Raw genomic sequence first — 57,671 nt, forward strand, 5'->3', positions numbered from 1 at the left:
TAAGGATTCGAACTGCTTAGCTCAGGTGTTTACCAAATAGGCCCAAGGCTTCTTCAGCAGTAAAAGTATATTGGCTATTACAGAACTGACAGTCCATCTCGATCGGATTCTGGAATTCCAGCGTTTCACGGATCGACTCTATTCCGATTTGCTGTAAAGCGACTGCACAACGCTCTTTAGAGCAGGTACAACCAAACTTCAACACTTCCGTATCTGGCAGACGCACTTCTTCTTCGTTATATAAACGGTACAGAATATCAGTGGCTTGCAAACCGACTAACTCTTCAGTTTTTAGAGTCTCTGTGAGCATGGTCAGACGTGGCCATAGATCTTCATCTACCCGGCGTTGTTCTTCTTCACTATTACGTGGTAATAACTGAATCAGTAAACCACCTGCACGCTGATGGTCACTTGCCAGTACAATACGCGTCGGAATCTGTGCAGACAGGTCATAATACTGCATCAGACAGCCCGCCAGATTTTCTTTATCAAGGGGTACAATCCCCTGATAACGCTCACCAAATTCTGGTTCGATATTGATAAACAGCACTGGAGAAACCAGTGACTTTAAGATGGTGCTGCTATCTTCACCCACCAGAAAGTGCGGATCTTCTTCATAGTCCGCCAAAGCGCGAACTTCACCCAAGTGGTTGCATTCAGCCATTGCCCATTTAAATGTGCCTGATGCCTGAATTTGCAGGCTGATACGCCCTTTAATCTTCAAGGTGCTGGCAAGCAGTGCAGTCGCAGTGAGCATTTCACCCAACAGAATCTTGACCGCAGGTGCATAGTCACGTTGCGCTAAAATGGTTTGTAAAGCTTCTTCAAGATGCACCACTTCACCACGAACAGGGCTATCTTCAATAAAAAAGCGTTGGCGTAAATCAGACATAAAATTCTCCATAACCCTGCTTTAATGGTGTCATTATTGTAAAACACAAGTTATGACAGATCATCTCTTAACGCATCAATTCCTGCGCCGTTTGTATCCTGTTGCGGCTGTGTATCTGTTTTTTGAACTTTGTTGCGTTGATCCTGGGTAAACAGATGCTCCAGTTCAGCCAAACTGCTGCGCTGATTTTCATAATTTGGATGTTCATCCGGATCCAGATGATATTGACTATTGAGCAACTTTTCATCCTGTTCACGGAAGTTTTGAATCTGTTGCAGGCTTTCTTCCGGGTCAGGATTGAGCTGGGTTAATAAGGCTTGACTGAGTTCCAAGGCGGAAAGATAAGTTTCACGCCAGATATGTTTCACGCCCAAATCCTGCAATAAATGCACATGATGTCGATCACGGGCGCGGACCCATAAACAGGTTTCAGGATAATTCAGCCGCAGATGCCGCACGATCAGCATTGAGTCTTCAATATCGTCAATCGCCACAATCACCTGTTGTGCTGTGGCAATACCGGTCTGTATCAAGGCTTCGGGTTCTGTTGCATCCGCCTGATAGAAAGGGATATCGTACTGCGCCAGAAGTTCAGTGGCTGGCACATTGCTGTCCATGACACTAAAGGCATGTTGCTGCTGCAGTAAAATCCGGGCGATAATTTGCCCGAAGCGGCCAAAGCCAATCAGCAGAATCGGTGTACTGGTTTGAGGATTGAGATCAGTTTCGAAGGTCGCTGCCAGATGATTGTGACGATCCAGATGCGGTAGGATCTGACTGTGCAATAACCAATAAAATGCTGGCGTCAGCAGCAAGGAAAAACTCACCATCCACAGCAAGGGAGAGAGTAGATCGGCCGTAATAATCTGGTCGGATACCGCAATCACCAGTGCGAGTAAGGCAAATTCGCCACCTTGTGCCAGACTGGCTGCTAGCCAGGTACTATTGCGCCAGCTATTTTGATGATAACGCGCCAATGCTAGACTGATTGCAAACTTGACCAAGATTAAAGTGAGGGTGCCGCCGAGAATGATCCAGGGGAAATTGCGTAGATCAGGTAAGTGCAGTGACATGCCCAGACTGATGAATGCCAGGCCCATCAACAAGCCCTGAAAAGGCCGAATCGTGCTTTCTACTGCAGGCCGGAAATCTGAATCTGCCAGTAAAATTCCGGCAAATAAAGCACCGAGAAATAGATTCAGTCCGAGGGTGTTCATCAACACCAACAGTGCCAAGGTTACCGCAATCGCTACAATCGCATGCAGTTCGTGACTGCCACTTTGAGCAATCCAGCGATACAACGGTTGCATCAGGTAACGATTACACAGGAACAGACCGCTCAACGTTGCGATGAGGGCAGCAAAGTAGGCCACGCCATGTTCGGTCGAGCGAATTCCGGCAAATAATGGAATGGCTGCAATCACCAGAATGGCCAATAGGGCATGAATCAGCAGGATCGAATAGGTCTGCTGACCATAGCTGGTGGCGAACTGTTCCTGATGATTGAGATGTTGGACCACTAAAGTCATGGCGGACAAACTGCCGGCGAGTCCAATCACAATGCTGGCGAGTAGACTTTGCTGAAGGAAAACCCAGGCCATAAGCGTAAAAATCAGGGCGCTGATTAGTACCTGTAAAGCAGCCATCATCCAGAGGGATGGGCTGATCTGGAGGATACGTTGTGGTTTGAGTTGCAGGCCGATCCAGAACATGAGCGCCATCAGGCTGACTTGCATGAAGCTGTTTAAAACTTCGGGTGCCTGAATCAGATGCAAAAGGCTTGGACTTAAGATGATCCCTGTTAACAGATAGCCCAACACACTTGGCAACCTGAGCCTTTTACTCAGTGGCACCATCAACAGTGCAATGACCAGAACCAGTGTTATTTGTAACAGTATCGACATTTTCCTGCCCTAAATTTATTCTTGATCCAGACTGGGAGTCTTGTATTCCAGACCGATCCTCAGGCGCAATATCTTTTAGCTCAGTTCCTGAGGGTCGATGTCCAGCGTGAGCTTCATGCTGGAAGGTTTGTCCTGCAGCATATTTTGCCACCAGCTGCGCACATAGTAATGCAGACGTGGACGATCCGCTGACAATAGCACCATATGTGACTGATAGCGTCCCGCCTTACGTTCCATTGGCGCAGGAATCGGTCCCCAGATGTCTAGCGCCAGATCAGGATATTGCCTGAGGAGAGCTGCATGTTTCTGTAAGAATTCGGTATTTTGTGCTTGATCTTTGGATTCACAACGAATCAGGATGGCATAACGGTAGGGCGGCATTCTGGCTATCTGCCGTTCTTTTAAAGTCTGCTGGGCAAACACGCGATAATTTTCATTGACCAGGGTATTCAGCAGGGCATGATCAGGCCTGAGCGTTTGTAGATAGACATCACCCTTATGTTCACCGCGGCCTGCCCGGCCAGCCACCTGCACGATCAGTTGCGCAGTCCGCTCAGTAGCACGGAAATCCACACTGAGCAGACCGGAATCGATATCCAGAATCGCCACCAGAGTGACATAAGGAAAATGGTGTCCCTTGGCCAGCATCTGGGTGCCGAGCAAAATGGCAGGTTCGCTTTTCTGAATCTTGTCATAAATTTTTTGCCAGCTGCCGACCCGACTGGTGGAATCGCGATCGACCCGAATCACCTCAAAATCCGGAAAGAGTTCATTCAGATGTTCTTCGACTTTGCCGGTGCCCATACCCAGTGTAACCAGTTCCTGATGCTGACATTGCGGGCAGTGTTCCGGCATGCGGTGAATAGTACCGCAGTGATGGCAATGCAGATGCTGATAAGGCTGGCGGTGTACAGTGAAGTTGGCATCACAGTGCGGACATTGCGCCTGCCAGCCACAGCTGCCACAAAGCAAGACGGGGGCATAGCCACGGCGGTTTAAAAAAATCAGTACCTGTTCTTTTTTCTCCAGACGCTTTTTGATGTCCTGAATCAATTGCAGGCTAATTCCATGCTTTTTTTGCGCAACTTTTAAATCCAGAATATGGATTTTGGGCATCAAGGCCGTGCCGGCACGTTGATTCAGCTCCAGCACCTGCATCTTGCCATGTTCAACCAGTGCATAACTGTCAATGCTTGGCGTCGCTGACCCCAGCAGCACTGGACATTGCTGTAAATGGCCGCGGTACAGGGCGACATCACGGGCATGATAGCGGAAGCCTTCCTGCTGTTTAAAGGACAGGTCATGTTCTTCATCCAGAATGATCAGGCCCAGATTCGGCATTGGCGTATAAATGGCGGAACGTGTACCAAGCACAATTGAGGCTTTGCCAGTTTCTGCCGACTGCCAGGCCTGTAGCCGTTTGGAATCATTCAAACCGGAGTGCAGCAACGCAATATGGCAATGAAAACGGGACTGAAAACGGCTGATGGTTTGCGGCGTCAGGCCGATTTCCGGCACCAGCACCAGCACCTGTTTGCCCTGTTTTAGTACCTGTTCCATGATCTGCAAATACACTTCAGTTTTACCGCTACCGGTCAGACCATCCAGTAAAAAAGCTTGATATTGATTGCTATATTTTAATACCTGTTCGACTGCATGTTTTTGTTCAGGATTGGCGGTCAGCGGCATCTGTGCCAATTGCACTGGCTGTGGACTGAAATCTTGTGGCTCCAGTACACAGGCGCAAATCTCTTTTTTCTCCAGTGCTTTTAAGGTCGCGGTTTCAATCCCGGCCATATTCAGCACATTTTCAGTAGTCCCGACCGGATGCAGTTTTAAAATCCGGTAGGCTTCCTGCTGCTTGTCCGAACGGCGTACTTTGGCCTCGGCATCAGGGTCCAGTAATTTCCAGGTACGGGCCAGCAGGTTATAAGGCTTGCCCTGACGCAGCAGGGTCGGCAGGGCACTGTGGACGACTTCACCGATCGGGAACTGATAATACTGCGCTGACCATGTCAACAAACTTAAAACTTTGCTATCTATAATGGCACGTTCATCAAGTAGTTCGGTCACTGCCTTAAGTTTAAAGCGCGGATCGAGAGGAGTGTCTGCGGACAGTTTTTCGATAATCACCCCGACCAGATTCTGACGTCCAAATGACACCATTACACGTGCGCCAATCTGCGCCTGTTTAAATTGTTCTGCACTCATCGTGTAATCAAAACAATCAAATACATGCACAGGTACAGCAACGCGTACGCGATAAATTGGACTTAAATCGGTGTGGGAATTTTGCATATCTTGGGGTGGAGATCCTGAAGAAATTTCGTCGTGCTTAAAGTTCGATTATGTTAGAGTGAGTAGATAATTTATATCAAAGAATATGAATGATTTCGGTGGTCTGACGCAACAGCGTTGAGCAAAATTTTGGAAAATTAGAGCATTACAATGCCTGCATATCAGTTTATTGCGCTTGATGCTTCAGGAAAGCAGCAAAAAGGCGTGCTGGAGGGGGATTCTGCACGTCAGATCCGGCAACAATTACGGGATAAAGCACTTATTCCTGTCTCTGTTGATCCTGTTGAAAAAAAAGACCAACAGCATCGTCGAAAATGGTTTGAAAAAAGCATCACCGCCTACGATCTGGCTCTGATGACCCGGCAGTTATCCGTGCTGGTCGCTGCTGCAATTCCGCTAGAAGAAGCCATCCGCGCCGTCGGCAAGCAAAGTGAAAAAGTCCATGTACAAAACCTGCTGATGTCGGTGCGCTCCAAAGTGCTGGAAGGGCATAGTCTGGCGCAGGGCTTGCAACAATCCGGACGTTTTCCCGAGCTGTATATTGCCACAATTGCCGCCGGTGAACGTTCCGGGCATTTAGACTTGATTCTGGACCAACTGGCAGACTATACCGAAAACCGCTTTGCCATGCAGAAAAAAATCCAGGGTGCGATGGTCTATCCTATTATCCTGATGCTGATGTCCTTTGCGATCGTGATGGGGCTGATGACCTATGTGGTGCCAGATATCGTCAAGACCTTTGACCAGAGTAAAGATGCCTTGCCGTGGATTACCGTGGCCTTGATGAAAGCCAGTGATTTTATCCGCATTGCCTGGCCATTTATATTGATCGGTGGTGCTTTGGGGATTTTCCTGTTGGTCCGGTTTTTAAGAACCACCGCCGGACATTATGCCTTTGACCGTCTGACCTTAAAATTACCTTTATTCGGCAAATTGTCACGCGGGATTAATGCCGCACGTTTTGCTAGTACTTTATCCATTTTGACTCAGTCTGGCGTGCCGCTGGTCGATGCATTGCGGATTGGTGCCGCAGTCAGTAATAACTGGGTGATCCGTGATGCTGTCAATCTGGCAGCGGAAAAAGTCACTGAAGGTGGCAACCTGGCAACGCAACTGGAACGCAGTGGTTATTTTCCGCCGATGATGGTACAAATGATCAAAAGTGGTGAAGCATCCGGTGAACTGGACCGCATGCTGGAACGTGCTTCACAGATGCAGGATCGCGAAGTGACCACCCTCATTTCAACTTTACTGGCTTTGCTGGAACCTTTAATGCTGGTCCTGATGGCCAGTATTGTTCTGGTCATTGTGATAGCAGTGATGCTGCCAATTGTGAATATGAATAATATGATTTAAACAGTAACTAGTTAGAATTTTGCTGTGATCAAGATTCAAGTGGTCTGAATAATGCAAATAAGTGAGAGAGATTGAATGAAAAGGAATGAATTAAATAAACAGACAGGCTTTACGTTAATCGAAGTCATGGTGGTGATTGTTATTCTCGGTGTGCTTGCTGCGCTGATCGTTCCGAACGTGATGGGACGCGGTGAAAAGGCCAAAGTCGATACCACCGTGATCAAGTTGCAGAGTATTGCGGGTTCACTGGATCAATACAAGCTGGACAATGGCAAGTATCCAAGTATGCAGGAAGGTGGTCTGGATGCACTGGTGAACCAGCCAGCGACTGCAAAAAACTGGGTGCCGGGCGGTTATGTTAAAGGCGGTTTTCCAAAAGACAGCTGGGATAATGAACTGCAATATGTGATTCCGGGTACCGATGGTCGCAGCTTTGATCTGTATTCATTTGGTGCAGATGGTCAATCGGGTGGTGAAGGAACAGATGCCGATATTTATTATCAGCCTTAATTGAGAATCATTATAAATTCTCGATAGATGGTATATATCACTTCACTTAATAAGCTATTTCAATACGAAGTGAAGTGATAATAACTATTAATTATTAAATGTAATGTAAGTTAATGATATTTATAATAATGAATTAATAAAAACGATATGCGAGTTATAATAAGAATTATTCCCATATTTATCTATTACAATTCTCGTAAAATATGAATAAACATACACTTTCTATTTATTTAAAAAAGCTCATAATGATCTGAATGGCACTTGACTCGCCAACGGAGAAGCACATGAAAGCATTTATCTTGGGAGATGAAATCAATCAATTTCATTGGTCGATGCTGAAATCTGTTCTTCTGGTTTTAAGCATGCTGCCGATCAGTCAGGGAATCGTCCATTTATGGCAGAGCACCGAAGGCAGCAGCCAGATTGTGGTGGCCTTTTTTGCTATCAGCTTGATGAGCAGTTTATTGGCCCTATGTTTCTGGTCCGCATTAAACGCGAGTGTAGTTCGCATTCAAGCCGAACAAGGTTCAGTATTTGAGCAGACACTGGTTCAGATCTATCGTCATGTGCCGATGCTGTCTCTTGCCAGCATGTTATGTTATCTGGCTATACAGTTTTAAGTTTTAAAGAAATAAAAAACCGAGGCATTGACCTCGGTTTTTTATTGCCTTGAGTGTTCCTTCCTTTCGTAAAGGGAGCTTAGGAGGGATTGATAAAATGCTATATTCAGGAATCCCCCTAAGTCCCCCTTTGTAAAAGGGGGGACTTGAAGAAATTATCTTCGTGACTTAAAGCTGACATCCACTTTACGTGGGCGAAAACGCCATCCTATAAGCAAAAGCAGAACCGAGAAGATCATCACTGGCCAATCGCTGAGTTTCATATACAGCGTTTCGCCCTGCATGGCTGGCAGTTCGCCACGTAATACGGCTTCCTGATCCATCGGGGCTTTTTTCACAATATGGCCATTATGGTCAATAAAGGCGGTCACACCGGTATTGGTCGCCCGAATAAACCAGCGCCCATTTTCTTTAGCACGCATTTGCACCATTTGCAGATGCTGTAACGGTCCTGCCGTGCCAGTAAACCAAGCATCATTAGACACGGTCACCAGAAAATTACTTTGGCTGGCATTGCGACGGGTCAAATTCGGGTAAGCTACTTCATAGCAAATTGCAGAACCCAATGGATGATTTTTCACATTCAATGGTTTTTGATGATCTGCACCCCGGGTAAAACCGCTCATGGATGGATCATTCTGCAGACCTGGCAAGACCCAGCTCAACCAGCCAGATAAAGGAATATATTCACCAAAAGGAACCAGTCGTTGCTTCTTGTATAGCCCATCAGAATCATCGCCGCTGGCCATAATGCTGTTGTAATATTTTGGATAACCCGCAGCCTGTGATTCTGCTAAATCCCAATACGGAATGCCGGTTACCCAGGCCGTACCCGATTTTTCAGCCTGTACTTTCATGGCTTCCAGAAAGGCTTCAATATCAGTCTGGAACATGGGAATCGAAGATTCTGGCCAGACAATCAGATCGCGGCCCCATTCGGTTTTACTCAAATTGGCATAAATCAATAAGGTCTTCACCTGATATTCAGTCAGCCATTTCAAGTCTTGCGGAATATTGCCCTGAATCAGGGAAACCGTTAAAGGCTTCTGATTTTTTTGCTCAACAAACGTCAGCTGTGCTGCGCTCCAGGCACCGAGTAATAAAACTGCCGAAGGAATAACCCAAAACAGGCGTCTATTCAGGATTTCAACCAGCGCACAGGCCAGAATGATCACCACGAAAGATACCCCAAACACCCCGAATAAGGGCGCATAAGCATCTAGGTAGCGTTCGGTAAAGGCATAGCCAGCAAACAGCCACGGGAAACCGGTAAAGACCCAGGTCTTGGACCATTCAAACAGCACCCACAGCGGAGCAAAAGTTAAAGGAGTTTCTGGGAAAAAGCGGCGATAGACAAACGTTTGAACGGCACTAAACAGACCCATCACTAGCGCCATAATCAGGATCATCACGACGCTGAGAAATGCACTGGTATCGCCATAGACATGAATTGAGGTATACAGCCAGAATGCGCCGACAAACCACAAGCCAATCCCATAAGCCCAGCCAATGCCAAAGGCCTGTTTTGCGCTACGTCCGCGCAGGCAAGCATAGAGCAGTGCTGGAGACAGAATCGCCAGCCACCAGTAATGATAAGGGGCTAGTGCCAAACTAAAGATAGCACCTGCAAATAAGGCAATTAAAACAGGATAGATTAGCGGCAAAGGTTTTTGCTGTTGAGACGAACTCAACAGCTTATCGAAATATGCTCTCATTGGCGCACGGCTCGAATTAGATGAATAGAGCGTGAATCCGCCTCAAGAATGGTAAATTGCCAGTTTTCCAGTTCAATGGTTTGACCTTCAAGGTCACTCACCAGACCAATTTCCTGTAATAACAAGCCGCCCATGGTTTCCACTTCATCATCAGGGAAAGTCGCATCCAGCATATTATTGAAATACTCAATCGGAGTCAGGGCTTGGACTACCCAGGTATTGGCGGTAGTCGGGTCGTTATCCGGAACAATGTAGTATGCTTCTTCGTCAGCATTGTCATGTTCATCTTCAATTTCACCGACAATTTCTTCCAGAATATCTTCCAGTGTCACCAGACCCGAAGTCGTACCGTATTCATCAATCACTACGGCAATATGCGTCTGGGTATTTTTCAGCATGCGCAGCACCTGATCGGAGCGGGCACTTTCCGGAACAAACAAAGGCTGACGCATAAGCGCGCGAATATCGACCTTGGCCGTCGGCTCAGTCAGAAAAGGCAATAGATCCTTGGCCAATAGAATGCCGACTACATTGTCGGTCTGATCGGAAGAAAATACCGGAAAACGTGAATGCGCAGATTCGACCAGTACATGCAGGATATCCAGCAGCTGGTCATCTTCCTGTAAGCTGATCATAGACGTGCGAGGCGTCATGACTTCACGAATTTTGGTTGCCGGGAGGTCAAGAACGCCCTCAAGCATGGCAACAGTATCGGGTTCTAAAAATCGACGTGAATCTTGTACTAATTTTAGCAGTTCGTCGCGAGTTTCGGGTGCAGTTCCCAGCCATTTGCGTAAGCCGCGCATACCCCACGACGGGCCTGATTCCTCGTGCATGATTTTTCCTGAAGACTCTTAATATCTAAAAAAACGTGGTTTTATCATACCGCAGAAAATACGCTTGTCTATTGTAAATATGATGCAGAGTCTTGATCGTACGAGTCAGGCCTGATTTTGAAACTGGCCACGTATGCAAAGCAGCAATGTAATCGCAGCTTTATGCTAAAATATGACGGTCTTTCCATCCTGAGTCTATAGATGTCCCCAACTGAAATTATTCCAAGTCTGCAATTGAATACCCGAGGTTTGCGTTGTCCTGAGCCAGTGATGATGTTGCATCAGGCGATCCGTAAATCCAAGGCAGGTGATGTAGTTGAGGTGTTTGCCACGGATAATTCAACGTCGTGGGATATTCCAAAATTCTGTATGCATTTGGGGCATGAGTTGCTCTTGCAGGAAGAACGTCTGGATGAAAATGGCAATAAAGAATTTCATTATTTAGTGAAGAAAGGTGGCTAAAAATACCAAGGGCTGATGAGCTCAAACATTTGTCTTATTTAGAAAATAAAATTTCAAAAATCTGCTTAATTAAATAGATGAATGGACAGGAACTGAAATTATTAATATTTATCCATAAATAAACCCACTTAAAAGCGGGTTTATTTTTTATCTGATGATTACCTTACATATTCGGGTAATTTGGACCACCACCACCTTCCGGTGTTACCCATGTGATGTTCTGGGACGGATCCTTGATGTCACAGGTCTTGCAGTGCACACAGTTGGCTGCATTGATCTGGAAGCGTTTTGAACCGTCATTATTTTCCATGATTTCATAGACACCCGCCGGGCAGTAACGCTGTGCAGGCTCATCCCATTTCGGTAGATTGACTTCCACCGGAATTGAAGCATCGGTCAGTTTCAAGTGCGCTGGCTGGTTCTCTTCATGGACCGTATTCGAGACAAACACTGAAGACAGACGGTCAAAGGTCAGCTTGCCATCCGGTTTTGGATAGGTCGGCTTGAAGCTTTCAGCTGCCTGGGTTTTTAGCGCAGCATGGTCCTGAACCAGATCATGCAAGGTAAAAGGCACTTTAAATACGTTCTGGTCGATAAAGTTGAATGCACCACCGATCCATTGACCGAACTTGTGCATGGCCGGGCCAAAGTTACGCGAGTTATAGAGTTCTTCTTTTAGCCAGCTGTTGTTAAACTTGTCGGTATAAGCGGTCAGTTCCTTGACAAAGAAATCTTCACCCTCTACAACACGTGCCACCGCCAGATCACCGCCTTTTTCTACACCGGCAGCAATCGCTTCAAACACCGCTTCACCGCAGAGCATGCCGGATTTCATCGCCGTATGTGAGCCTTTGATCTTGGCAAAGTTCAGGAAGCCTGCATCATCACCAATTAAAGAGCCACCCGGGAAGGTGAATTTTGGTAGTGAGTTAAAACCACCTTTGGTCACAGCACGGGCACCATAAGAAATACGCTTACCGCCTTCCAGATACTGCTTGATCAGCGGATGGGTTTTCCAGCGCTGCATTTCCATGAATGGATACATATGCGGGTTGGTGTAAGACAGATCCACGATCATGCCCAAGGTCACCTGGTTGTTATCGGCATGGTACAACCACCAGCCACCTGAAGAACCGGTTTCAGAAAGTGGCCAACCGGCACCATGCATCACCAGACCCGGTTTGTGCTTGGCAGGATCGATTTCCCACAACTCTTTAATGCCGATACCGTAGTGTTGCGGATCAGCGTCCTTGTCCAGGTTGAACTTCTGGATTAAACGCTTACCTAAGTGACCGCGGCAACCTTCAGCAAATAACGTGTATTTGGCATGCAGTTCATAACCCGGGGTAAAGTTATGCGTCGGTTCGCCATCTTTACCAATGCCCATGTCACCGGTCTGGATGCCTTTGACTGTGCCATCGGCATGATACAGAATTTCCGAGGCTGCAAAGCCTGGGAAGATCGACACTTCCAGTTCTTCGGCTTTCTGGCCTAACCAGCGCACCACGTTGCCGAGCGAGATGACATAGTTGCCATCGTTATGCATGGTTTTAGGTACCATCCAGTGTGGTGCTTCCTGTGATTTTTCATCTGACAGCAGGAAGAAGGTTTTATCTTCAGTCACTGGGACATTTAGCGGGGCACCCTGTTCTTTCCAGTCCGGGAACAGCTCGTTCATGGCACGCGGTTCAAGTACCGCACCAGACAGAATATGTGCACCGACTTCGGAGCCTTTTTCTACGACACAAACGGACAAATCGTTTAAGTTGTTTTCAATTGCAAGTTGACGGATTTTGATCGCAGCAGAAAGACCCGCAGGGCCTGCGCCTACGATGACGACGTCAAACTCCATCGATTCACGTTCGATGTGTTCCATGTAGGACTCCTCATATTACTATTCGGTGGCAACCATAACCGGATGGTTGGGTGCTGCCATAAGTGTTCTTGGTTCCTAGACACAAAAATGCTGGTGTCTTTGATAATCTGGGCTAGTATAGTTTTAAAGCCGGTTTTAGCCAATTGGCTGAAACATATTATTTTTCCGTCATTAAGGTCTTCTTTTATGGATAAGCCAGTACCCAGCACAAATCCGACGAAAAAAGTAACTTATCCCGATGATAAAAATTTAATGGATATCGCACAATACTTAAAAGATGCACAGGGCAGTCACAAAAGGTCAATTCCCCCTTTGGAGCAATGGCAGCCAAAGCATTGTGGCGTCATGGATCTGAAGGTTTTAGCCAACGGCGAATGGTGGCACGAAGGTCAATTGATCAAGCGTCAGCCGATGATTGACCTGTTTGCAACGGTACTCTGGAAAGAAAACGATAAATTCTATCTAAAAACACCGGTAGAAATGATTGAAATTGAAGTTGAAGATGAACCTTTATTTGTCAATCAGGTCGATCAGGTTGAAATTAATGGAAGGATTTATCTGCAACTGGGCACGACCACGCAAGACCTGATTGTTGTTGATGCTGAACATCCAATCTTTATGCGTGAATACAAAGGTGAGTTGCGGCCTTATGTGCATGTGCGTTTTGGGATTAATGCCCTGATTCAGCGTGCGGCATTTTTACATCTGGTCGAGATGGGAGAGCTTGATGAAAATCCGGCAGGCGAAACCGTTTTAAGTTTGAAAAGTGGTGATTTAGACTTGCATTTGAGCACCTGAGGTTTAAGCTTGATCGCTAGAAATTTCAAACAAGCTACCTGCAACGTTATGAGCGCTATTCAACCAATTTCCCAGTTATTAGATCCGATGCCCAATGCCACGGCAGATGCGCCTATTGGCATTTTTGACTCAGGCGTAGGCGGCTTGTCAGTCGCCCTGGAAATTGCCCGCCATTTGCCTAATGAACGCTTTGTCTATTATGCGGATACTGCGCATGTGCCTTATGGCCCGAGAGATGATCAGGAAATTCGTGCCTTGACGGCTCAGGCGATTGAATGGCTTTATCGTCAAGGTTGTAAAGTTGCGGTGGTGGCTTGTAATACCGCTTCCGCTTTTAGTCTGGATTATTTGCGTGACTATTATGGTGAAAACTTTCCGATTATCGGTTTAGTACCCGCACTTAAACCGGCCGTCCTGAATACCCAGTCGAAAACTGTGGCGGTATTGGCCACGCCTGCAACCTTCCGCGGCCAGCTGATTAAAGATGTCATTTCCCGTTTTGCCGAACCGGCTCAAGTCAAAGTCCTGCCTGTGACCAGTCTGGATCTGGTGCCTTTTGTTGAGGCTGGAGAGCAGATGAGTGCAGCCTGTTTGCAGACATTAAAAGAGATTTTACAACCAGTTGTAGATCAGGGCGCTGATTATTTAGTATTAGGATGTACACATTACCCCTTCCTAAAATCGTCAATTCAGTATATTTTTGGTCAAAAGCTGACATTAATTGACTCAGGATTCGCGGTTGCAAGACAAACGGCCCGAATTTTAATTAAAAATGGGTTATTATTTGAGCATGAGTCTAAAGAAAGCGTGAAAATTGAATTGGTGGTGAGTGGGCAGAATGCTGAACAGCTCCGACCGATTTTGCAGCACCTGATTCCGGCCGATTTAAAATGGCAGGTCAGTAATATGAGTGCAGTTTAAAACTCATTTTTATAATTTAAAAAGAAAGATATTTTGATTCTGGGGTGGCCATATTGGGTAAAGAAGCATGTGATGATGCATTTTTTACGCAAATGTACAGGAGAAGAGGATAGCCCATGCTGGATAAACGGTACCAAGTGTTCATCTCAACCTCGGGGGCAGAAATGCAACCGGAGCGTATCATTCTGTCTCAAACACTGGTAGGAATGGGGTTTTTCTCGTGGGGACTGGAACAGCGTACACCGCTGAATACTGCATTTGCACGCCGCCAGATTGATGACTGTGATTATGTCGTGATTCTGCTGGGAAGCCAGTATGGGGAGCAGTCGGTATCGGGTGTCGGCTATATGCATCTCGAATATATTTATGCAGTGACCAAGCAAAAACCGATTATTGTGTTTATGCATGATGATCCGGCATCACGTGAAAGTGCATTGCATGATGCCAAACCGGAATTACAGGAAAAATTCAAGGAATTCCGTCAACTGTTACAGCAGGAAGTGGATCAGGTTTTTACTTACCGCAGCCTGCGCGATCTGGAAATGGCAGTGCGTTTTAACATGCCACAAATGCTGGAGCGCTATCCGGTGACCGGCTGGGTGCGTCCGCAAAACACCCAGGCGCTGCATGACGAGATTGATCAGCTGAAAGCTAAAGTGGCGCAACTGGAACGCGATGGCGGAACTGCAGAAGTCGATCCATTCCTGAGCCTGCCCAAAGTGGCGATGCATGAAATTTTTTCTTTTGAATACCGGATGCATGCTTATCAGGATGGTAATTTTAAAGAAATCAAAGTCCATAAAAAACTGACTTGGGCACAATTGTTGGCGTTATTGGGTTCAACTTTTGTCAATCCGACCCCTGAAGAGTTTTTCTCGAAGCGCATGAATGAATATCTGAATGAAACCGGTCTGCAGGATGCACGGGTGCAGATGCCGCGTGCGCATGCTGTCGCGCGTGCCCAGATGAATATTCGTGCCTTGCATAGTTTAAAAATTCAAATGCGCCAGAATGACTGGATTGTGCCATCCGGTCGTGATGACCGACAGCGCATGCTGTGGCAGATCACGCCAAAAGCGCAAAAGTTGCTGGACAGCAGCTTGCTGGATTTAGATCGCACTTTTCAATATAAGTCAGCGTATTAATCCATAGAGAGAATAAATAAAAAGCTGTTAAAGTACAGGGGTTGATATCCTGACGGACGAACTGAATGTATTCTCCTGCTAAAGCGAAAGTGACGATTATATTGGCAAACTTGGGCACACCAGATGAGCCTACGATTCCAGCGGTACGCCGTTTCCTCAAGCAGTTTTTATCTGATCAGCGTGTGATTGAAATTCCCAAACCGATCTGGCAAATCATTCTGCGCTTATTCATTTTGCCTTTCCGTCCAAAGCGGGTATCACAGGCCTATGCGCAAGTATGGGGACAGGATTCGCCGATGCGTGAAATTCTGTTTGAGCAGGTCGCAGCAGTCAAGACGCATCTCACCCAGCTTTATCCGCAGTTTGAACTGAATGTGGTACCTGCAATGACCTACGGCAATCCGAATATTCAGGATGTCTTGGCACAGGTCTCAGCGCAGCCACAGGAACACATGATTCTATTTCCCTTGTTTCCACAATATTCTGCCACTTCGACCGCACCTCTATACGATGCAGTGGCGAAATGGGTGGTGAAACAGCGCAATTTACCCGGTTTGACAGTGATCCGGGATTATTATCAACATCCTTTATTTATCCAGTCGCTGGCTCAAAGTGTACGTGATTATCAGGCAATTCATGGTCAACCAGAGAAATTGTTGATGTCTTTCCACGGCATTCCACAGCCATATGCCGATAAAGGCGATCCTTATGCCGACCGTTGTCGCATCACGGGTAAATTGGTGGCGGAAGTACTAGGTTTAAATGAAGATCAATACGCGATCAGCTTCCAGTCGCGGTTTGGTAAACAGGAGTGGATCAAGCCCTATACCGATGTTTTACTTGAAGATTGGGCGAAGCAGGGGGTGAAATCCATTCAGGTGATGAGTCCTGCATTTTCTGCGGACTGTCTGGAAACGCTTGAAGAGCTGGCAATCGAAAATGCCGAGACTTTTAAAGCACTAGGCGGAGAAAGCTATAGTTATATTCCGGCATTAAATAGCCGTGAAGATCATTTGCGATTGCTCAACAGTCTGCTACAGGCTAATCTGGATGCATTGACACAGACACTTGCCCATTAACTTGCCCGAGGTTTTTCACCCCATGTTACAAGTCAAAATTGTTCCAGTTACTGCATTTCAGCAAAACTGTTCCATCGTTTGGGATGCGGACACTAAAGAAGCCATTTTGATTGATGCAGGGGGCGAACCTGAAAAACTGAAAGCTGAAGTTGACGCGCTGGGTTTAACGGTTAAAGCCTTATGGCTGACCCATGGCCATCTGGATCATGCGGGTGCTGTGGGCGCGTTAAAAAAGGCTTGGGATATACCAGTAATCGGACCACATAAGGAAGATGCATTCTGGCTTGATATGATTCAAGAAGTTTCGGCACGTTATGGTTTTCCGATTCCGGAAAAAGTTGAAGTGACCCAGTGGCTGGAAGGTGGTGAAGTGCTCAAACTCGGCAATGAGGAGTTCGAAGTGCGTTTTGCTCCAGGCCATACGCCGGGTCACGTGATGTTCTATAACAAAAATTATGACTTGTTATGGACAGGTGATGTCTTGTTCAAAGGCTCAATTGGCCGGACTGATTTCCCGCGTGGCAATCATCAACAGCTCTTAGATTCAATTCAGCGTGAATGTTTCAGCCTGCCAGATGAAACTCAATTCATTTCAGGACATGGGCCGATCAGCACCATTGGTTTTGAAAAGCAGCATAATCCGTTTGTTGCAGGTAAAGCGGGTTAAAAGCGTAAATAAAAGACCAACATAGTTTGGTCTTTTATCTTTATTCTGAAAAGGGATTATTGCGAAGTTGTCGCGTTTGCATGTGTATGAGCCAAGCGGCAAAAGCAAAAAGCACACCCAATACAATAAATAAACTATCTTGTTGGAAAATGCCGACTCCCAACGAAAGAAGTGCGAGTAGACCAACCCCAATTAATATGACTCTTAAAATAATATAACCCATATTATTGCTCTAAAAATAATGTGAAAATTTAGGGTAGAACAATAATACTAAGGCTTTATGAAAGATGTTAATTCGTGTTGCTTTATCTAAGTAATTTTATAAAATTCATATGATTTATTTACTTAATTTCGACAAGATTCTGCTTTCAGACAGAATTTTCGACAAGGAAGACATTTTATTCTTCGCTATTATCGGCTTGTGGTGCATCCTGAGTAGGCAGGCTATATTCTTCATTGGCCCAAGCCCCTAGATCAATCATCTTGCAACGTTCTGAACAAAAAGGACGGAATTCATTATCTTCCCATGTGGTCAGCTTGCCACAGCGCGGACAGTTTAAAGTGGTAGGCATGGGACGACTCCAAAGAAAAATAAAGGTTCGATTAGGCAAATATAGCCGCACTTGTTAGACTTATACGGTTTTTATTAGTTTGATCTGATTATGCCGATTCGTCAATTTCAAGCACAGCGTATGCATGCGCCCCGTGATTTTCAAAGCATTAGTCCTGAACCGGTCTGCGTCGAAGTGGGAGCGGGTAAAGGTAAACATGCCTTGTTATTCAGCAAGAATAATCCCGACACTCAACTGATTGCAATTGAACGTACCCGTGAAAAATTTCTGGCGATGCAAAAACAGCATGCGGTTGAGGGTCAAACTAATTTACAAACCGTTCATGCCGATGCTTTACCGTGGATCGTGCATGCACTGTATCCGCAGCAGGTAGAACAATTCTTTATTTTATATCCAAATCCTGAACCGCATAATCCGACACAGCGCTGGGTCAATATGCCATTTTTTGAGTTCCTGCTTTCCCGCCTGAAAATCGGTGGAACGATTACGCTGGCCAGTAATATTCCTACTTATATCGAAGAAGCAGAAACACAGGTGCGAGAGCTCTGGAAGCTGCCTTCTGTCAAAGAAGTGATTGCTGCAGATTCGGCGCGTACCCATTTTGAAATTAAATATCTGGAACGTGGCGAATTATGCCAGCAACTGATCATCAGCAAGCCTGAAAGTTATGTAACGCGCTTTGATGATTTCCAGCCTTTACAAGGGCAGAATGCCACCGTCGCGGAATAAGCAGATGAGCAAACGCATTGCTATTGTGGGCGCAGGCCCCGCAGGCTTAATGGCGGCAGAAGTGCTCAGTCAGTTTGGTTATGAGCTGCATGTCTATGAGCAAAAACCGTCTGCTGCGCGTAAATTCCTGATGGCAGGCAAAACCGGTCTGAATATTTCCCATGCCGAGCCTGTGCCACAGTTTGTACAACGTTATGATCAGGTGGAGTGGTTGTCTCCCTGGATCAAACGCTGGGATGCGCTCTGGATTCAAGACTGGATGAAACAGCTCGGTATTGAACCTTATATCGGTTCATCCGGCCGGGTATTCCCGACTGAAATGAAAGCCGCGCCCTTACTGCGTGCCTGGCTCAAACGTTTAGCCAGTGATGGCGTTCAGTTTCATTACCGGCATAAAGTCAGCCAGTTGCAGCAGCAACAGCTTGAGCTGCATGATCTGAAAAATAATGAACATCGCACTGAATATTTTGATGCCATTATTCTGGCTTGTGGTGCAGTGTCTTGGTCAGCGTTGGGCAGCGATGGGGCATGGCAAGCTTGGTTAAAGCCGGACGAAATTGAGCCATTTCAAGCCAGTAATGCCGGGGTGGAATATCCGTGGTCTCGGTTTATGCAACCGGTCTTTGGTCAACCTCTAAAGCGGGTTGAGGCATGGGTTGGTCAAGGTGAAAAGACCATCGGCGATATCGTGATTAGTCATTATGGTCTGGAAAGCGGCCTGATCTATAAGCAGGGTCGTGGCTTACGCGAGCAACTAAAACAAGGACAGCCGATGCAGCTGCATCTGGACTTATTCCCAAATCAAAGCACTGAACAGCTTACGCAAAAATTACAGCCAAGCAAGAAGCAGTCTTTAACTAATCTCTGGCGTAAAGCTGGATTGGATGGTGCCAAGGCGGCACTGGTACGAGAACTAGTGGCCAAAGCGATATGGCAAGACGCTGCTGCATTAGCCAAGCAGATGAAGCATTTAACCATTCCACTCACAGGTTTCCGTCCGATTGAAGAGGCCATCAGCTGTGCAGGTGGTGTTAAGCGTGAAGTGTTGTCAGAACAGCTACAATTGAAATCTAACCCACATGTATTTCTGTGTGGAGAAATGCTGGACTGGGATGCACCGACGGGTGGCTATCTGCTGACCGCTTGCTTCGCCACTGGTCGCGCGGCAGGTGAAGGTGTGCATCAGTTTCTGACAGCAGATTAAGTTATTTCTGGCGCTTATACTGAGATTCAGGCTCAGCAGAATAGGCCTTGCTCATCTACGTTGTTTTAAAGCTGCCGGTTCAGCTCAGGTAATGACTTTCGTATTTAATCTAAGCTGTGTGCAAACTTAAAATGCTTTACGGTTCCTTCACTTGCCGGGAAGCGGGTTCTTTCTTGGCGAGATCTGGATACTGCGAACGCCAGCGTTCCAGTTGTTCTTGGGCGTGTAGATATTTCCCTAGACCTTTGACATTCTCACTGGCTTCATTCACGGGTGTAGCTTGAGTCTTGGGAGTATTGAGTAATTTGTCCTGATGTTCCCAGTATTGATACATTAAGCCCTGAATATAACGGCCCTGTTCGGTTTTCAGTTCTAAAGCCTTCAACATATTCAATGCTGACTGGACATGATCACGCTGACGTTGCTGGACAAATTCTTCTGTCATATTTTCATCATCGCGCATGCTGTTTAATTCTTTTTCCAGGTCGCTGCTCATTTCCTGAAAGCGCTGTTCATAATCCGTCAATGCAGCAATATCATGTGGATCATCGGCAGTTTTAGGGAAGTCTTTCAGTGGCTCGGTTTTCAGTTCCTGCATGACTTGATCTGAAGCCGTATTATCTGTTGTCGCTTCAGTCGGAGTTTCGGTCGTTTTCTGGTCACATGCCATCAACAGCATGGCCGCAGCGAACAACAGCGTTCGTGTCATTCCTGGTATTTTATGCATGATCGCCTCCTGTTTTTAATTACTTTTCTTGAACACATAGATATGGGTGACATAAGGAAAATCGATCATTTCCTCTGCGCTTTTGGCTGTATATTGCTGGATGATCTGTTCAAATTGTTGTTTTAACTGTGCCTGCTGCTGTTCAGGCATGGCTGCAATAAAACTAGTCGAGAGCAGCCGCTTGGATACCACCTGCTCGACACTGCCATGCTGTTGCTGGGTCATTGTGGTTTCTGCATAGGGCTGAAATAGCGTTTGCTGTGCAAAGACCTCGCGCCAGGTGCCGCTATGATAGCGCGGCGTATCGCCTTCCAAGGGGGCAATACAATCGGCCAAGGCCTGAACCCAGTCGATCCGAGTATCGCGCTGATTCCAAATTAACACCAGATAACCCTGCGGTTTGAGTACCCGATCTAATTCTTGTAAGGTAGCAGAATCGGCAAACCAGTGAAATGACTGTGCACAAAATACCGCATTCAGGCTATGATCAGGCAGGGGAAGTTGATGGCTAACGCCTTCAATTGCATGAATGTCCGGATGCGCCTGTTTTAATTGAGCCAGCATTTCCGGGACAGGATCAATTGCGATAATGTGCTTACTGAGCGGGCGTAAATAGGGGATAAACTTGCCGGTGCCGCTGCCCAAATCCAGAAGATGCGCATCTACAGGCAAAGCCAGCGTTTCACTCAGCCATTGGCTGATTTCTGCCGGATAGTCGGGACGCACTTGCTGATAGAGCTCAGCCGACGCACTAAAACCCCGTTTTGCTGCAGGATGTAATGATTGTGTCATATTTTGCGCTTTTTAATCTTTTTGATCGATATAAAATAGCATATTCACTTTTTTGACAGCGTTCATTGACTGAATTGTTGTGGAAGGGTTCGATTTACCAGCACGGGAAAGTTATGGACAAGCAGATTGTTTTTGAAGATGAACATATACGCGCGATTTTTATGCCGGGATCTTCTTCAGAACTGATTTTTTCATTTGGCGATTTGATTACCCGTGCCAAGGGCCTCAACATCAATGCAGAAAAGTCACTGGCGAAATTCGAGTTTAATGTACTTGGCATTATGCCCAAGCATAAATCCTGGTTTCCGCAAGGTTCCATGTGGAACATGTTGCAAGCCATCGCTGAACTGATTGCGCCTTTTCAGCAGCGTATTGCTTATGGCGGCTCGATGGGCGGCTATGCCGCGATTAAATATTCCCGTGCCTTGGGTGTGCAACGGGTGGTGGCGATGGTGCCACAATATTCAATTGATCCTGAAGATGTGCATGATGCCCGCTATAACATGTTCTATCAGCCAGAGCTGAATGCAAATATGCGGGTTGTAGCCGAAGATATCGACAACGCCTGCGAATATATTATTGTCTATGATCCTTACTGTGCCGAAGATCGTGCCCATTATCTGAAATTAGAGGCACTGATTCCGCATCATCATGTGCTGCATTTGCCTTTTACTGGACATGATGCGATCGCAGTTCTGGCCAGTTCCGAATTGCTCTATGACTTTTTGGTACATGAATATGAGCCAAGCTATTTCTACCAGAAAATGCGCCGGGTCAAGAAAAACAGCAAGTTCTATTATCGCAAGGTGATTGAAAATGTCTTGCCACGACACCGCATGGCTTTGGGACACATTCTGAAAAATAACGATCTGCAACTGGATAACCAGTTTTTTGATGCCAGCCAGAAACAGGTGATTTTGCGGGAACTGTTACGCAATAAACAGGTTGATCAGCATGACCTGCTCAAGCTCGGCATTCATGTGAATTTGCCGCAGGAAAATCGTCAGCTGTTATTGGACCAGTATGGACATGGTTTGGTATTTAATGTCATCAGCCATAAAATCGAAAGTTATGCCGAAGGTGCAATTGCCCTGAACCATAAATTCCTGATTCCGATTTATGCCAAAGGTAATGGTTTATTGAGCATTAACCTGAATGATGAACGTTATCTGGTGGTGATGAATGACCGGCATATCATGAAACTGATCAAGGAACAGGATGAGCTCAGTCTGGGCATGCACCCGATTTTAATGAAGCGCTATAGTGATTTTTATATGTTTAGCTATAAGCAGCTGAATCTGAGTACTAATGAGTATGGTGCTGCTGCTTTTATAGACGATAGTGACAAAAATACGCAGTTTGTGACGCACAGTGAGATAAATTAACTAAAAATTTTTATAAAAAAAACAATTACTTGACTTGTTATGAGCTTGGCATAATATAGAGATAAGCGGTATAAATAATAAACCAAATATATCATTCCCGATGGTTGAAACGAAGAAGGGGATCTCTATGATGCAAGCGACTTGGATGATGCAAGTATGTTTTATCTTCGGTTTGGTTCTGCCCAATCTGGCGCATGCAGAAACTGTGCATCCTGCAGTGATCATGGTCAGTGCGTCCATCATCTTTATGATTATTCTGTCCGTGTATGTGGTGTATCGAATCCGCAAGTCACTACGTAATCATATGGATAAACCGCTGGATTAATTGCATCAGGCTGGAAACAGGTTGAAAAGCCTCAATGACTTGTTTTAAATGACAGACATAAATTGTCAAACAGGATTGAGGGAACAGCCATGAAAGCCGTTTATTTAGACTATGCTTCTTTAGACCAGCAGGATTTGGACTTTCAGGCACTGCATGCAGTATTTGATTCACTAGTTTTGTATCCGGCGACCTCGGCTGCCGAGATTGCATCCCGTGTAGCTGGTTTCGATGTCATCATTACGAATAAGGTGATGATCGATGCAGCTACGATTCAGCAATGCCCTCAACTCAAACTCATTTTAATCTCTGCAACCGGCACCAATAATGTCGACCTTGAGGCGGCCAAAGCGCAAGGGATCGTCGTGTGTAACTGTCAGGCTTATGGCACTTCGGCAGTCGCGCAGCATACCATCATGTTGATGCTCAATCTGGCGACTTCATTCCTGTCTTATCAACGTGCATTAGAACAAGGCGAATGGCAAAAAGCCAGTCAGTTCTGTTTGCTGGATGCGCCAATTGTCGAGCTGGCCGGAAAAACATTGGGCATTGTGGGTTATGGCGAACTGGGCCATGCGGTGGCGAAACTGGCCGAAGCCTTTGGCATGAAAGTGCTTATTGCCGCGCTGCCAAATCGTCCGGCGGATGCATCTCGTGCGCCATTTGCCGAGCTACTTCCTCAAGTCGATTTTTTAACTTTGCATTGTCCACTCACTGAAGATACCCACCATTTAATCAGTCATACTGAGCTGGATGCAATGAAAAGCAGCGCATTTTTAATTAACTGTGCGCGTGGCGGAATTGTCGATGAAGCGGCATTGGCTGAGGCTCTGCGTGCAGGCAAGATTGCCGGTGCAGCGACAGATGTTCTAACGGTAGAACCACCGAAACAGGGCAATGTGCTGCTCGACTCTACGATTCCCAACCTGATTGTGACACCGCATAATGCCTGGGGCAGTGTCGATGCAAGACAACGGATTGTGGATCAAATGGTCGAAAATGTAGCAGCATTTAAACAGGGTCAGCCGATTCGACAGGTCAATTGATAGATCGCGTCGATACAAGGTAATAGTTTTATTTTCTAAAAATTAAAAAAGCCCATCACGGGCTTTTTTTATAAATCGGTTACCGCATAACTGGTAGCTGATCCTGACTGGGGTTGAGTCTGTGGTGTATTTGGGTTTTGCGTCGCACTCGACTGGCTTAAAGGCTGCTGCACGATAGGTGCCTGTTGTGAATTTCCACGCCAGACTTCTTTGGTCTGCTGGATTTTCTGACCGGTTTGTTGGGCTGCCTGAGTTGCACCCTGATCTACTTTTTGCAGTGTATCAGAGGTTGCAGATTTGGTATTGCTCCAGGCCCGGTCTACCCCCGGCTTGATTTTGGCAATGCCTTTTTCCGTTGCTTCACCGACTTTCTCAGCAGTATTAATCACGCCTTCCTGTGCTTTATAAGCAAAGACATGCAGCAGGTTCGGATTTTCACCATAAGGCTTAACCGGTTTAGCAGACTGAGTCGTGGTTTGTGCGAATGCTGGAACAGAAAGCATTAAAGCTGTCGTTAAAATAATTGGGGTTTTGATATTCATTATGGATCGACCTCGAATTCGTCTAAGTGCGGTCTGAGTTTGTTTTTCAGTGTAACGGATAATGGGTCAAAAACAATGAATATCCTGTGAAGAGTGCAGAGCTTTCAGGTTGATCTGTGCCGAAATATTGTAATTTTTAAAGAAAGGGCAGTAGAAATTAGCCCAAGTGTCGAATTGATTTTTAGCAAAATAAAAGCCCTGTTCTTAGACTAGAAACAAGGCGATTTTTTTAGTCACATTGTGTCAGGGCATCTTTGGCGAAATGTTCGCGTAAGCTGACAAAGTTCTTTTGTACGCCTGCATCGTGCAGGTCAAATTTTTGTGCAGTGCTAGTACCGTCGCGCTGGAAAGTCGCTGAGCCGGCATCGATTAGAGTCATGCCTTTAAATGACCATTGTTCAATGGCACGATTATTGCCAATATCACCGGTGAATTCAATCACGCATTTATCGAGGAATTTGGTCAGTTTGGCCTTGTTGTTGGTTGTGGCTGGAACCACTTCGAGGTTTTGGACTTCTTGCAAGACGCCAACCTGAAGCTGTGGGATTTTTGGTGCAGATGTACAAGCTGTAACTGCGATACTCGCAAGACCCGTCAAAATAAGAGCTTTAAATTTCATATGATTCTTTCTTGTTGAGTGTTGTTAGGGTGAGTATAGGGATTTGAATGAAAAATGGCTATAAAAACTAGTTTTCAATTAATTCAAATATCGCTTCACCATTGTTTACCTGAATTAGTATTCTTTCACCTTTAAGTGTAGGTTCGATTTTAAGTAAGAATAGCCCTGTATTAATAATTAAATCATTAAGATTTTTAAATCCGTATTCCATTTTGATTTTTTGATTAGCATCAGGAAATTTTTTATTAATCGATATGCCTACGGTTGTCAGTGAAATCCAACCATCATTTTTTTTATTATTAATGATTAAGCTTTCAATTTCTTTATAAATTTCATCTGCAGGGAAGAGGAAACGTGTTTTAAACAGATTGGATTTTAAAAAATTAATTTGAGTCTCTAAGCTTTTTTGAGCCGTCAAACAATATTGATCAAATTGATCTAAAAAAGGCTTATGCTTTTTCTCCAAAGTTAATAAAAAATCAACAGCTGCTTTGGATTCATCGAGATTGGATAAATTATATTTTTCTTGAAAGTGATGTGTTATGAAATTTCGATCTTTAACAAATTCTTGTAGGTGGCTGTTTAGCTTATGATGACTGTGTTCACATAAATTAAAAGATACTTTCATATCTAGACGAAGAGCATCTTCAGGTTCAGGAATGATCGTATCTTCCTCTGAGGGATTCACGAGAAACAATGAGTTTAAAGCTTTTGTAGTTAAACCACCTAATGTTTGATTTTGTACAGATGGTTCTATAATCAGTGGTAGATTATTGGGTTTAGAAATAATAGTTCTATTCATCTTCACGAGGCTTTTTAGTCCCATCTCTATTGTTTGAAAACGAATAAGGTGTTTTCCAAGTAAGGAATAAATTCTTTCTCTAATTTCGTCGATATTTTGCATTCTAAATATATTAAAAAAACCCCACTAATTTATAGCGGGGTTTTCTTTAACTTACAAGAAGTTATGGATTAGTGCTGAAGCACCGAAATATCAGCCACTTTGGTAAACAAATCACGAAGCTGAGCAAGCATTCGTAAACGGTTTGCTTTCAGGTCAGCATCATCAGCCATCACCATGACGCCGTCAAAGAACGCATCCACTGGCGCACGAAGTGCAGCAAGTGCAGACAACGCAGCAGTATAGTCTTTAGCAGCAAATAACGGCTCAACCACAGGCGTGATTTTCGCAAGTTCAGCGAACAATGCTTTCTCAGCATCTTCAACCAGATTCGCTTCAACCACAGCACCTTCAGGTGTTGCTTCTTTTGCAAGAATATTCGCAACACGCTTGTTGGCAGCAGCAAGCGCAGCCGCTTCAGGCAAGGCACGGAAGTGGTTGACTGCATTTACACGCTTGTCAAAATCAAGCGGAGATTTTGGTGAAAGCGCTTGAACAGCTTGAATCACATCAACCGCAACGCCTTGGTCTTCGTATTTCGCACGGTAACGACCTTCAAGGAATGCAACAGCATCTGCCAAAGTCTTGTCGTGATCTTTCAATACATCGCCATAAGCAGCAAGTGCAAGTTTGATCAAATCTTCAATTGAAACATCAAGCTCGTTTTCAGTCACAAGACGCAAAATACCAATTGCAGAACGACGTAGTGCAAATGGGTCTTTAGAACCTGTAGGCGCTTGACCAATACCGAAAATACCTGTGAGCGTATCTAAACGATCCGCAAGAGCAATGGTTGTACCAGTTTTGGTTTTCGGTAAAACGTCACCCGCGAATTTAGGTAGATATTGCTCACCTAAAGACTCAGCCACTTCCGCATTTTCACCTTCAAGACGTGCGTAGTAAGTACCTGCAATACCTTGAAGTTCAGGGAATTCACCCACAAGCTCAGAAGTTAAGTCACATTTTGCAAGAAGCGCCGCTTTTTCAGCATCTTCCGCTTTTGCACCTGTAATAGGCGCAAGTGCTACAGCCAATTTCGCAATACGTTCAGACTTGTTCCAAAGCGTACCCAATTCAGCTTGGAATACCATGTTTGCAAGTTTCTCTTTACGAGATGCAAGCGGTTGCTTTTGATCTTGTAAGAAGAAGAATTCAGCATCTGACAAACGTGGACGAACCACTTTCTCGTTACCTTCAATAATTTGTGTCGGGTCTTTCGACTCGATGTTTGACACAGTAATGAAGTAAGGTTGAAGTTTATTGTCAGCGTTCACTAAGCAGAAGTACTTCTGGTTGTCCTGCATCGTGGTGATCAATGCTTCTTGAGGAACAGCAAGGAAGCGTTCTTCGAAGCTTGCACGAAGCGCAACAGGCCATTCAACGAGTGCAGTCACTTCGTCACGAAGATCCGCAGGGACAATTGCAATGGCATTCACTTCATCAGCAAGTGCTTTGACTTGTTGATCGATGATGGCTTGACGCTCTTCAAAAGACGCTACAACGTAAGCCGCTTTTAACTTCGCTAAGTATTCGTCTGCATGCGCTAAAGTGATTGCTTCAGGTGCATGGAAACGGTGGCCATAAGTCACGTTACCTGCTTTGTGGTCTTGAATTGTTGCATCAACCACATCGTTGTCTTTCAACAACACAACCCATTTCACAGGACGTACGAATTCAGTACGGCTTGCCGCAGAACGCATACGTTTTGCGATTGGAAGATTATCCAATGCATTTTGTAAAATTTGTGGCAATAAAACGTCAAGGCTTTGACCTTTGACATCTTTTAAATAGCATACTTTTTCAACTTTACCTGCTTGGAAAGTTGATACTTGATCAACCGTGATGCCTTGACCACGCATAAAGCCTTCAAGTGCTTTCGTCGGGTTGCCTTCAGCATCAAAGGCTGCCTGTTTGGCAGGGCCGTCAAAACGTTTTTGTGTGTCTGCTTGTGCAGCATCAACATTGACAATTTTAAGTGCAAGACGACGAGGTGCTGCATAGGCTTCGATTGAATCAAAAACAAGACCAGCATCTTTTAAGCCTTTTACTGTTTCTGCATGTAAGGCATCACGTAATTTTTTCAGGCTTTTTGGTGGAAGTTCTTCACAACCCAATTCGAACAAAACGGTATGTTTAGACATTATTTGCTCTCCTTGTTTGCTTCTTTCGCTTCTGCTTCAACTTGCGCTTTTAATTGTGCCAACACTTCATCACGTAATGCGGGTTCAGCCATTGGGAAACCAAGTTCCGCACGTGCTGCTACATAACTTGTCGCAATAGAACGTGCCAAGGTACGTACACGTAAAATGTAACGTTGACGTTCAGTCACAGAAATCGCGCCACGCGCATCCAATAAGTTGAAGCTGTGTGATGCTTTCACGACTTGCTCATATGCAGGAAGTGGAAGTTTCGCTTCGATCAAACGCGTTGCTTCAGCTTCGTAGAAATCGAACAATTCAAACATTTTTTCAACGTTGGCATATTCAAAGTTATAGGTCGATTGTTCCACTTCATTTTGATGGAACACATCGCCATACGTTACCGTACCGAACTGACCTTTGGTCCAAACCAGATCATAAACTGAATCTACACCCTGCAAATACATGGCAAGACGTTCAAGACCGTAAGTGATTTCACCAGTCACTGGGTAGCATTCAACACCACCGACTTGCTGGAAGTAGGTGAACTGAGTCACTTCCATACCGTTTAACCAAACTTCCCAACCTAAGCCCCAAGCACCCAGTGTTGGAGATTCCCAGTTGTCTTCTACGAAACGAATATCGTGAACTAAAGGATCAATACCGATCGCTTTTAATGAGTCGAGGTAAAGCTGCTGGATATTGTCTGGGTTTGGCTTAAGCACCACCTGAAATTGGTAATAATGTTGCAAACGGTTCGGGTTTTCACCATAACGACCATCTTTCGGACGGCGTGATGGTTGGACATAAGCGGCATTCCAGGTTTCAGGACCCAGTGCACGAAGGAAAGTCGCAGTGTGGAATGTCCCTGCACCCATTTCCATATCATAAGGTTGCAAAATGACGCAGCCTTGCTCCGCCCAGTAAGTTTGTAAGGCAAGAATTAAGCCTTGGAAGGTATCAATATGCGATATGGCGCGACTCATGGTCATCCACTTAAAATTAGAGAAAAATTGTGCTCAATTATAAGGACTTTGCAGGGGAGTGGCAAAGGGTTAATGTAGGGATACTTTTCTGAAAAAAATAAAACAGGCTTAAAGGATACGCGGCATTTAGAGGCTTACTGCGATTTTAGCTGTACTGGACGATACAGGCTGATCTGAAAATCAGGAATAAATCAGATGTATGGCGTGCTGTTAACCGGAGAGTCATAAAGTTCAACGGATCTCATACGATTGCCGCTCTAAAATTAGTTTAATATTCACGCAATATAATAATGCTTAAAAATAAGGAACTTCATGACCACTTATCAAATTCAATGCCATTTAAAATATAAGGTCGTGCAACCGACAGAATTTATTTTTATGCTTCAGGCGGCACATTATTCCGATCAGAAGATTCTTGAAGAACAACTCAGCTTTAGTCTGCCGGTGGCATGGCATGAATTTCAGGATGCTCAGCATCAAAATCGTCATGTTCGACTACAGGTCGAACCCTGTGACGCTTTTGAGCTGAATTATACGGCGACAGTGGTTCGTCAACCGGGCCTCTCTCTGGAGCTTCAGCAAGGTCTGAAAGAAGTAGCCATTCCTGAGCTGCCCGATGAAGTATTACCTTATTTGCTGGCCAGCCGTTATTGCAATTCGGATTTATTGCTGGAAATGGCGAAACGCTCATTTGGCTGGATGACACCAGGCTATACGCGTGTCAAGGCGATTGAACAGTGGATTTATAACAATATTTTTTATGTGTCTGGCAGTTCCGACCAGTTTACCACTGCCACAGATGTACTAGTGCATCGTGCAGGCGTATGCCGTGACTTTGCCCATTTAGGCATTGCGCTGTGCCGTGCCTTAGGAATTCCGGCACGCATGGTGGTCGGTTATGTGGAAATTGAAAAGTTTTTACCCGATTTTCATGCCATTTTTGAAGCTTATTTGGATGGAGGGTGGGTGCAGTTTGATCCGACCCGTCTAGCTCCGGTCGAAAATCTTATTCGGATCGGCACTGGAGTCGATGCCGGAGATGTGGCATTTTCAACTTATTATGGTCAGGTCGAACTGTTAAAAATCCAGCCTTTGATTCAACCTGAAATGAGCCATTAGGTTGTTTTAAAAAGCATGTATTCGCGAATGGTGAAAAGATGTAAAACACAGATGCCTTTCATCGGGCTTGGTTCTATAATGCCCGAAATCTATAAACAATAAGATCAGGCGCATTGTGTTTCACTCCCATCTCGACTGGCTCAATACCTTAAAACCGAATTTCAAAGTCCTTCCACTCAAAGACCGTTTGCTCTGCGGAGCTGGAGCACTATTGGGTTTGGTCGTCTCATCCTTGTTGAGTTTATGGATTCTGGGGGATTTTGAAGCCTGGTATATTGCCCCGATGGGTGCATCTTCGGTATTGCTGTTTGCTGTGCCGGCCAGTCCTCTGGCACAGCCCTGGAATATTCTGGTCGGGAATACGATTGCTGCGGTGATTGGCGTGAGTTGCGCTATATTCATAGTTAATCCGACCGAAGCCTTTAGTATAGCTGTGGCCTTGGCGATCGTTCTGATGATGACCACAGATTCCCTGCATCCACCGAGTGGCGCCGTGGCCATTACCGCAGTGCTGGGCGGCCAGCCGGTGCATGAACTCGGTTATGCCTTTGTATTTTATCCGGTACTACTCAATTCAATTTTACTGATGGTAATTGCCATTGTCTTTAACCGGATGATTGGCAAGGATTATCCGCAGCAAGCCCAACTAAATACCCGCTCCAAGGATCCGACGCCGACCCAGAAAGTCACCATTCAACCGCAGGATATTCAGGAAGTGCTGGACCAGCGCACCGAGCTGCTGGACATCAGTGAATATGACCTGCAAAAAATTATTCTGGAGGCACAAAACCGCGCCAATGCGCGTGCAGTGCATGAATTTAGCTGCCAGGATATTATGACGAAGGATGTGGCAACGCTGCATGAAAATGATGACATTCAGCATGCACTGGACAAGTTCAAGCAAATGAACCTGATGAGCCTGCCCGTTGTTAATGCCGATGAACAACTGGTCGGTACGCTGGCAATGTATCAGGTGGTGGAATGGTTCAAGCGCGCGGCTGATGTTCGCAGTAGCTGGGAACATCAGGTCAAACATATCATGACCCGTAAGGTGATCACGGTACAGCCTTTACAGCCCATTCAGGATCTGGTGCCATATTTTGTCGAACGTTCGTTCAACTATATTCCGGTGGTGAGTGAGCAGAAATTGGTGGGAATTATCAGTCGGGCAGACATGATTGCCGCACTGAATCAGGAACTGAATCATTTTAAAATGAAAGCTTAAAACCGGATTAAAATGGAATATAAGCGACCATGCCTGATCAGGTCTGGTCGGCTTGCCAGCTGAGAAAACTGTAAAACAGTGCCATCGTCAGGGAAAAATACAGCAGAAACAAAAAATGAGTACTCAAAGCTTCGCTTGGAGGATGCGAGATGTAGGCCAGAATCAGGGTTCCCAGTATGCAGCTTAGTAAAATCGTGAGGATATTAAACAGCTGATAATGGCGTAGCAGCAGGTGAGTCACCAATAGGAAAGGGAAGACCATCATCCAGTAAGTCAGGCAGACAAAAAAGCTAATAAAAAGCGCTGAAAACAGGCTTCTGAAAATGGAGAAAACCCCATAGTTGGCTTCATGAAATAGCGCATAAGGGAATAAAATTACAGCGATGATCAAAGAAAGGGGTAAGCGCGAGGTTAAGCGTCATTTTCCAGGGAGAATTCTGGATCGGTTGAGAGATTAAGTGAAATATCCTGTCCAATATCTGTTTGCCACTTTTTGATGTTTTTAATATAGGGACTTTATCTTTATCATTGTTAAATGCATATTATTTTTCGATGAGAGAAAGATTCAACATATAGGCGATTAATACGACAAAGCACACCGGAGTGTGCTTTGTCGATGGTGTGATGCTTAAAAGCTGTAATGATTAAATAAAGAACCAGTAAATAAACAGGGAAATAATAAAGATACACATGATATTCAGTACAAAACCAACTTTCATCATTTCGCTTTGCTGGATATGACCGGTTCCAAAAACAATCGCATTGGGCGGGGTAGCTACCGGCAGCATAAAGGCACATGAGGCACCAATACCAATGACGATGACCAGAATTTCTTTGGGCATGCCCATCTGATCCGCAATTGCGGCAAATACTGGTACCAGCAGGGCAGCCGAAGCGGTATTACTGGTAAATTCAGTCAGGAAGATAATAAAAGTAGCGACTACAAAAATAATCATCAGCGGGGAGGCATCACCAAAGGCATTGGCCAGAGTTTGACCCAGTACCAGCGAACTGCCTGAATCCTTCAGAATGGCACTCAAAGTCAGACCACCACCAAATAGGTACAAGACCCCCCAGTCGGTATTTTCTGCAATCTGTTTCCAGCTTGCGGTACCCAGAATCACCACCATACAGGCAGCCGAGATTGCAATCCAGGTATCCGGTTGTGAAACACCAAAAAATTCGGTGAATTTTTTACTGAAAATCCAGGCAATTGCAGTACAGAGAAAGAGGATCATGGTGGCTATACGGGTGCCGGTCCAGGGAATATCTTCGGTCACAAATTGTACTTTGTGATTTAGTTTTGGACGTAGTACTAGATATAAACTGACTAGCATGGCGGGAAGAATAATGAACATCATCGGCAAGCCGATTTTCATCCAGTCGGCAAAATCATAGCCGAGTGCCTTGGCGGCAATAGCATTCGGAGGTGAACCGACCATGGTGCCCAGTCCGCCAATACTGGCCGAATAGGCAATGCCGAGCAGGATAAAGACAAAAGTTTTACGATCCTTGCTGACATCCAGATGTGAAAGCAAGCCTAGGGCCAAAGGCAGCATCATGGCAGCAGTCGCCGTATTGGAAATCCACATGGACAGCAGCGCCGTCACCACAAAAATCGCCAGTACAGAAATACCCAGATGCCCTCTGGACAGGGAAATGATCCACATGGCAATTTTCCGGTCCAGTTTTTGGATATGCAACGCCGTTGCCAGCGCAAAACCACCAAAAAACAGGAAAATGACAGGATCGGCAAAAGTGGCCAAAGCGGCTTGCGTGGTAATCGGAACCAGTTCTTCACCAGAGGCCATTGGCATGGCCAGCAATACCGCCATCACGGGGACGAGTAACGCTGTAATCGTGATATGAATGGCTTCAGTCAGCCATAAAATACCGATAAAGGCTAAAAGGGCCAGTCCTTTATTGGCATTCTGGTCATAGGGCAGGTAAAGATATAAGCCATAGGCTACAATGGCTGCGACAAAAATAAGGATCCAGCCTTTCAGCAGTCCTTTGGGCATAGCATTGGTCGGGGTAGCTAGGTTGGTCTGAGTCATATGCTCTCCTTGCAAGGTTTTTATTTACGTCATTTTTTTATATCAGCTTTGAATTTGTAATTTTGCTTTGTTTAAAAAATACCCTATTTAAAGATACTATAACCAGATTGTTGCAATAATCCAGCACTTTGCCAGAGGGCAGACAGGCCCAAACCGAGAAGTAAAGCCAGGACAATCCATTTGAAGTGCTGCTGAGATAAACGATGGCGTATTTTGCCTCCAATCCAGACACCAGCAAGGGCGAATAAGCTGATCCCGATCAAAATATGCTGTTGATGGGTTTCCAGTGTGATCAGAATTGGAAATAGTAAAATCAGCTGGATCAGTTTACCGGCAATGAAATTGAGATTACTGATAATGACAATATCTGTTTTAGACAGCTGGCAACTCATCAAATACATCATTAGAAAAGGTGCCATAGCATTGGTCGCACCTCCAATAATGCCGGCCAGTAAACCAAAACAGAGCATGCTGGAAATATGCGGACTAACTTGTAAGGGGCGTGCCCGTAACTGGTCCAAGACATAAAATACAATTACCAGACCCAATAACAATTTTAAATAAGCCTCATTGAGCCAAAGTAGCAGCTTGACCCCGAGTACACTGCCGATCAGGCTACTAAGCATTAATGGCCAATAGCGTTTTATATAATAGCCCATACTATTCAACAGACTATGTGCAGGATCGGCATTCAGCATGATCAGATTCAGCAGCAAACAGGGCAGAATGACAAGGGTAACCGCGATGCTAAGCGGATATGCGCTGGACAGAACAGCCGTACTCATCATGGGAAAGCCAAAGCCGCTTAAACCATACAGCAGGGCTGCTACGGCACAGAGCCACAGCATCATCCATTCTGCCTGAGTCATGTGAAATCCATTTCAAAAATTAGAATATTGAACTTATCGTGAATTCAACTGAGAAAGAAAGTGAAAAGCTATAATACAGCAAATAAATCACAAAAAAGTATAGGCAAAAAAAGCCACGATAACTTGGGGAAATTACTGTGGCATCAAAATTTCATCCCATTTAACCGGGGTGAAAGAGGAAGCTCTGCGATGAAACTGGTTTAAGAACTCTTGTTAAAAATGACTGTACAACTTAATAGCGTTTATCTTGATTTACTGTACGCACAGGATTTTGATAGCCCTGAGGTTGATGAACGCTGTCATGATCAATTCTGTACTGTTTTTTCGGCATGATTAACCACAGCACCAAATAAACCAAAATACCCGGGAATGCGGCACTCATGATTGAAATCACCACAAAAATCAGACGTAATAAATTCGCGTTCCAACCAAAACGTTCAGCAATACCACCCATCACACCTGCAATCATGTTTGAGCGGTTAGAGCGATATAAACCAACATTGGCCATTAAAATCTCCTGATTAAAAATAGGTGTGAATCCTAAAACTAGATCCATACTTAAAGAAATGGAGTTTGCTTAAGCTTTTTAAAGTGCTGATTAAAAATAAAATCGTTAAGTAATGTTAATAAAGATTAAAACCAGATCTAAGAGCTACTAACATAGTGAAAATTCTATTGAACTCTTGTGTAAAGTTCAGCAGCTTTGCTGTGTGCTTTTTGCTCGCCATTTTTCCTATTTAGGTTTATTAAAAATGAAATTGGATGTATCACGTTGTACATTAAGCAGTTTTTTTAAATGTAGCCTGGTGTTGGGGAGTATGGTGATTTTGCAGGCTTGTGATCAGCAGCAAGTCAAACCTGAACAGGAAAGTCAGGCGACCTCAGAAGAGGGCGTTAAAATTTCCGCTGCCAATACAAAGGCCGATGTAGTGACCGTCAGTGCCAAATCCTTAACTCAGGTCGCAGGGCAGGCGACTCTTCCGGCAGAAGCTGATTTAAACCCGGCAACTGTACCAGAGGATGCCAAGGCGTTTATAGGCCGCTATCATACTGAAATCGACTGTGATGGCCGCTTTGCGCCTTGTACTGAAGGCAAGGCAGAATTTATTTTGACTTTACTACCGGACGGTACGGTGCATCGCAGCATTTTACAGTATGGCAAAGTATTTATTGATAATACCAAAAACAGCACGGCTCACAATATCACCTACCGTAAAGACCGCTGGTTTATCAATCCGGAACGTACCGATGTGGTGGTGAATCTCAAAGAAGGGGCGAGCTTTTACTATAAGATTAAAGATTCAAATCACTTGGTCATGAATCTGGAAAAAATCTATAGTGAAAAGGAAAGAACCAACCGGGAACTATTTGATCGCGGCTATCCGGCACCTTCAAAAGCCTATGAACTGGTCAAAGACACATCCTTTCATATTCAAAAATAATGCCCGATAAAAATCGGCTGATCTGGTCGAAAGCTTAATTCAAATACGATTTAGATTAGACAATAAAGGCGAGTGGTGGGGACGCGTGAGCATAAAATCTAGGCGCAGAAATACACGACCAAAACATCGCAATTTAATTAAAATATCATGAGGGAAATCAGAGAAACATTCTAAGGGAAGAATGGTGGGTCGTCCGCGATTCGAACGCGGGACCAACGGATTAAAAGTCCGCTGCTCTACCAGCTGAGCTAACGACCCTGAGGAATAAAAATGATAATGACCATTTTTATGACGCAAGAGTGTGGTGTACTTTTACGTGATCCTTTCGGAAGATGGTGGGTCGTCCGCGATTCGAACGCGGGACCAACGGATTAAAAGTCCGCTGCTCTACCAGCTGAGCTAACGACCCATCAAGGAATATCAAATAAGTGGTGGGTCGTCCGCGATTCGAACGCGGGACCAACGGATTAAAAGTCCGCTGCTCTACCAGCTGAGCTAACGACCCTGAACCATCATTCAAACCAGGTTTGAATGTGCAGTGCAAGTCAAGCTAAATAGCTTAAAGCACCACTTTGTTTGATGGAGCGTATTGTAGCAAGATCTCATTTCAGCGCAAGCAAAAAATAACAAAGTTGCCCATGTTTGATTATAAATACAACAATTATGCTTTATCTAAACAAAAAATAGGCAACTTCAGTACTTAGAAGCGATATTGATAGGCCTGAATATTGGCAAAAATCTCTGCGGTGAGCTCGAAATATGCCGTTGCACCTGGCAATAACACCAGCAGGCGTTCATCGGTTTTACTCGGATCAAATGCTTGCTCTTTCAATTTATTTTTCTGATATTTAAAGGTGCCTGTGGTTTCAACTTGCTGTTGTACGCGTAAAAATACTGGTACTGCATAAGCTGGTAAGCATTTTTTAAAGCAAGCGGCCATGGCTGCTAAATCTGCATCATCCAATTTTACATCGGGTTGCAGGGTAATCGCGGCCATACCGGCACGACCATTGGTATTGGGAATTTCTACGCCATACACCACCGCTTCAACGATTTTGTCATACTCGGTCAGCATGTTTTCCACTTCAGTTGTAGAAACATTTTCCCCTTTCCAGCGGAAAGTATCACCCAGACGATCGACAAACTGCGCATGACGGAAGCCGATATTACGCATCAGATCCCCGGTATTGAAGTAAGCATCACCTTTGGTAAATACATTCTGCATGATGACTGACTTGTTTTTTTCGAGGTCGGTATAGCCATCAAAAGGTGAACGACGGGTGATTTTACCAATCAGTAAACCAGTCTCGCCCTTTTTCACCCGTTTACAACGGCCTTTAAGGTCTCGTACCGGCTCATTTTTATCTTTATCAAAGGCAATAATGGCATACGGTGTGGGTGAGAAACCGACGGTATTGTCAAAATTGAAAATATTGCTAAAACCGACATTGCCTTCACTGGAGGCATATAGTTCCAGCACTTCCTGAATGCCAAAACGGAATTTAAATTTATCCCAGATATTTGGGCGCATCCCATTTCCAATCATCTTGGTCACGCGGTGGCCTTTTTCCAGTTCAGATGAGGGAGCATCCATCAGATAGCGGCACAGCTCACCGACATAACCAATCGCAGAGGCATCAAATTTTTGTACATCCTTCCAGAAAGAGGAGGTCGAAAATTTACGCCGAATCGCCAGGGTGCTGCTACCTGCAATGACACCGCACCAGCACACCACCATGCCTGTGGCATGATAAAGCGGCAGGGTACAGTACATCACATCATCTTGATTGAGGTTTAGCACATGCCCATAGGTGCCATAAGCGAGCGTCCAGCGGCCATTGGTAAAGATCACCGCTTTAGGTAGGCCCGTCGTGCCCGAGGTGTAAATATAGAACAGCCCGTCTTTGCCCTGCACCGAATGGGTGGTTGATGGATTGAATTTGGGAGCAAGATCGGTTTTTTCAGCCAGGTTGATAAAGCCTTCAGGCGCCTGACCCGGATCGGCTTGAGTATTTTGATCCGCAAACCAGTGTAAGCGGTCACTGCTAATATTCAGGTCATTACGAATCTCGTTAACTGCATGACGGCACTCTTCGCCGACAATCAGGGCAATCGGTTTGACCAGATTGATACTGTGCGTCAGCACCTTGCCGACTTGAGAGGTATTCACTAAAGCGGTCGTCACACCCAGTTTGGCCAGACCAATTACACTGGCAATCAGTTCAGGACGGTTCTCGACCATCACGGCAACGACATCACCTTTCTTGGCACCCAAGGATAGATAGAAATGGGCAATCTGGTTGGCCCAGGCATTGAGAGCAGCATAGCTATAGCTTTGCTCTTCAAAACGCAAGGCAATGCCTTCCGGGTTACGCTTGGTGGCTTTTTCAAAAGCCAGACCCAGGCCGGCCGGTGTGTTCGGAGTACGTAAATATGCCTGTCTTAGACCAGTGAGCAAATTGGGCACTTTGGTCAAGAAAGCCGGGATTTTGGCAGCGACATCTGCAATCCCAATCAGATCGTGTGGTTTCATTTGGGTCATGAGAATCCTATTTATTTTTCGTATCCGATGCGTTCAATTTATATACAGTAGACGAGCTATCCATCTTTTAGCGTTAAAACACTAGTGCAATCAACCTATTCTGACTAAATCTAGCAAAAAAAACCTAGTCACCGAAATGACTAGGTTTTTTTAGATGACTGCAATTGAGCAAATTATGATTCAGTTGCAGTATTGGCTTTTTTCGGTGGACGACCACGTGGACGACGTGGACGGGCAGCCTGTTTCTCTGCTTTTTCAGCTTCGCTGGCTTCAGTGTCTTCTGTTGTTACTTCGGCCTGATCCTGGGCTTCTGTAACAGGAGCTTCTGATTCAGCATTTGCTTCAACTGGCGCAGCATCTTCAGGTTGAGCTTCAGTCACTGGAGCCTCTTCTGCAGGAGCTGTATCTACTGGTGCCGTAGTTTCAGTCGCTTGTTCAGCTGGCTGAGCATTTACGGTTTCTTCAATAGCGATTTCAGTGGCTACTGGAGTTTCAGTTGCTGCTGCTTCAGCTGACTCTGCTTGCGCTTCTGCTGCTACAGGTGCTTCTGGCGCAGTTTCAACTGCCGGAGCCGGAGCTGCTTCTACTTTAGCCTGTTGCTTGGCTTGTTGCAGGGCCTGTTCTGCAGCCTGTTTAGCCAGACGGCGACGCTCACGTGGATCGTTTGCGACACGTTTGTCCGACACCGGTTTTGGTGGAGTCAGGTCCAGCACTGGAGCAGGCTCTGCTTCAACCTTGGCTACGGTCACTTGAACATCACGGGTGACCGGTTTTTTCTCTGCGGCAGGCGTTGCTGCAGCCACCAGACTCGCGTTGTACTCTTTTGTGAACTTCTCTAGAGCACGGTTGAAGGTTGGCAATAAACCAAACTGTTCAATCAGTACGGAGCAGTCTTCACCATAAACATGGCGAATCAGGCTACCAATGGTGAACTGACCAAATGTTGGTACTTGTGACGGAGTCAACTTCTGAACTGTGGCCTGTTGAGGCTGGCCTTCACGCTGCTGACGGCGACGCTGACGCGGATCGTTGCTGGCACGTGGTTTTTCAGCACTTGATTCTTCAGTTGGCACAACTTCTTCAACAGGGGCTGTCAGTGCAGCTTCCACTACATTTTCAGCCGCGGCTTCTTCAACTGGCGCATCTGCCAGTGCAGTAACTTCAACCGCTGGCGTTGCAACTGCAGCATTGTCATTCAATGCCACGATTTCGCTTTTCGCCTGGTCAATATTCACGACCATAGCTGTTGGCATCACGTCTTGACGGGGTGCATCGACCAATTCAACACGAAGCTGCTTGTCGTTGACTGTCGGAGCTTCAACGACTGCAGGTGCTGCTTGTTGAGCCTGCTCATTCAGCACGCTTGGATCGCGGTGGCGATTTGGACGTTCCTGACGTGGCTGGTTACGGCGGTCACGACGTGGAATTGCCTGTTGTGGCTGTTGTTCATTGTTTTGAACATCATTTTGCTGAGATGGCTCGTTGTGGTGCTGACGGCGAGAATTACGCTTGTTTTCACGTGCTTCATGACGTTGCTCTTGACGAGATACCTGAACCACTTCTTCATGCACCTGATGTTGCTGAGGCGCGGAAGCTTCAGACTGAACCTGCTCACGCGGTTCTTTGTGCTTCGGATTGCGTGGTTTTTTGTTGTTATGACGCGGCGCTCTTTCATCACGCTCTGCCGGTTTTTCAGCATCACGTTCCTGTTTTTGCGCTACAGTCGATGGTGCCAGGTAAGCATTGCTGCTTGCCGGAGCAACCGGTTGAGACACTTGCTGTGGAGCAGGTTGTGCCACTGGTGTAGACAATTGACCGAACTGACCACGGCTCACCGCACCGCCATTGATCATTTGCTCAATTGCTGCAGCTGCATTGTTGGCAGTACGCGATTGATCAACAGTCGCAGCCTGTTTTTGAACAAAGAGGTTTTCTAACCAGGCACATGGGCTAGATGCAGGAGCAGCAACTTGTGCTTGGGCAGGAGCTTGTTGCGCAACAGGTACTTGCTGTGCATTTTGGTTTTGCTGGTTACGGCGTTTATTGTTTCTGCCGTTGTTTTGCTGTTGAGCAGGCGCTGGTGCAGCAGCATGCGTATGTTGTTCTTCTTCTAAATGCCATTCAGATGACTCATAGCCCAACTCTTTTTCACTTGAACGAGTTGCTTCAGTACGTTCATAGCTGGTTGGTGCAAAGCCTTCGGCATTATAAGTGATTTCATAATGCGGTGTTTCCAGATGCGGATGCGGCAGCACAGTGACACGTACATTTGAAGTCTGTTCTAAATAGACCAAGGTGTGACGTTTTTCATTCAATAAGAAGGCAGCAATTTCGACTGGAACTTCGACTTGAACTTCACCATGACGTTCACGTAACGCGATCTCTTCCACTTTACGCATAATCGAAAGTGATAAAGAACGAAGATCACGAACCATGCCGGTACCATGGCAGCGTGGGCAAACGTAGCCAGTCGCTTCTTCAAGAGAAGGACGCAGACGTTGACGGCTCATTTCCATCAAACCAAAACGTGACAATTGACCGAACTGAATACGGGCACGGTCACTTTGCGTAGCTTCGCGTAGCTTCGCTTCCACCATACGCTGGTTGCGGTCTTTGGTCATGTCGATAAAGTCGATCACCACCAGGCCACCGATATCGCGTAAACGTAATTGACGCGCGATTTCTTCTGCCGCTTCAATGTTGGTGTTCAACGCGGTGTCTTCAACGTCGCTACCGCGAGTCGATTTTGCTGAGTTAATGTCAATTGACACTAAAGCTTCAGTTTGGTCGATCACGATCGAACCGCCAGAAGGTAATTTTACTTCACGTTCATAAGCGGTTTGAATTTGACTTTCAATCGCGAAATGCGCGAATAAAGGTTCATTTAAGGTATAAGTTTTCAGTTTTTCTAACTGACGTGGCATTACCGCTTTTACGAAGTTATAAGCTTCGTTATAAGCTTGTTCTGAGTCAATCAGGATTTCAGCAACATCATCACGCAGGTAGTCACGAATGGCACGTGTCACTACGCCCGCTTCCTGATGTACCAACATTGGCGATGGACCTGAACTTGCAGTGCTCTGGATTTGTGCCCAAAGGTCTAACAAGTGCTGTAAGTCGAGTTGCAATTCTTCTTGTGAACGACCGATCCCGGCAGTACGCACAATCACACTCATACCACGTGGCACGTTCAGTGTTGCCAGCATTTCTTTCAGTTCTTCACGCACTGAACCAGAAATCTGACGGCTGATACCACCACCTTTAGGGTTGTTTGGCATCAAGACCAGGTAACGGCCAGCAAGTGAGATAAAAGTAGACAAGGCAGCGCCTTTATTGCCACGCTCTTCTTTTTCCACCTGAACCAGAAGTTCGGTGCCTTCAGTGATCAGTTCACGGATATTTGAAGTTTGGCGAGGGTCGGCTTTGTAATATGAATTTGCGATTTCACGCATTGACAGGAAGCCTTGGCGACCTGCACCGTATTCAACGAATACAGCTTCTAAAGAAGGTTCAACGCGAGTCACGTGACCTTTGTAGATATTGGATTTTTTTTGTTCACGGGTACGATTTTCTAAATCAAAATCGTAAAGACGCTGACCAGTGACAAGTGCAACGCGAATTTCTTCGGCATGTGTTGCATTAATCAACATACGTTTCATGGGTGTAACACCTTATAGTGATACACAGCAAAAAATCGCTATACACGTAGCGAACATCACACATCACGGATCAATGGCTCAAATCTGCAATGAATTTCATTGTGGTTTGAGTCTTTTATGACCGAGCTCTATTTAATATAGATGGGCTTCGGTTTTTGATTCACGTATTGATGATGGCAATACGGCTTCAATCTTTAAACGGATTAAAGTCACCTGAACGCTTCACTGGCGGACGAGCGGTGCATTGGATGTGTGTAACTTTCACTGTCACATTGCTCGAAGATCATCCCTTCTTTATAGAAAGTGTCTTGATACGGAATTGTCGTCGTATCTTTACAAACTGTGCAGATCCAATGCATCAACGCTGTAGCCTGAAGTCGTCTTCAGGTTGCGACTAATCTGATGTGTATCAGTTTACGTTTAAAAACCAACAAAGTTGGCGACATATTTTTTAAGACAAACTGATTTATGTACCTGAGGTACAATTAAACGCAACAGTTTGCTTTGTTTGCCGATATAATAAGCCTTCGGCGTGGCATAATTCTTTGGGGACCTTCCCGTATCATGTGAGTCTTTAATTAAACAATCAAGTTCAGAAAAATCTGAAATGATTCAACTTTTACTCACAAACGATGGTTTCCGTGCGCTGACTATATCAAACCTTGCATCATCTGCCTATGGGCTAAGCTTATGTTTCTTGTGTAAAGCATAACCTAAGTGATCAGTTTTTAATCAATTTTAGTATTTTTTGGGTCATAGTAACTGTATGAATTCTACGCAACAATGGCAAAACGTCACTTGGTTTGAAGTGGATGAACATCAAGATGGACAACGCATCGATAATTTCCTGTTTAGTCGTCTGAAAGGTGTGCCAAAAAGCCGTATCTATCGTCTGATTCGTGAAGGCCAGGTTCGCGTTAATAAAAAACGCATTAAAGCAGAAACCAAACTCGCAATCGGCGATCAGATTCGTGTTGCGCCGATTCGCTATGAACAAAAAGATGAGTCTGCTGCACCGGTTTCCGACAAAGTGGCACAAGGCTTATTGGCCCGTGTCATTTATGAAGATGAAGGTCTGATGGTCGTCAACAAACCATCTGGTATTGCTGTGCATGGTGGTAGCGGTGTGGCCTATGGCCTGATTGAAGGCTTACGTGCAGCGACCGGTAAAAAGTATCTGGAACTGATTCACCGTATTGACCGTGATACTTCCGGTCTGGTGATGATTTCTAAAAAGCGTAGCGTGTTGAAAACATTACAAGATATGTTGCGTGAACATAAAATCAAAAAAACCTATGCTGCTGTGGTAAAAGGGCAGGTTACTTTAGACAAGCAGTTGATTGATGCGCCTTTACATCGTTACGAGCTGGCCAATGGTGAACGTCGTGTCTGTGTGTCACCAAAAGAAGGCAAAGAGTCTAAAACCCAGTGGAATGTGCAAGAGCGTTTTATGCATGCCACACTGGTATATGCATCTCCGCTTTCTGGTCGTACCCATCAGATTCGTGTACACGGTTTGAGTATTGGACATCCGCTCGTAGGCGATGAAAAGTATGGACATGAAACGGAATATCGTGGGCCAAAACCACGCCGTTTGTGTTTACATGCCATGCGTCTGGACATTCCGGGTTATCCGACCATTGAAGCGCCATTGCCAGAAGATATGCAGAGTCTGGTGGCGCAGTTAAGAGCGCAGAAAGCGGATAAACCGGCTGCTCAGTAAGGACTTATTTTTTTCTTTTAATAAATTCAATCCACCCTCATCCTCCTTTGAAAAGGAGTGAATTCCCTTCTTTCTTAAAGATGAGGAACACTGTTCCGCAAGAGGGGAGATTAAATTTCGAAAGAATCCTCTCCCTGAGCAGCACTGCTGAGCAAGTCTCCTTTCTTGCACGTCGTTTAAAGCAGTGTTTTAAACTCGTTCAGGAGAGGGAACACTACTTATTAAAGAGCAATGTTGAATTAAAACTAAACTGATAATTCGACTTTATTGGTTCTTTTAGTAAAGTCATTTGCTTAAGAATGAAAAAAGCTCTCTCCTAAAAGGAGAGGGTTTCAAGACTGAATCAAATCCAGGAAACCTTATATGAACTCAGCTGTAAAATTGGTCATTTTCGATTGGGATGGCACTTTATTTGATTCAGTCGGTCAAATCGTAGCGAGTTTGCAGTTTGCCGCACAGCAATTTCAGCAGCCTTTAACGGATGCAGATGCCAAAAGTATTATTGGCCTGGGTTTGCCAGAAGTCGCACAGCGACTTTTCCCAACCGTGCCAGATTTACATGCAGATATTTTGCAGGCTTATTCAGATCATTATGTTGCCAACTCATCAGGAGATTCCTGGTTTGAAGGCGTAGCGCACATGCTCGCAGATTTACAGCAGCAAGGCGTGAAGCTGGCTGTTGCTACAGGGAAAAGCCGTAAAGGTCTGGATCGTGTATTGAAACAGACGAATAGTGAAGAGCTGTTTGTGACCACGCGTGCTGCCAGCGAAACCCGTTCTAAACCTCATCCATTAATGTTAGAAGAAATTCTGGCGGAAACCGGTGTGCAGGCTGAACATGCCATCATGGTCGGTGATACGTCTTATGATCTGGAAATGGCGCAAAATATTGCCATGCCAAGTGTTGGTGTAGGTTATGGTGTGCATGAGCCTGAACTTTTAGCTCAATTTAATCCAGTCTGTATCGTGGATGATGTGGCTGCTTTGCATAGCGCATTGTTGGCTAAAGTCCAATGGAAACAAGCAGTTTAATCCAGTATCTTGGTTGTAATGAAAAACAAGTATTTCCCCGGTTTAAATTGGCTGGGGAATGCGGCAGATTTAAGCGCTGGTTCTTATCTTTTAGTCTAAAGTCGTAATTGTACTGATTTTATTCGGTCATATTACGGCAGTTATTTTGCTAAATAGAGATGTGTTTTAAATAATAAGATTTTGTTTTATTTCGTTTTTTATAAATTATTCTTATAGATAATAGCTATAGCAAAAAATAAAATAACTATTGGCACAAACGCCAGATTTTTCCCATCCTAAAACTGTTTATTCCTATGCTCGCTCTGAGAAAGGCAGTCCATGCGGATGATCAGCCTGATCATGTCCCTATTTTCTGTCCCTCTTAGATCTCGGCATAAGCCTAATTTTTGCAGTTTAAGGAAACATTGATGTCGAATTCTGCTGTTGTTGAATCAGTTGCACAAGCACTTCGTAGCGCTGAATTATCACAAACTGCGATTGCACCGATTCGCCCAGAACTTGGCGGTGAAAGTGCTGACGTAGATATCGCCTATGCCGTTCAGGAAGTGAATACCGAGCGTGCTTTGTCTGAAGGTCGCCGTCTGGTGGGTCGTAAAATCGGTTTGACGTCTAAAGTCGTTCAAGCGCAACTGGGTGTAGATCAGCCGGATTTCGGTATGTTATTTGCCGATATGGCTTATGGCGATGGTGAAGCAATTCCAGCCGGCCTTCTGATTCAGCCGAAAGTTGAAGCAGAAATCGCATTGGTGATTAACCAGGATTTAACCAAAGAAAAACACACGTATGCAGACATTATCAGCGCAACTGATTATGCACTGCCTGCAATTGAAGTGGTCGATAGCCGTATCGAAAACTGGAAAATTAGCCTGATTGATACTGTGGCGGATAACGCATCTTCTGCTGCATTTGTCTTGGGTTCTCAGCCGGTTAAGTTAGAAAAACTTGATCTTGTGAACTGCAAGATGGTGATGACGCGCGGTGAGGAAGTCGTTTCTCAAGGCGTGGGTAAAGCATGTCTTGCAAACCCATTGAATGCTGCTGTTTGGCTTGCAGATGAAATGGTGCGTCGTGGCCGTCCGCTTTTAAAAGGCGACATCATCTTGACGGGTGCTTTAGGTCCAATGGTTGTGGCGCAACCAGGTGATGAATTCAAGGTTGAAATTGAAGGCTTCGGTTCAGTAACCGCTGCATTCGCTGCTGAATAATCAAGATTCCAAGAGAGTACATTCATGAAAAAGATTAAATGTGCAATGATCGGTCCAGGGAATATTGGTACTGATTTGCTTTATAAATTACAACGTAGCGAATGGTTAGAGCCTGTTTGGATGGTGGGGATTGACCCGACTTCTGAAGGTTTGGCGCGTGCTGCGAAAATGGGTTTAAAAACCACAGCTGAAGGTGTCGATGGTCTGCTTCCTCATGTGATTGCTGATGACATCAAAATTGCATTCGATGCAACTTCTGCCTATGTCCATGCTGAAAACAGCCGCAAGCTGAATGAACTTGGCGTGTTGATGATCGACTTAACGCCTGCTGCGATTGGTCCATTTTGTGTACCACCAGTCAACCTTGAAGCATTGCTACAAGCGGGCGAAGTACCAAACGTGAACATGGTGACATGTGGCGGTCAGGCAACGATTCCGATGGTGGCTGCGGTTTCTCGCGTTCAACCTGTTGAATACGGCGAAATCATTGCAACTGTATCGACTAAGTCGGTTGGTCCGGGAACGCGTAAAAACATTGATGAATTCACACGTACCACTGCGGGTGCAATCGAGAAAGTCGGCGGCGCGAAACAAGGTAAAGCGATCATTATCATTAATCCGGCTGAGCCACCTTTAATGATGCGTGACACAGTACATTGCTTGGTTGAAGGTGAGCCGGATCAGGCAGCGATTACTGAATCTGTACATGCCATGATCAAGGAAGTTCAAAAATACGTACCAGGTTACAAGCTGGTAAATGGTCCGGTATTTGATGGCAACCGCGTATCAATTTACTTGGAAGTTGAAGGTCTGGGTGACTTCCTGCCGAAATACGCAGGCAACCTGGATATTATGACTGCAGCAGCTGCACGTACTGCAGAAATGTTCGCAGAACACGTGTTCAACACCGCTGAAGCTTAAAGGAATACCAAAATGTCTAAGATTATTGTTCATGATATGACTTTACGTGATGGTATGCACCCGCAGCGCCATCAAACGACTGTTGAGCAAATGATTGCAATTTCAACAGCACTTGATGATGCCGGCGTACCTTTAATTGAAGTAACGCACGGTGACGGCCTTGGCGGTTCATCAGTGAACTACGGTTTTGCTGCTGCAACGGATGAAGAATATTTATCCGCTGTTGTGCCACGTATGAAAAATGCAAAAATTTCTGCATTGCTTTTACCTGGTATCGGTACGGTTGACCATTTGAAAATGGCACATGAAATTGGTGTCTCTACCATTCGTGTGGCGACGCATTGTACTGAAGCGGATTGTTCTGAGCAGCACATCACCGCTGCACGTAAACTAGAAATGGACACCGTCGGTTTCTTAATGTTGGCGCATATGGCATCTCCTGAAAAATTGCTTGAAGAAGCAAACAAGATGGTGTCTTACGGTGCAAACTGTATCTATGTGACAGATTCAGCAGGTTATATGCTTCCTCAAGACGTTATTGATCGCGTAGGTCACTTACGTCAACACTTGGACCCAAGCATTGAGCTTGGTTTCCACGGTCACCACAACTTAGGTATGGGTGTATCGAATACTGTTGCTGCTGTTCAAGCAGGTGCAGTACGTGTTGACTTGGCATCTGCAGGTTTGGGTGCTGGCGCAGGTAATACGCCACTTGAACTGTTTATCGCTGTGGCAAACCGTATGGGTATGGACACTGGCGTTGACTTGTTCAAAGTACAAGATGTTGCTGAAGATCTAGTGATTCCAATGATGCACAACCCAATTCGTGCAGACCGTGATGCGGCTACTTTAGGTTATGCGGGTGTTTACTCTTCATTCCTGTTGTTTGCTAAACGCGCTGAAGCGAAATATGGCGTATCTGCACGTGAAATCCTGATGGAACTTGGTCGCCGTGGTACGGTAGGTGGTCAGGAAGACATGATTGAAGACCTGGCATTAACCATGTCTAAAGCGCGCGAGTTACAAGCTTAATTTTTAATGCATTCGTATTAAAATAAGGCTAATAAAAAAGCATCCGATTTGGATGCTTTTTTATTATTAAGTAGATTTAATAATATATTAAAACTCTGATCTCAGATATTTTAGTTATAGTGCTATGTGAAGATTATTTCAGTTTAATTTTTTCCTTAAACATAAAAACGATAAATAAAAAATATTAGACTTCCTTCATAAATCATTTTTCAATCAATTTAATTGTTTATCTTTCACCCAATCTAAATTGTATATGCCAGCAAGTAAATTAAACCGCAGGTTTAATCTTTTACGACGATTTCTATATACACAAGATAAAATCTTAAAACATTTCATCCTTCCAAATACATGCTCTACTTGAATTCGTCTACGACCAATCTCTTTATTTAACTTTTTTAATTCAGAATCTAGTTTTTCAGTTTTCTTTGCTTTAGATGGCATGAGGCATCCAAAACCCAATTTCTTTATCCCTAAATAACCCTTATCAACGATAAAAAAGGGCTTAAATTTTAATTTCCTCATGCTTTTTTTAAATATTTTAAAATCATGCATGCTTCCATGACTTCCACATACACTCAGTATTTCACCTGTTATATAGTGCATAGATAGCTGAAATTTAAAGGTATGTCGCTTTTTTTTACCGCTATACCATTTCTTCTGTTTTTTTTGGACGTTGAACTAATATTTCAGTGGCATCAATCACAACAACTTCCCAATCCACTTCATCTCGATTAGGAAGTTGTTTTGGCAAGTTGAATTTTCCAGAACGGATTAAGGTATCTTCAATAACACGTGTGATACGAATTGCACTCGTTTCAGATACACCGTAACTCATACCAAGATGGAAAAATGTTCGATATTCTCTCCAATATTCTATACATAAGAGCAAACGATCTTCCAACGGTAATTTATGCGGTCGTCCTTTACCAATATGACGAGGTAAATGCTTATTTAGCTCGGCCAACATGAGGTTAAATGTAGCCCAACTAACACCGGTAAGCCTACGAAACTTAACGTTTGATAATTTTTGAATATCTTTGAATTTCATCCAAGGATTATCTCTTGAATTAAATAATTTTGCTGATTAATTTAAGATCAAATAAATTGTACGTTTTTTGATTTATGACGGAAGTCTATTATCTTAAAGTTTTTAAAAAAATTGCGCTTATTAATAAAGGAAACAGAAATTTGAATTAAATATCTGGTCAAATTTTTATTTTCTTTAATCGGTTTAAAATCTAAGAGATTGAGTGCTTAAATCTGGGCTTGGAATATGCAGAGCTAAAAGAGCAAAAGTTTAATACTGTGGTCGGATTTTTTATTTAAACCGACTTGCGCATGATGGCTGCATGGATTTTATCAGCTGAATGGGGAACTCATCATGCGTCGTCACAATTTATGGATTGCAATGCTTACTGCGACAGCAACTTTAGGGACAACTGCAACGAATGCAGACTTTATTGACGACAGCAATGTTCAACTCAAATTTAAAAACTTTTATCTAGACCGTCAGTATCAAGATGACTACTCATCACGTAATTGGGGTTCTTGGTCACAAGGGGTGACTCTGGATGCCAAGTCCGGTTATCACGATATCGGTGGTGGTGTGCAGGTTGGTGCTGATGTACTGGTGCAACATGCAGTCAAACTCAATGGCCGTGATAAAAATCCGGACTGGGTTTTACCGCACGATGGCAAAGAGTCAAAAGACCATTTCGGTAAAGTCGGCGCGACCTTAAAAGCCAAAGTGTCACAAACTGAACTGAAAGTCGGTGAGTTATTGCCGGTATCTCCAGTCTTGGTATTCGATCCATCGCGTCAGTTATTGACGACTTATAGTGGTGCCTGGTTAGAGTCTAAAGACCTTAAAGATACCAAGTTAACTTTGGCGTATATTGATGGTATTAACAATCGTTATGATAATCAATTCCGTGATTTAACTAAATTTAATCCACCACAATTTGATAATGGCGCTGAATCAGATGGTATGTGGATTGCTGGTGTAGATCATCAACTAACAAAAGAGTTGGGTGCAAGTTATTGGTATGCCGATGTTCAAGACATTTATCAACAGCATTATCTAGGTGTGAATTACAAAACTGCGCTTGGTGAAAAAACCAAATTAGATAGCCATATTCGTTACTTCGATAACTCGGAGTCAGGTGACAAGCTATATGGTGAGATCGATAACCAGGCTGTGTCTGTCGCCGCAAAAGTGAATCATGGTGCACATAGCGTAGGTGTGGGTTACCAGCAAATGTTTGGTGATAGCGCATTCCCGACATTGGGTGGCTGGGTGCCACAGCCTTATCTGGCGAACTGGGGGGTAGCGACCTTTACCGCGCCAGAAGAAAAGTCATGGAGTGTTTCTTATGGCTATGACTTCTCTGAAATGGGTGCAAAAGGCTTAAACGCAACAGCCGTATATTTCAAAGGTTATGATCAGAAAGGTACTGGGGCGTATCAAGGTCAAAACTTCAACACAGATGAAGTAAATGCAATTGTTAATTACACTGTGCCAGAAGGTAAATTAAAAGGTTTGGGTATACAGGGAATGTATATTGATGTGAATTTTGCCAATCCAGCAAAACCAGACCTGCAAGAATACCGTGTCGCCACCACTTATACGCATAAATTCTAATACCCGTATATTTTAAAAGCAGTCAGTCTTCTGGCTGCTTTTTGGTTTAAGCGTTGCATTGTTTCATTAAAGGCTTAGATTGAGTAGTGTTTTATTTTAAATTAATATATAAAACAAATACTTAAATTATATCTATTTTGTAGGGTGCAATCGTAATTTTGTATCAGTTTGCTGCGGCTGAGCGGTTAATATAAGGGTGTACACAAGTCATTTTAATGAGTCAACTTGACGTCGAATTCTTGAAAATAGAGGGACACGCAAGCGAAAGACTGTAAGAGGAAGCAATATGAGCACTGTTCAAATCCCTGACTATCAAACAGATCCATTCTTTGGCTTAGAAGACAAATGGATTGAAACCGCTGAAGGCGAGTTGACCCATTACCACGAAATTGGTGAAGGTACGCCTATTCTATTTTTACACGGTTCAGGTACAGGTGTATCGGCTGCAGCAAACTGGTGGTTAAACCTGCCACAAATTGGCGAGCAGGCGCGTTGTATCGCGATTGATACCGTTGGTTATGGCCAAACTGTGGTTGCGCCGGGTACTGAATATGGTATCCGTGCCTGGGTAGATCATGCGATTCGTACGCTAGACGCTTTGGGTATCGAAAAAACCTGGTTGGTCGGTAACTCTCTGGGTGGCTGGTTAGCATTCCAGATGGCATTGGATTATCCAGATCGTATTTTGGGTATCGTGTCTATGGGTACGGGCGGTGCGAAACAGACAGCTGCACTTAAAGCTCACGCAAACCCAGTTCTTACAGAAGAAGGAATCAAGAAAACCCTTTCTATGTTTGTCGTAAACAAAGACCTGATTACAGATGAACTGGTAAAAGTACGTTTTGCTTCTGCTGCAAATGACTATGCATCAAATCGTTTAATGGATGTGGTTGGCGCACGTGACCGTGACCGTTTCGAATTCCCATTAGACTTCGAAAAAATGAAAGACATTACTGTGCCTGTACTATTGATTCATGGTACGCAAGACGTGGTGATTCCGGTTTCTCGTACTTGGGACATCCTGAACATCGTGCCAAATGCTGATGCACATATCTTCAGCCAATGCGGTCACTGGTCTCAAGTTGAAAAAGCAGATGAGTTCAACACTGTGATCAAAAACTACCTGGCTGTTCACGGCGTAAAATAAGTTTGATATAGTTTTAAAAAAGGATGGCTTTGGTCATCCTTTTTTATATCGGAAATATTTAAGGTAGCGCACCTAAGTGAGTTTGATTCTCATTTATTTGAATAAATATAAAAATCTAATAATTTTTATAGGCTTGAGCTATTTAAACTGAGAAAAATCCGAATGAAACTTTATTAGACTTAAGTGGTAAATGCAGTACATTTAGAGCTAAAAATACACAATTTGGGTCAAGGGCAAGTGAAAAATTTAAGCGCCAGAAATAGATTCTTTATTATAAAATAGAATTAAAAATGGATTCTTAAGCATAAAATAATAAAACAAAAAAAGCACATGCCTATCATAAGTTGAATGGCATATGCCTAATGCAGGGAAGAAATAGGATTAATTTTGTTCGCTACGGTTAATATCCAGATAGAACACACGGGTCAAAAGCTCAAGAAATTTGCTCACGACATAGGATTTGTTGTTTTTATGGTAGCTGACATACAGGTCTAAATAGGGCAACTCCACGTCCAGCGGACGAATCACGGTATTATCCATGGTTAGTGGTGCAATATAGCCAGGCAAAATGGTACAGCCTAGGCCCATTCCGATCGAGTTGATATTAAATAAAATATTATCGGCCTTTTGCACGATATTGAGTTCAATGCCGTTGGCTTTGGCAAAGTCCAGAATAGCCTGGTTCAGGGTCAAGGACTGCTCTGCTGATGGAATAATAAAATCAATACCATTCAATGCTTTAACAGGAATTCTTTCGTATTTTGCTAAGGGATGATCTTTAGGCAGGAGAAAAATCAGCGGTTCACGAATCACGAACTGGCTTTCAATTTCATCACTATTGAAATTATGACGGGTAAATGTCAGATCTAGATCACCTTTTTTTAACAAACGCATTTGCTCATTGTTGTTCAGGCTGAGCAGTTCAATTTTTAAATCCGAGTTCTGTACACGTAGATTTGGCAAGATATACGGGAAGATTTTCATCTCGGCCACCGGTACAAAACCGATGCGGAGCATTTGCTGCTTGGCCTGTGACACCTGACGTGCCATGGCAACGGCTTTGTCCGCCTGTGCCAGGGTGAGACGAGCCTGTTCCAGGAATACGGCGCCTTCTTCGGTCAGCTCTACTTTACGTTTGGTTCGGTTGAGTAGCTTTACCCCGACATCTTCTTCCAGGTCTTTGATTTGCTGGCTAAGTGAGGGTTGAGCCGTATAAAGTTTAAGTGCTGCCTTACTAAAATTGAGCTCTTCAGCAACGGTGATAAAGTAGCGAAGGTGTCGTAATTCCATGTCATCAACCCAAAGAGTAATCCAAAAAATGTCTTACTATAATTTCCTCAAAGTATAATCTATAAACAACTATGTCGTGAAGATTATTTTCCCATTCATAAACTAAATGCTCTGGCGGAATTAATAGATGTTTTAATATAAAAATTCACGTGCTTAATAATTGCTTTAAGCTCTTAATTGAAACAAAAAAAATATTTCCCGAAAAACGCTGTCAAATCCATCATCGTTGAAAAGTTGAGTCTATTACTTTGTGCCAAAGATAGGTCACAGGAGAGCTTTTCATGAGTGGAAAAATTGATGTGCGCGAAATCGATGCTTTAGTCGATGCACAAAATGGACGTATTACGCCATCTATTTATACAGATCCTGACATTTACGAATTAGAACTCGAACGTGTTTTCGGTCGTACTTGGTTATTCCTTTGCCATGAAAGCCAAATTCCTAAGGCTGGTGATTTCTTCAACACCTACATGGGCGAAGATCCAATCATTGTGGCACGTCAAAAAGATGGCTCAATCAAAGCATTTTTAAACCAGTGCCGTCACCGTTCTATGCGTGTAAGCTTCGCTGACTGTGGTAATACCCGTGCATTTACTTGCCCGTACCACGGCTGGTCATACGGCATTGACGGTTCTTTAAAAGATATCCCGCTTGAAGATCGTGCTTACCCACATGGTGCATGTAAAGAGCAATGGGGTCTGGTTGAAGTGAATCGTGTGAAGTCTTACAAAGGCTTGGTATTCGCTTGTTGGGATGAAACCACACCTGATCTTGAAGAATACATGGGCGATATCGCTTGGTACTTAGATGGCGTTGTTGACCGTCGTCCAGGTGGTACAGAAATTATCGGTGGTGTCCACAAGTGGGAAATCGAGTGTAACTGGAAATTTGCGGCTGAACAGTTCGCATCTGACCAATACCACGCCTTGTTCTCTCACGCTTCTGCGATCCAAGTATTGGGCGCGAAACCAGACGACGAATCTTCTAAGAAATTAGGTGCTGCACAAACGGCTCGTCCAGTTTGGGAAACTGCCAAAGACGCGATCCAGTACGGTTCACGTGGTCATGGTTCAGGCTTCTTCTTCACAGAGAAACCAGACGCAAACGTATGGGTTGACGGTGAAGTTGCCAACTACTTCCGTGAAACTTACGACGAAGTTAAAGAGCGCCTAGGCGAGACTCGTGCACTGCGTCTTGCAGGTCACAACACCATGTTCCCAACTTTGTCTTGGTTGAACGGTACTGCAACACTTCGCGTATGGCATCCACGTGGTCCAAACAAAACCGAAGTATGGGCATTCTGTATTGCGGATGCTGAAGCATCTCAAGAAGTGAAAGAAGCATTTGAACGTTCTGCAACGCGTGCCTTTGGTCCAGCCGGTTTCCTCGAGCAAGATGACTCTGAGAACTGGATTGAAATTCAAAAAGTTTTACGTGGTTACAAAGCGCGTCAAAATAAACTCATTATGGAAATGGGTAAAGGCAACGAAAAAGTACGTGAAGATGGTATCCCGGGTATCACCAACTACATTTTCTCTGAAACTGCAGCACGTGGTATGTACCGCCGCTGGGCAGATTTATTGATCCATGAAAAATGGGAAGACGTGGAAAAAGCAGCTGACGAATATGAGAAGGAGCTTATGAAATGAGTCAAATCAGCTTAGAACTTCATCACCAAATTAGTCAGTTCCTGTATCGCGAAGCAAAATTGCTAGACGATTGGAAATTCCGCGAATGGTTGGATACGTTAGCTGAAGATATTTCTTACACGCTACGTACCACACCAAACGCACAAACCCGTGACCGTCGTCGTTCAGTTGAACCACCTACCACTTGGGTGTTCAACGATTCAAAAGACCTTTTAGAGCGTCGTGTAGCGCGTCTGGAAACCGGTATGGCTTGGGCTGAAGAGCCTCCGTCACGTACCACCCACATGGTGAGCAACGTGATCGTAGAGCCAACTGAAGTTGAAGGCGAATACGACGTGTACGTAACCTATTTGCTATATCGTACGCAAAAAGAGAAAGACATTGTCATTTACTGCGGTAAACGTCATGACAAGATCCGTAAAGTTGAAGGCGGCCTCGGCTTCCAGATCTTCAACCGTAAGATCACGCTTGATCAAGCGACATATAGCTCACATAATCTGAGTGTGTTCTTCTAATGAATAAGATTTTTGTTTGCCAAGTTGACGAATTAGACGAAGGCGAAGCGTTAAAAGTAGATTGTGGCGTAAACGGTATCGAAGCGCTGGCTGTATTTAACAATGGCGGTGAATTCTTCGCTATGAACGATAAATGCAGTCATGGTAATGCGTCAATGTCTGAAGGTTACCTTGAAGATGACGGTACTGTTGAATGTCCATTGCATTCAGCACGTTTCTGTTTAAAAACAGGTGAAGCATTGTGTTTACCTGCAACTGATCCAATCAAAACATTCCCAGTGATTGTTGAAGATGGTCAATTGTTTGTAGAGATGGCAGGAGAGTAAGCATGGGTTGGCTACAAGGCGAAGTTGCACTTATTACTGGTGGTGGTTCAGGCTTAGGCTGGGCTTTGGTAGAACGTTTTATTGAGGAAGGTGCGCAAGTCGCTGTTCTTCAACGTTCAAAAGCTAAAGTAGATGCATTAAATGAACACTTCGGTGGAAAAGTTCTTGCGATCGAAGGTGATGTAGCCAGCTATGCAGATAACGTTCGTGCAGTTCAAGCAACTGTGGAACGTTTCGGTAAACTCGATTGTTTCGTTGGTAATGCCGGTATCTGGGATCACTATGCCGATATCGTCAATACCTCTGGTGAGCAGCTGGAGAAAGCCTTTGACGAGATTATGGGGATTAATACCAAATCTCTGATCCTTGGTGCGAAGGCTGCACTGGATGCATTGATCGCTTCTGAAGGTTCTATCATATTTACTTTGTCTAATTCGGCACTGTACTCCGCTGGCGGAGGCCCTGTATATACTGCATCTAAGCATGCGGGTGTCGGGATTATGAAAGAATTGGCTTATGAGCTTGCGCCTAAAGTACGAGTGAACGCGGTTGCGCCGTCAGGTATGAATGTGAATATCAAAGGCGCGGCATCGCTCGGTCAGGAAAATGTGGGCCTGCTCGATGCACGTGATCCTGAGAAAATTGCACGTGGCATGCCACTGAATTTCTTGCCTGAACCGGAAGATATGACCGGCTCATACGTGCTGTTGGCATCTCGTCAAAATAACCGTCCTCTGACTGGTGTTCTGATCAATGCAGAATGCGGTTTGGGTATTCGTGGCCTACGTCAGCCACGTGCAGGTTTCTTTGACGAATAAACATCTAGTCTCATTCAAATGGACTTACCGGCAGCCTCTTCTCTCAGGGCTGCTTTCCTTCTAGGAGTCTCTCATGGCCGTTAAACTTATTTGTGCATCGCACAGTCCTTTAATGGAATTTGCTTCGCCTCAAGATCAATCAAAAGAGCAAAAAGTTCATGCTGCTTTTGAAAAACTCTCTGCTGAAGTAAAAGCTTACGACCCAACCCTGATCATCACTTTTGGTCCTGACCATTTTAATGGTTTCTTCTATGACCTGATGCCAAGTTTCTGCGTGGGTATTCGTGCCAAAGCCGCAGGTGACTGGGATTATGGCAAGGACAATGACCATATTGATGTACCTGAAGACAAGGCATTAGATCTGGTTCGACGTGTACTGGATGAAGGCGTAGATGTTGCCTACTCATACCGTATGCAGGCTGACCATGGCGTGACTCAGCCCTTACATTTCCTGTGTGAAGGTAAACTTGATCGTTACCCAACGATTCCAATTTTTATTAATGGCGCTGCTGCACCGATGCCAACCACCAAGCGTACCATCGCTTTGGGCCGTGCTGTGGGTCAATACATCAAATCTTTAAATCTTGAAAATGAGCGTGTGCTTGTTTTAGGTACCGGTGGTCTGTCACATGATCCACCTACACCACAAATGGGTGCAGTACCACCAGAAGTAGAAGAGTTCCTGATTGCAGGCCGTTATCCAACACCTGAAGCACGTCATGCACGTCAATCCAAGATTATTGCAGTGGGTCAAAAGCTGGCAGCAGGGGATACGTCAGTTGCCGTGCCTTTGAATGCTGAATGGGATATTGCCCTGCTAGAAACCTTCAAGCATGCTGATTTTGCAACATTAGAAGCGATGACTGAAGCTGAAATCCGCCATGATGGTGGTCGTGGTGGTCAGGAAGTCCGTTCTTGGATGGCTGCCTTCGCTGCCTTAAGCGAAATGGGTGAGTATGAAATGACCACACATTGCTATGAAGACATCAGCGAATGGATTGCCGGCTTCGGTATCGTATCTGCAGAGTTAAAAGGTTAAGAAAATGAGCAACGTAAACAACATCGTGATCGTGGGTGCTGGCCAGGCAGGTGCGAGCGCAATTTTAGAACTTCGTGGCAACAAGTATGAAGGCAAAATTACCTTAATTGGTGATGAAAGCCATCTTCCTTATGAGCGTCCACCGTTGTCTAAAGATGTGATTCTAAAACCTGAAGAAACCAAGATCGAAATCCTGTCGGAACAGAAACTGGCAGATTTAGGCGTAGAAACGATTCGCGGCAATGGCGTAGCGAAAATTAATGCCGAAGCGAAAACGGTTGAACTCCTGAACGGTGATGTTGTTGCTTACGACAAGCTCTTGCTTGCAACAGGTGGTGCCGCGCGCCGTTTGCCTAATTTCGATGCTTTGGGCAAACA

General features: G+C 44.7%; 52 protein-coding genes, 3 tRNA genes and 1 pseudogene (1 of these 56 cut by a window edge). 30 read left to right on the top strand and 26 right to left on the bottom strand.

Translation table 11 applies throughout. From position 1 onward, the window contains the following. Positions 1–16: 16 nt before the first annotated feature. The 3 genes from hslO to I6L24_RS05365 form a co-directional block, all read right to left on the bottom strand. On the bottom strand, positions 17–892 hold the full coding sequence (gene hslO, locus I6L24_RS05355; RefSeq protein WP_216986496.1) for an Hsp33 family molecular chaperone HslO: 876 nt from the start codon (positions 890–892) through the stop codon (positions 17–19). A gap of 50 nt (positions 893–942) precedes the next feature. Further along, on the bottom strand, positions 943–2,796 hold the full coding sequence (locus I6L24_RS05360) for a cation:proton antiporter domain-containing protein (protein WP_216986497.1): 1,854 nt from the start codon (positions 2,794–2,796) through the stop codon (positions 943–945). A gap of 75 nt (positions 2,797–2,871) precedes the next feature. Further along, positions 2,872–5,094, bottom strand: coding sequence for a primosomal protein N' (locus I6L24_RS05365; protein WP_216986498.1), 2,223 nt, complete (start codon positions 5,092–5,094; stop codon positions 2,872–2,874). Positions 5,095–5,244: 150 nt separating this feature from the next. On the opposite strand from I6L24_RS05365, the gene gspF reads away from it, so the two are divergent. The 3 genes from gspF (at position 5,245) to I6L24_RS05380 (ending at position 7,580) form a co-directional block, all read left to right on the top strand. Continuing rightward, positions 5,245–6,450 (top strand): type II secretion system inner membrane protein GspF, encoded by a 1,206-nt coding sequence (gene gspF / locus I6L24_RS05370; RefSeq protein ID WP_216986499.1) that lies wholly within the window; start codon positions 5,245–5,247, stop codon positions 6,448–6,450. 75 nt (positions 6,451–6,525) lie between these two features. Continuing rightward, positions 6,526–6,960 carry a type II secretion system major pseudopilin GspG gene (gene gspG, locus I6L24_RS05375; protein ID WP_005250505.1) on the top strand — a complete coding sequence of 145 codons (435 nt, stop codon included), beginning with the start codon at positions 6,526–6,528 and terminating at the stop codon, positions 6,958–6,960. A 284-nt stretch (positions 6,961–7,244) separates the two neighbouring features. Then, positions 7,245–7,580, top strand: coding sequence for a hypothetical protein (locus tag I6L24_RS05380; RefSeq protein ID WP_216986500.1), 336 nt, complete (start codon positions 7,245–7,247; stop codon positions 7,578–7,580). Between the two features lie 155 nt (positions 7,581–7,735). On the opposite strand, the gene lnt is transcribed toward I6L24_RS05380, so the two are convergent. Together lnt and I6L24_RS05390 are read right to left on the bottom strand one after the other, a co-directional pair. Then, on the bottom strand, positions 7,736–9,295 hold the full coding sequence (gene lnt, locus I6L24_RS05385) for an apolipoprotein N-acyltransferase (RefSeq protein ID WP_216986501.1): 1,560 nt from the start codon (positions 9,293–9,295) through the stop codon (positions 7,736–7,738). Continuing rightward, on the bottom strand, positions 9,292–10,131 hold the full coding sequence (locus I6L24_RS05390) for an HlyC/CorC family transporter (protein ID WP_004278564.1): 840 nt from the start codon (positions 10,129–10,131) through the stop codon (positions 9,292–9,294). The genes lnt and I6L24_RS05390 overlap by 4 nt, the downstream gene beginning before the upstream one ends. A gap of 201 nt (positions 10,132–10,332) precedes the next feature. Between I6L24_RS05390 and tusA the strand changes: the two genes are divergently transcribed. Then, positions 10,333–10,593, top strand: a complete 261-nt coding sequence (gene tusA / locus I6L24_RS05395; RefSeq protein ID WP_004729361.1) for a sulfurtransferase TusA — start codon at positions 10,333–10,335, stop codon at positions 10,591–10,593. 163 nt (positions 10,594–10,756) lie between these two features. On the opposite strand, the gene I6L24_RS05400 is transcribed toward tusA, so the two are convergent. Then, positions 10,757–12,469 carry an electron transfer flavoprotein-ubiquinone oxidoreductase gene (locus I6L24_RS05400; protein ID WP_085064958.1) on the bottom strand — a complete coding sequence of 571 codons (1,713 nt, stop codon included), beginning with the start codon at positions 12,467–12,469 and terminating at the stop codon, positions 10,757–10,759. A gap of 186 nt (positions 12,470–12,655) precedes the next feature. On the opposite strand from I6L24_RS05400, the gene I6L24_RS05405 reads away from it, so the two are divergent. The 5 genes from I6L24_RS05405 (at position 12,656) to I6L24_RS05425 (ending at position 17,079) form a co-directional block, all read left to right on the top strand. Beyond that, positions 12,656–13,267, top strand: a complete 612-nt coding sequence (locus tag I6L24_RS05405) for a DUF1285 domain-containing protein (protein ID WP_180038063.1) — start codon at positions 12,656–12,658, stop codon at positions 13,265–13,267. A 48-nt stretch (positions 13,268–13,315) separates the two neighbouring features. Next, positions 13,316–14,188, top strand: a complete 873-nt coding sequence (gene murI, locus I6L24_RS05410) for a glutamate racemase (RefSeq protein WP_004729363.1) — start codon at positions 13,316–13,318, stop codon at positions 14,186–14,188. Between the two features lie 116 nt (positions 14,189–14,304). Continuing rightward, positions 14,305–15,333, top strand: coding sequence for a DUF4062 domain-containing protein (locus I6L24_RS05415; protein WP_005267549.1), 1,029 nt, complete (start codon positions 14,305–14,307; stop codon positions 15,331–15,333). A gap of 65 nt (positions 15,334–15,398) precedes the next feature. Then, positions 15,399–16,412, top strand: a complete 1,014-nt coding sequence (hemH, locus tag I6L24_RS05420) for a ferrochelatase (RefSeq protein WP_114542196.1) — start codon at positions 15,399–15,401, stop codon at positions 16,410–16,412. Positions 16,413–16,434: 22 nt separating this feature from the next. After that, positions 16,435–17,079, top strand: coding sequence for an MBL fold metallo-hydrolase (locus I6L24_RS05425; protein ID WP_005102937.1), 645 nt, complete (start codon positions 16,435–16,437; stop codon positions 17,077–17,079). 40 nt (positions 17,080–17,119) lie between these two features. On the opposite strand, the gene I6L24_RS05430 is transcribed toward I6L24_RS05425, so the two are convergent. Beyond that, complete coding sequence (locus I6L24_RS05430) at positions 17,120–17,302, bottom strand: hypothetical protein (RefSeq protein ID WP_004278555.1); 183 nt, start codon at positions 17,300–17,302, stop codon at positions 17,120–17,122. Between the two features lie 175 nt (positions 17,303–17,477). Beyond that, on the bottom strand, positions 17,478–17,651 hold the full coding sequence (locus I6L24_RS05435; protein ID WP_004278554.1) for a DNA gyrase inhibitor YacG: 174 nt from the start codon (positions 17,649–17,651) through the stop codon (positions 17,478–17,480). A gap of 84 nt (positions 17,652–17,735) precedes the next feature. On the opposite strand from I6L24_RS05435, the gene I6L24_RS05440 reads away from it, so the two are divergent. Next, positions 17,736–18,380, top strand: coding sequence for a class I SAM-dependent methyltransferase (locus I6L24_RS05440; RefSeq protein ID WP_171066332.1), 645 nt, complete (start codon positions 17,736–17,738; stop codon positions 18,378–18,380). A gap of 4 nt (positions 18,381–18,384) precedes the next feature. Then, positions 18,385–19,584, top strand: coding sequence for a TIGR03862 family flavoprotein (locus tag I6L24_RS05445; RefSeq protein WP_216986502.1), 1,200 nt, complete (start codon positions 18,385–18,387; stop codon positions 19,582–19,584). A gap of 136 nt (positions 19,585–19,720) precedes the next feature. Here I6L24_RS05445 and I6L24_RS05450 read toward each other — a convergent pair whose 3' ends face one another. Both I6L24_RS05450 and I6L24_RS05455 read right to left on the bottom strand, forming a co-directional pair. Further along, positions 19,721–20,311, bottom strand: a complete 591-nt coding sequence (locus I6L24_RS05450; protein WP_216986503.1) for a hypothetical protein — start codon at positions 20,309–20,311, stop codon at positions 19,721–19,723. Positions 20,312–20,326: 15 nt separating this feature from the next. After that, entirely contained in the window at positions 20,327–21,103 is a 777-nt protein-coding gene (locus I6L24_RS05455) for a class I SAM-dependent methyltransferase (protein WP_216986504.1), read from the bottom strand. A gap of 113 nt (positions 21,104–21,216) precedes the next feature. Here I6L24_RS05455 and I6L24_RS05460 point away from each other — a divergent pair, with 113 nt between their 5' ends. The 3 genes from I6L24_RS05460 (at position 21,217) to I6L24_RS05470 (ending at position 23,856) form a co-directional block, all read left to right on the top strand. Further along, on the top strand, positions 21,217–22,488 hold the full coding sequence (locus tag I6L24_RS05460; protein WP_216986505.1) for a hypothetical protein: 1,272 nt from the start codon (positions 21,217–21,219) through the stop codon (positions 22,486–22,488). Positions 22,489–22,615: 127 nt separating this feature from the next. Then, entirely contained in the window at positions 22,616–22,813 is a 198-nt protein-coding gene (locus I6L24_RS05465; protein WP_216986506.1) for a hypothetical protein, read from the top strand. Positions 22,814–22,902: 89 nt separating this feature from the next. Further along, on the top strand, positions 22,903–23,856 hold the full coding sequence (locus tag I6L24_RS05470; protein ID WP_216986507.1) for a 2-hydroxyacid dehydrogenase: 954 nt from the start codon (positions 22,903–22,905) through the stop codon (positions 23,854–23,856). 68 nt (positions 23,857–23,924) lie between these two features. Here I6L24_RS05470 and I6L24_RS05475 read toward each other — a convergent pair whose 3' ends face one another. The 5 genes from I6L24_RS05475 to glyQ form a co-directional block, all read right to left on the bottom strand. Then, positions 23,925–24,398 (bottom strand): hypothetical protein, encoded by a 474-nt coding sequence (locus tag I6L24_RS05475; RefSeq protein WP_004729377.1) that lies wholly within the window; start codon positions 24,396–24,398, stop codon positions 23,925–23,927. 229 nt (positions 24,399–24,627) lie between these two features. Then, a complete protein-coding gene (locus I6L24_RS05480; RefSeq protein ID WP_216986508.1) occupies positions 24,628–25,017 on the bottom strand; it encodes a hypothetical protein in 390 nt (129 codons plus the stop codon). Between the two features lie 67 nt (positions 25,018–25,084). Beyond that, positions 25,085–25,819: an OST-HTH/LOTUS domain-containing protein gene (locus I6L24_RS05485; protein WP_216986509.1), complete on the bottom strand. Its 735-nt coding sequence runs from the start codon at positions 25,817–25,819 to the stop codon at positions 25,085–25,087. Between the two features lie 170 nt (positions 25,820–25,989). After that, a complete protein-coding gene (gene glyS / locus I6L24_RS05490; protein WP_216986510.1) occupies positions 25,990–28,059 on the bottom strand; it encodes a glycine--tRNA ligase subunit beta in 2,070 nt (689 codons plus the stop codon). Beyond that, a complete protein-coding gene (gene glyQ, locus I6L24_RS05495) occupies positions 28,059–29,042 on the bottom strand; it encodes a glycine--tRNA ligase subunit alpha (protein ID WP_004278542.1) in 984 nt (327 codons plus the stop codon). Before glyQ ends, glyS begins: the two co-directional genes overlap by 1 nt. 312 nt (positions 29,043–29,354) lie before the next feature. On the opposite strand from glyQ, the gene I6L24_RS05500 reads away from it, so the two are divergent. Then, on the top strand, positions 29,355–30,161 hold the full coding sequence (locus I6L24_RS05500) for a transglutaminase-like domain-containing protein (protein WP_216986511.1): 807 nt from the start codon (positions 29,355–29,357) through the stop codon (positions 30,159–30,161). 115 nt (positions 30,162–30,276) lie between these two features. Further along, positions 30,277–31,386: an HPP family protein gene (locus I6L24_RS05505; protein WP_216986512.1), complete on the top strand. Its 1,110-nt coding sequence runs from the start codon at positions 30,277–30,279 to the stop codon at positions 31,384–31,386. Positions 31,387–32,030: 644 nt separating this feature from the next. Here I6L24_RS05505 and I6L24_RS05510 read toward each other — a convergent pair. From I6L24_RS05510 to I6L24_RS05520, 3 genes are all read right to left on the bottom strand, one after another. Continuing rightward, positions 32,031–33,443, bottom strand: coding sequence for an SLC13 family permease (locus I6L24_RS05510; RefSeq protein WP_216986513.1), 1,413 nt, complete (start codon positions 33,441–33,443; stop codon positions 32,031–32,033). Positions 33,444–33,526: 83 nt separating this feature from the next. Next, positions 33,527–34,312, bottom strand: a complete 786-nt coding sequence (locus I6L24_RS05515) for a sulfite exporter TauE/SafE family protein (protein WP_216986514.1) — start codon at positions 34,310–34,312, stop codon at positions 33,527–33,529. 232 nt (positions 34,313–34,544) lie between these two features. After that, positions 34,545–34,820, bottom strand: a complete 276-nt coding sequence (locus tag I6L24_RS05520; RefSeq protein WP_004278536.1) for a PspC domain-containing protein — start codon at positions 34,818–34,820, stop codon at positions 34,545–34,547. Positions 34,821–35,064: 244 nt separating this feature from the next. Between I6L24_RS05520 and I6L24_RS05525 the strand changes: the two genes are divergently transcribed. After that, the gene (locus tag I6L24_RS05525; protein WP_005102972.1) at positions 35,065–35,754 is read left to right on the top strand and encodes a hypothetical protein; all 690 of its coding nucleotides are present in this window, start codon (positions 35,065–35,067) and stop codon (positions 35,752–35,754) included. Positions 35,755–35,936: 182 nt separating this feature from the next. Here the strand turns inward: I6L24_RS05525 and I6L24_RS05530 are convergent. From I6L24_RS05530 to I6L24_RS05550, 5 genes are all read right to left on the bottom strand, one after another. Further along, positions 35,937–36,012: transfer RNA gene (locus tag I6L24_RS05530), tRNA-Lys, on the bottom strand. A 75-nt stretch (positions 36,013–36,087) separates the two neighbouring features. Then, positions 36,088–36,163 (bottom strand) — tRNA-Lys (locus tag I6L24_RS05535). A gap of 20 nt (positions 36,164–36,183) precedes the next feature. Further along, positions 36,184–36,259: transfer RNA gene (locus I6L24_RS05540), tRNA-Lys, on the bottom strand. Positions 36,260–36,454: 195 nt separating this feature from the next. After that, positions 36,455–38,296, bottom strand: a complete 1,842-nt coding sequence (locus tag I6L24_RS05545; protein ID WP_216986515.1) for a long-chain-acyl-CoA synthetase — start codon at positions 38,294–38,296, stop codon at positions 36,455–36,457. Between the two features lie 173 nt (positions 38,297–38,469). Further along, on the bottom strand, positions 38,470–41,955 hold the full coding sequence (locus I6L24_RS05550) for an Rne/Rng family ribonuclease (RefSeq protein WP_216986516.1): 3,486 nt from the start codon (positions 41,953–41,955) through the stop codon (positions 38,470–38,472). Positions 41,956–42,721: 766 nt separating this feature from the next. Here I6L24_RS05550 and I6L24_RS05555 point away from each other — a divergent pair. From I6L24_RS05555 to dmpG, 5 genes are all read left to right on the top strand, one after another. After that, positions 42,722–43,678, top strand: a complete 957-nt coding sequence (locus I6L24_RS05555) for an RluA family pseudouridine synthase (protein ID WP_216986517.1) — start codon at positions 42,722–42,724, stop codon at positions 43,676–43,678. 363 nt (positions 43,679–44,041) lie between these two features. After that, positions 44,042–44,710 (top strand): HAD-IA family hydrolase, encoded by a 669-nt coding sequence (locus I6L24_RS05560; protein WP_216986518.1) that lies wholly within the window; start codon positions 44,042–44,044, stop codon positions 44,708–44,710. A gap of 407 nt (positions 44,711–45,117) precedes the next feature. Further along, complete coding sequence (locus I6L24_RS05565; protein WP_004647361.1) at positions 45,118–45,915, top strand: 2-keto-4-pentenoate hydratase; 798 nt, start codon at positions 45,118–45,120, stop codon at positions 45,913–45,915. A 24-nt stretch (positions 45,916–45,939) separates the two neighbouring features. Beyond that, positions 45,940–46,836 (top strand): acetaldehyde dehydrogenase (acetylating), encoded by an 897-nt coding sequence (locus tag I6L24_RS05570; RefSeq protein ID WP_004647362.1) that lies wholly within the window; start codon positions 45,940–45,942, stop codon positions 46,834–46,836. Between the two features lie 12 nt (positions 46,837–46,848). Continuing rightward, the gene (dmpG, locus tag I6L24_RS05575; RefSeq protein ID WP_005102984.1) at positions 46,849–47,868 is read left to right on the top strand and encodes a 4-hydroxy-2-oxovalerate aldolase; all 1,020 of its coding nucleotides are present in this window, start codon (positions 46,849–46,851) and stop codon (positions 47,866–47,868) included. Between the two features lie 213 nt (positions 47,869–48,081). On the opposite strand, the pseudogene I6L24_RS05580 reads toward dmpG, so the two are convergent. Both I6L24_RS05580 and I6L24_RS05585 read right to left on the bottom strand, forming a co-directional pair. Continuing rightward, positions 48,082–48,474: pseudogene (locus I6L24_RS05580) on the bottom strand (transposase family protein); the annotation flags it as partial. Positions 48,475–48,511: 37 nt separating this feature from the next. Then, positions 48,512–48,916 carry a transposase family protein gene (locus I6L24_RS05585; protein ID WP_000669095.1) on the bottom strand — a complete coding sequence of 135 codons (405 nt, stop codon included), beginning with the start codon at positions 48,914–48,916 and terminating at the stop codon, positions 48,512–48,514. 333 nt (positions 48,917–49,249) lie between these two features. Here I6L24_RS05585 and I6L24_RS05590 point away from each other — a divergent pair, with 333 nt between their 5' ends. Further along, positions 49,250–50,509: an OprD family outer membrane porin gene (locus I6L24_RS05590; protein WP_216986519.1), complete on the top strand. Its 1,260-nt coding sequence runs from the start codon at positions 49,250–49,252 to the stop codon at positions 50,507–50,509. Positions 50,510–50,795: 286 nt separating this feature from the next. Then, positions 50,796–51,656 carry an alpha/beta fold hydrolase gene (locus I6L24_RS05595; RefSeq protein WP_213686461.1) on the top strand — a complete coding sequence of 287 codons (861 nt, stop codon included), beginning with the start codon at positions 50,796–50,798 and terminating at the stop codon, positions 51,654–51,656. 381 nt (positions 51,657–52,037) lie between these two features. Here I6L24_RS05595 and hcaR read toward each other — a convergent pair whose 3' ends face one another. Then, complete coding sequence (gene hcaR, locus I6L24_RS05600; RefSeq protein WP_004278522.1) at positions 52,038–52,946, bottom strand: DNA-binding transcriptional regulator HcaR; 909 nt, start codon at positions 52,944–52,946, stop codon at positions 52,038–52,040. A gap of 281 nt (positions 52,947–53,227) precedes the next feature. On the opposite strand from hcaR, the gene hcaE reads away from it, so the two are divergent. From hcaE to hcaD, 6 genes are all read left to right on the top strand, one after another. Beyond that, the gene (hcaE, locus tag I6L24_RS05605; protein ID WP_004278520.1) at positions 53,228–54,595 is read left to right on the top strand and encodes a 3-phenylpropionate/cinnamic acid dioxygenase subunit alpha; all 1,368 of its coding nucleotides are present in this window, start codon (positions 53,228–53,230) and stop codon (positions 54,593–54,595) included. Beyond that, positions 54,592–55,110: a 3-phenylpropionate/cinnamic acid dioxygenase subunit beta gene (gene hcaF, locus I6L24_RS05610; protein ID WP_004647365.1), complete on the top strand. Its 519-nt coding sequence runs from the start codon at positions 54,592–54,594 to the stop codon at positions 55,108–55,110. The genes hcaE and hcaF overlap by 4 nt, the downstream gene beginning before the upstream one ends. Then, on the top strand, positions 55,110–55,436 hold the full coding sequence (gene hcaC, locus I6L24_RS05615; RefSeq protein WP_004278517.1) for a 3-phenylpropionate/cinnamic acid dioxygenase ferredoxin subunit: 327 nt from the start codon (positions 55,110–55,112) through the stop codon (positions 55,434–55,436). Before hcaF ends, hcaC begins: the two co-directional genes overlap by 1 nt. A 2-nt stretch (positions 55,437–55,438) precedes the next feature. Next, positions 55,439–56,254 carry a 3-phenylpropionate-dihydrodiol/cinnamic acid-dihydrodiol dehydrogenase gene (gene hcaB, locus I6L24_RS05620; protein WP_004278515.1) on the top strand — a complete coding sequence of 272 codons (816 nt, stop codon included), beginning with the start codon at positions 55,439–55,441 and terminating at the stop codon, positions 56,252–56,254. Positions 56,255–56,327: 73 nt separating this feature from the next. After that, positions 56,328–57,293 carry a 3-carboxyethylcatechol 2,3-dioxygenase gene (locus I6L24_RS05625; protein ID WP_148334731.1) on the top strand — a complete coding sequence of 322 codons (966 nt, stop codon included), beginning with the start codon at positions 56,328–56,330 and terminating at the stop codon, positions 57,291–57,293. 4 nt (positions 57,294–57,297) lie between these two features. Continuing rightward, a protein-coding gene (hcaD, locus tag I6L24_RS05630) for a 3-phenylpropionate/cinnamic acid dioxygenase ferredoxin--NAD(+) reductase subunit (protein ID WP_005102991.1) crosses the window boundary here: on the top strand, positions 57,298–57,671 show its 5' end (the start). 853 nt of this gene lie beyond the right edge of the window; only the first 374 of its 1,227 coding nucleotides appear in the window; the start codon lies at positions 57,298–57,300; its stop codon lies off the right edge, out of view.

It is taken from the genome of Acinetobacter lwoffii (assembly GCF_019048525.1).
Lineage (GTDB): Bacteria > Pseudomonadota > Gammaproteobacteria > Pseudomonadales > Moraxellaceae > Acinetobacter > Acinetobacter lwoffii_K.

What these genes read in the sequence shown, in the direction of transcription:
- hslO (WP_216986496.1), bottom strand. Translation starts at nt 892, where the DNA reads ATGTCTGATTTACGCCAACGCTTTTTTATTGAAGATAGCCCTGTTCGT.
- I6L24_RS05360 (WP_216986497.1), bottom strand. Translation starts at nt 2,796, where the DNA reads ATGTCGATACTGTTACAAATAACACTGGTTCTGGTCATTGCACTGTTG.
- I6L24_RS05365 (WP_216986498.1), bottom strand. Translation starts at nt 5,094, where the DNA reads ATGCAAAATTCCCACACCGATTTAAGTCCAATTTATCGCGTACGCGTT.
- gspF (WP_216986499.1), top strand. Translation starts at nt 5,245, where the DNA reads ATGCCTGCATATCAGTTTATTGCGCTTGATGCTTCAGGAAAGCAGCAA.
- gspG (WP_005250505.1), top strand. Translation starts at nt 6,526, where the DNA reads ATGAAAAGGAATGAATTAAATAAACAGACAGGCTTTACGTTAATCGAA.
- I6L24_RS05380 (WP_216986500.1), top strand. Translation starts at nt 7,245, where the DNA reads ATGAAAGCATTTATCTTGGGAGATGAAATCAATCAATTTCATTGGTCG.
- lnt (WP_216986501.1), bottom strand. Translation starts at nt 9,295, where the DNA reads ATGAGAGCATATTTCGATAAGCTGTTGAGTTCGTCTCAACAGCAAAAA.
- I6L24_RS05390 (WP_004278564.1), bottom strand. Translation starts at nt 10,131, where the DNA reads ATGCACGAGGAATCAGGCCCGTCGTGGGGTATGCGCGGCTTACGCAAA.
- tusA (WP_004729361.1), top strand. Translation starts at nt 10,333, where the DNA reads ATGTCCCCAACTGAAATTATTCCAAGTCTGCAATTGAATACCCGAGGT.
- I6L24_RS05400 (WP_085064958.1), bottom strand. Translation starts at nt 12,469, where the DNA reads ATGGAACACATCGAACGTGAATCGATGGAGTTTGACGTCGTCATCGTA.
- I6L24_RS05405 (WP_180038063.1), top strand. Translation starts at nt 12,656, where the DNA reads ATGGATAAGCCAGTACCCAGCACAAATCCGACGAAAAAAGTAACTTAT.
- murI (WP_004729363.1), top strand. Translation starts at nt 13,316, where the DNA reads ATGAGCGCTATTCAACCAATTTCCCAGTTATTAGATCCGATGCCCAAT.
- I6L24_RS05415 (WP_005267549.1), top strand. Translation starts at nt 14,305, where the DNA reads ATGCTGGATAAACGGTACCAAGTGTTCATCTCAACCTCGGGGGCAGAA.
- hemH (WP_114542196.1), top strand. Translation starts at nt 15,399, where the DNA reads ATGTATTCTCCTGCTAAAGCGAAAGTGACGATTATATTGGCAAACTTG.
- I6L24_RS05425 (WP_005102937.1), top strand. Translation starts at nt 16,435, where the DNA reads ATGTTACAAGTCAAAATTGTTCCAGTTACTGCATTTCAGCAAAACTGT.
- I6L24_RS05430 (WP_004278555.1), bottom strand. Translation starts at nt 17,302, where the DNA reads ATGGGTTATATTATTTTAAGAGTCATATTAATTGGGGTTGGTCTACTC.
- I6L24_RS05435 (WP_004278554.1), bottom strand. Translation starts at nt 17,651, where the DNA reads ATGCCTACCACTTTAAACTGTCCGCGCTGTGGCAAGCTGACCACATGG.
- I6L24_RS05445 (WP_216986502.1), top strand. Translation starts at nt 18,385, where the DNA reads ATGAGCAAACGCATTGCTATTGTGGGCGCAGGCCCCGCAGGCTTAATG.
- I6L24_RS05450 (WP_216986503.1), bottom strand. Translation starts at nt 20,311, where the DNA reads ATGCATAAAATACCAGGAATGACACGAACGCTGTTGTTCGCTGCGGCC.
- I6L24_RS05455 (WP_216986504.1), bottom strand. Translation starts at nt 21,103, where the DNA reads ATGACACAATCATTACATCCTGCAGCAAAACGGGGTTTTAGTGCGTCG.
- I6L24_RS05460 (WP_216986505.1), top strand. Translation starts at nt 21,217, where the DNA reads ATGGACAAGCAGATTGTTTTTGAAGATGAACATATACGCGCGATTTTT.
- I6L24_RS05465 (WP_216986506.1), top strand. Translation starts at nt 22,616, where the DNA reads ATGATGCAAGCGACTTGGATGATGCAAGTATGTTTTATCTTCGGTTTG.
- I6L24_RS05470 (WP_216986507.1), top strand. Translation starts at nt 22,903, where the DNA reads ATGAAAGCCGTTTATTTAGACTATGCTTCTTTAGACCAGCAGGATTTG.
- I6L24_RS05475 (WP_004729377.1), bottom strand. Translation starts at nt 24,398, where the DNA reads ATGAATATCAAAACCCCAATTATTTTAACGACAGCTTTAATGCTTTCT.
- I6L24_RS05480 (WP_216986508.1), bottom strand. Translation starts at nt 25,017, where the DNA reads ATGAAATTTAAAGCTCTTATTTTGACGGGTCTTGCGAGTATCGCAGTT.
- I6L24_RS05485 (WP_216986509.1), bottom strand. Translation starts at nt 25,819, where the DNA reads ATGAATAGAACTATTATTTCTAAACCCAATAATCTACCACTGATTATA.
- glyS (WP_216986510.1), bottom strand. Translation starts at nt 28,059, where the DNA reads ATGTCTAAACATACCGTTTTGTTCGAATTGGGTTGTGAAGAACTTCCA.
- glyQ (WP_004278542.1), bottom strand. Translation starts at nt 29,042, where the DNA reads ATGAGTCGCGCCATATCGCATATTGATACCTTCCAAGGCTTAATTCTT.
- I6L24_RS05500 (WP_216986511.1), top strand. Translation starts at nt 29,355, where the DNA reads ATGACCACTTATCAAATTCAATGCCATTTAAAATATAAGGTCGTGCAA.
- I6L24_RS05510 (WP_216986513.1), bottom strand. Translation starts at nt 33,443, where the DNA reads ATGACTCAGACCAACCTAGCTACCCCGACCAATGCTATGCCCAAAGGA.
- I6L24_RS05515 (WP_216986514.1), bottom strand. Translation starts at nt 34,312, where the DNA reads ATGACTCAGGCAGAATGGATGATGCTGTGGCTCTGTGCCGTAGCAGCC.
- I6L24_RS05520 (WP_004278536.1), bottom strand. Translation starts at nt 34,820, where the DNA reads ATGGCCAATGTTGGTTTATATCGCTCTAACCGCTCAAACATGATTGCA.
- I6L24_RS05525 (WP_005102972.1), top strand. Translation starts at nt 35,065, where the DNA reads ATGAAATTGGATGTATCACGTTGTACATTAAGCAGTTTTTTTAAATGT.
- I6L24_RS05545 (WP_216986515.1), bottom strand. Translation starts at nt 38,296, where the DNA reads ATGACCCAAATGAAACCACACGATCTGATTGGGATTGCAGATGTCGCT.
- I6L24_RS05550 (WP_216986516.1), bottom strand. Translation starts at nt 41,955, where the DNA reads ATGAAACGTATGTTGATTAATGCAACACATGCCGAAGAAATTCGCGTT.
- I6L24_RS05555 (WP_216986517.1), top strand. Translation starts at nt 42,722, where the DNA reads ATGAATTCTACGCAACAATGGCAAAACGTCACTTGGTTTGAAGTGGAT.
- I6L24_RS05560 (WP_216986518.1), top strand. Translation starts at nt 44,042, where the DNA reads ATGAACTCAGCTGTAAAATTGGTCATTTTCGATTGGGATGGCACTTTA.
- I6L24_RS05565 (WP_004647361.1), top strand. Translation starts at nt 45,118, where the DNA reads ATGTCGAATTCTGCTGTTGTTGAATCAGTTGCACAAGCACTTCGTAGC.
- I6L24_RS05570 (WP_004647362.1), top strand. Translation starts at nt 45,940, where the DNA reads ATGAAAAAGATTAAATGTGCAATGATCGGTCCAGGGAATATTGGTACT.
- dmpG (WP_005102984.1), top strand. Translation starts at nt 46,849, where the DNA reads ATGTCTAAGATTATTGTTCATGATATGACTTTACGTGATGGTATGCAC.
- I6L24_RS05585 (WP_000669095.1), bottom strand. Translation starts at nt 48,916, where the DNA reads ATGAAATTCAAAGATATTCAAAAATTATCAAACGTTAAGTTTCGTAGG.
- I6L24_RS05590 (WP_216986519.1), top strand. Translation starts at nt 49,250, where the DNA reads ATGCGTCGTCACAATTTATGGATTGCAATGCTTACTGCGACAGCAACT.
- I6L24_RS05595 (WP_213686461.1), top strand. Translation starts at nt 50,796, where the DNA reads ATGAGCACTGTTCAAATCCCTGACTATCAAACAGATCCATTCTTTGGC.
- hcaR (WP_004278522.1), bottom strand. Translation starts at nt 52,946, where the DNA reads ATGGAATTACGACACCTTCGCTACTTTATCACCGTTGCTGAAGAGCTC.
- hcaE (WP_004278520.1), top strand. Translation starts at nt 53,228, where the DNA reads ATGAGTGGAAAAATTGATGTGCGCGAAATCGATGCTTTAGTCGATGCA.
- hcaF (WP_004647365.1), top strand. Translation starts at nt 54,592, where the DNA reads ATGAGTCAAATCAGCTTAGAACTTCATCACCAAATTAGTCAGTTCCTG.
- hcaC (WP_004278517.1), top strand. Translation starts at nt 55,110, where the DNA reads ATGAATAAGATTTTTGTTTGCCAAGTTGACGAATTAGACGAAGGCGAA.
- hcaB (WP_004278515.1), top strand. Translation starts at nt 55,439, where the DNA reads ATGGGTTGGCTACAAGGCGAAGTTGCACTTATTACTGGTGGTGGTTCA.
- I6L24_RS05625 (WP_148334731.1), top strand. Translation starts at nt 56,328, where the DNA reads ATGGCCGTTAAACTTATTTGTGCATCGCACAGTCCTTTAATGGAATTT.